This is a genomic window from Alsobacter sp. P4_H11, from assembly GCF_056400925.1.
Window position 1 is genome coordinate 1 of the sequence record NZ_JBFUKI010000018.1, and the last position, 54,321, is coordinate 54,321.

Below are 54,321 nucleotides of genomic sequence, written 5' to 3' on the forward strand. Positions count from 1 at the left end.
CCAGGCCAGGCAAATGATCGCGTCTGGTGTGATCGACTTCTTGATCGATACCGCCGGCTTCAGCTCCGGCGGTGGTTCAGTCACAGCCGTGTTGGTCGCCGTTAGCGCACTATGGACAGCTGTGATGATGTTCGGGATGTCTCCGAGCGGAACCGAATTATTGGACAGGTAGGCCGAAACGATATCAGCCACGAGTTCAATGGGGTTGGACTCACTGTCGCTCATCGGGGATCTCCATCGCAGTCTTGTATCTATAATGCGGGGGAGGGCGCTTTCATCGAGAAAGCTAGGTATCTGTCGGGCGCCGTAACCGCCGGAATCCGATCACCACAATGCGTTACGAAAGTACTATTAGGAGTAGTATTAACGTAACGGCCGGCGACGGCCAAGAGATCTCAACGGGAATGCGATTCCATCACTGTCGTGTTCGGATTCTAGCTTTGGCCCTCTTGTAGAACGGCGTCTACAGCGACGATAGCGCTTTCAAGCTCAGCGATCTTCTGAACCAGTCGGTGGTGTGGAGCAGCCGGATTGCCCGCTGCCGTGAGGACGAGTTCTCGTTGCTGCTCTCGCAATTGCAGCTGCAGACGTTTGATGTCGGTGATCTCTGTGGGGAGAAGCTTCTTCATAGCGAGCACATAACCTTCCGTTGCGGCACACGCAACTGGATATCCTGCGTTCCCATTGGTACTCACTGGTCCGAGGCTCATAGAGCTTTGAGGCGGTGATCTCAACGTCCAATCATCGCGTGTATTGTGCCTGGCGGGCGAGGGCGGCTGCGTCTTGCTGCTGAATTTAGGGGTTGTCGCTGAATTACCCGAAAGGAGCACGCCTCACTTGAGCGATGCATCTCCGGAATGCTTCAAAGCCGGGCCTCTCTGCTGTTCGCCCGGTCAGCAACGGCGGCCGCGGCCAATCCAGTAAGCTAAACTCCCTTTGAGATTCTCGAGCTATTCGCGGCAGGGAGCCTTCCGAAAAATTAGGGAGATCGTCGCACCGTTAGATCGTACATCATGCCAATCGTACGTAGGTTGTAGCCCATGCAACGCCGTTTTGTCGGGGCAGCAACCCCGAAGGAGCCGACCAGAATGCTGCATAATTTCTGCCTTGCCATCACCGCCCTCTGCCTCGGTGCGGCCTCCGCTCAGGCGCAAGGTAAACTGGATCTGATGCCATACGCCAAGTCCGGCGTCGTCAATTGCGCCCTTCCGGGCACCACGGTCGAGTTCTTCCTCGACGGTAAGGGTCGGGCGCGGGTAACCAGCGCCAAGAGCAACTATGTTGGTTTCCGCAACGCCGTGCAGCGCAAGATATGGACGGCAGGAACAACAGAGAAGGATGGAACACGGTTGATGGTCATCGACAATGAGGCCAATTCTCGGATCATGATAAAGTTACCTAACGGGAATGGCTTCGCGTTTCTGGCAGACGGCGGCGTTTCCGACATCATCTGTCAGGTGCTGGTCAGCCCCTGATTTGCGAGCGCAGGAACTACCATGAACAGATTACTGCTCGCGGTCGCGCTTTCTGTAACTGCGTTTTCGGCGGCGGCCGCAACCGTGAGTGGACGGGCGCGCGTTATGGATGGCGACACAATCGATATCGCTGGCGTGCATGTCAGGTTCGAAGGCGTGGACGCGCCCGAGACCGATCAAATCTGCCTCGACGGCTCCGGCAAGCGCTGGACCTGTGGGGTTACGGCCCGCGACCGGCTGCGCGACAAGATCGGCGAGCGCGAGGTGTCTTGCACGTCGCTTGGAACCGACCAGTACGGGCGCACGCTGGGCGTTTGTCGCCTCGGTAACGAGAACCTGAACCGCTGGACGGTGGAGCAGGGGCTGGCGCTTGCTTATCGGTACTATAGCAACGCCTACGTGTCGGATGAGGACCACGCCCGCGAGTTAAAAAGCGGCCTCTGGCGAGGCACCTTCGTAGCTCCGTGGGACTGGCGTCACCGCTCGCCCGCAACGGTGGTCATGGGGGCCGTCTCGGTGCCGTTGTCGGCCCATCCCGAACTGACCAGTAAGGAAATTGCGAACGACGCACCCAACACGGCCTGCACGATCAAGGGCAACGTGAACCGCAACGGCGACCGGATTTTCCACGAACCCGGCCAACGTGACTACCAGAAGGTTAACATGGGCAAGGGCAACGGCGAGCGTTGGTTTTGCTCCGAGCAAGAAGCTCTTGCGGCGGGGTGGCGCAAGGCGATGCGCTAAATCGCTGATCAGCCGGTCACCCTAGGAGGTTACCCGTCGCATCAGTGTTACCGAATCGCAGGGAGCCCAACGCGTTCAGGTTTCATCCCCATAGGATTCTGTCGGGTACGGCATACAGGATTCTGCTTACCGCCGATCATGTCGCCCCATTAATTTTAACGGCATTTTTTGTTAGGACTTTCTTAGGATTTGAATTTTGATGGGCATGCGACTGCTTAGCGGATTTTTCCCGACGACCATTCAAAGCGATTGCGGCCGACAGTCGAGGCCAGCTTAGAGAAAGCCAGATCCAACATGTCTGATGCGACCGGGAGCCAATCGATAGGCCCATTGCTGTTGAATCATAGGTTTAGAGCACAGGCCCGCGACGAAGCGCGTGGATACTCGATATCCAAGAAGCGTCTGGGTCTTGCTTTCGCTATCGAGATCATTGTCGTGATCGCATCGTTGATCGGCGCATGGCTGTTCGCGCAGCAGTATGGCCACGACGACTTCAATACGAAGATGATGATGCTGCTCGCTCCGATCGGCTACGCCGTGGTCGAGTTCAGCCGCGTGCCGCTCGCCGTTTCGGTGCGCACCCAGCGGTCAAGGCTGATGAAGCTCGTGGCCCTGATCGGCGTGCTCTGTGCGGCTGGCGTCACCATCAAGTCGATGTCGCAGTTGGGCGAGATCATGTTTCGGCCCCGGCTCATCGATGTCGTGCGCTCGCACGAGAAGCTCATCGACGCCCAGAATAGCCAAGCGCTGGTGAGGAAATTGATCGAGAGCGCCGACGACGACGTTGAGCGCGCTAAGAGCGCCTACGACAGCGCTTCCGAGCGCGTCACCAAGGCGAACGGCGAACTCGCCACCCTGCCGCCAACCAAATGTTTTCCGGTCTCTGGCCGTCGTAAGGACGGCTCAGTCTACAGGACGCAGAAATGCGTCGTTGATGGTCGAGGCGCGCCGATGGTGGAGAACCTCAAGGCGTCCGATCGCAGCCTGAAGGATGCGACTGAGAAGCTGGAAGCCACAAACAAGATCCGTCGCGAACTGAACCCCTCTGAGGCGGACAACAAGGTCAGCGCCGCGCAGGTCGCCTACAAGGATGCGGTGCTCAACTCGCAGTTGCACTCCTTCACCGCGATGGTGTTCGGCAAGGACCCGACCGCTGTGACCGACGGTGAGATCCACCAATTCCTGCGGGTTTTTGTGTTCTTCCCGGCGATCTTTGTCGCCTTCGCATCGACGCTGCTCGCGATGACGTCGGTGGAGAAGATCAAGCAGAAGCCGGACCCGATCGCGCTGCCGTCCGAGGCGATGCAATACGTCCTCGGCCCCTACACCGAACTGATCATGAAGGAAGCCGTGGACGCGGCGCATCGCTCGGCCTTGGACACGATCCACAAGGCCAAGGACGACGCGATCGGCCCCGACGTGCCTGCCAACGATCCGCAGCCAGAAACAGGCCCTGTGGCCCAGCCCAGTCCAGCGGCGGCCGTCGTAACCCACCCCGAGCCGGAAGTCGTCCCACTGAAAATCGTCGCTGCGGAGTAGGCCATGACACTCAATGTCGATCCGACCAGGCTGAACGAAGGTCTGGCGAGCACAGTCAACGATCGCATCGCGGCCGACACCCGTTCGATCAACCGGGCCTCGAGCCTCGTCGCCGCTAAGTCCGCGATGTGGCGTTTCGGCGGAGCGTCGGCCCTTGTGCTGGCGACCGGCGCGGCTGTGGGCATGGGCCTGTTCGGCTACTCCTACGTCACCGACAACCGGGCCGCGGCCGAGAAGATTGCCGACGCCATGGGCAAGGCGCTGGAGAAGGTCACCCTCAGAACCACGGGCGACGTGAAGCTCGATCCCGAGGCGTCGGTGAAGCTTTCCGACAAGACGGTCGACGGCAAGTTCACGCTCGATCCGAACGCGACGGTACGCCTGGACGCCAACGGGGCGGTGGTCCGGCTCGATCCCAACTCGACAGTGCGGGTCACCGGAATGCCTGAGCAGCAAACTGTGCCGCGCCCGACGGCCGAGCAGCTTCGGCCGGATTACGGCGGCAACACCAAGGGTGGTGTGACCGCGACGAACTACACCGTCTTCAAGGAGCGGAAATACAGTCGCGGCGAGGTCCACACCGGTTGGAAATTCACGTCCAACGATCAAACGACGCCCGTCTCGCAATACTGCTACTACGTCGAGCACCTCGGCAATGGCGCGGATGTGAAAATCGATCTGGGCGACAACGGCATGCTGAGCGCCCAGTCGCGAACCAACAAAACGATCGACGTGATGGACGCCTCCGGCAACTGCGTCTGGTGGGACGGTATGCCGACCCGATCGGCAATGCTGAATCCTCCTGTCCCGGGCCCGGCTCCCGACGTTGTGCCGCCTCGTTCGTTCCCGCGTTCCGGGGTGATCACGCCGCGTGGCGGCAACGGCCCGGGTAGTCGAGAGGGGAACCCGATCATACCGAACTCGGGCGGTAAGACGTTCTAAACGGCGCGAGAACTAAACTGATTGCTTCTTTCAAATCTCATTTCGCTGCTGCATCGCAGCCGAGGTGGGACACGAAAGTAAAAGGACTGCTACGCGTCGACCTTGTTCGGGCCCGTCTTAGCAACCGGCTTTGACGGCAGCTTCACCCGGTTGTTGCCTAAACCCATGCTCTTGGCGAGCGCTGAACGAGCCGCAGCGTGCACGTCTGCTGTGAGTCAAATAAAGAAGATTTAAGGTTGCCGGGACGCTGAGATTGGTGGCCGGACATTAGATTATCGCCACATCCCGCGCATCTTTGCCCGGACATCAACCTTGGGGCCGCTCGATGTCGCGCGCGGCATGCCTGGGGCTGCAACGGGCCAGGCGACACGCTCGAAGTGGCCGAGCAACGCATTCGGGATAAAGCGGGTACGGTTGGCGTAGACGTGACGGTCGCCCGTTGACGATTGGCCATGGGTAAAGAAACGCTGCGGGACAAGAAGATGGAGATCGTCCTTGGCTCGTGTCATGGCGACGTACAGCAGCCGCCGCTCCTCCTCAATTTCGTCCTTCGCGCCAGTTCCGAGATCACTTGGGATGCAGCCGTCGACTGCGTTGATCACGAAGATGGATTTCCATTCCTGCCCCTTCGCGGAGTGGATTGTCGACAGGATGAGGTAATCCTCGTCGAGATGTGGAACACCGGCCTGGTCGCTGGTCGCGTCAGGTGGGTCGAGGGTCAGCTCAGTGAGGAAGCGCTCACGGGATGGGTAGCCGCTGGCAATCTGTTCGAGCTGGACGAGGTCAGCCTGCCTCGTTCCGGCATCCTCATGAATGCGCTCCAGTTGTGGCTCGTACCAACGCCGGGCGCGTTCGATCTCGGCAGGCCAACCGGCCGAACCCGAGCGCAGGTCGCTAACGGTAGCGACGAAGTCATTCCAGTCTTCGCCGGCGCGGGGCGGCGCTGGAGCGTCTCGAAGCGCCTCGATCGGTTTGGCGGCCTCCGCCATATGGTCGAGGACACGTTGCGCAGAGGTCGGGCCCACGCCTGGCAGGAGTTGCAGCACGCGGAACCCCGCAACCTTGTCGCGCGGGTTTTCGACGAACCGCAACAGGGCGAGCAGGTCCTTGATATGCGCGCTGTCGAGGAACTTTAGCCCTCCGAACTTGACGAAGGGAATGTTGCGTCGGGTCAGCTCGATTTCGAGAGGGCCGCTGTGATGTGAAGCGCGGAACAATACGGCCTGCTGCTTCAGGTCCGATCCGCCCTCCCGGTTCTGCAACACTGTCTCGGCGATAAAGCGCGCCTGATCCGCTTCGTCCCGGACATGCACCAATTGCGGCGGCGAGCCTGTCGCACGATCCGTCCAAAGATTTTTGGTGAAGCGTTCGGCTGCCAGATCGATCACGGCGTTGGCCGCGGAGAGGATGGCGCTGGTTGACCTGTAATTCTGGTCGAGCGTGATGATCTCCGCTGGCGGTGCAAAAGCGGCTGGGAAGTCGAGGATGTTGCGAACGCTTGCGGCTCGAAACGAATAGATCGATTGAGCGTCGTCGCCCACCACAGTCAGACCTCGTCCGTCTGGCTTGAGGGCCAACAGGATCGATGACTGGAGGCTGTTGGTGTCCTGATATTCGTCGACCATGACGTGGTCGAAGCGTGCCCCGATGTCAGCTGCAAGGTCGGGGTCGCTCATCGCCTGCGCCCAGTAGAGCAGCAGGTCATCGTAGTCGAGCACGTTCTGGCTCTGCTTCGCCTCGACGTAAGCCGCGAATAGCTCCTTCACCTCGGCAGCCCAGGCGACGCACCACGGATAGGACCGACCCAGCACCTCCTCAATCGGCTGCTCGGCGTTTACGCAGCGGGAATAGATCGCCAGGCACGTGCCCTTGGTCGGGAAGCGCGTCTCCGTCCTGGAGAAGCCGAGCTGATGTCGAACCAGATTCATCTGATCGGCCGAGTCCTCCCGGTCGTGGATCGTAAAGGAAGGGTCGAGCCCGAGCTGATCAGCACAGTCGCGGAGCAGTCGCGCCCCAATCCCGTGGAAGGTGCCGGCCCAGGTCAAAGCGTCTGTGAGGATGCCGGCGCTGTCGCCCAGCACCTTGCGTGCGATTCGCTCAACGCGTTTGGCCATCTCAGACGCCGCCCGACGCGAGAAGGTCATCAGGAGTATGCGGCGTGGATCGGCGCCGCTGACCATCAGGTGCGCAACGCGATGCGCAAGCGTGTTTGTCTTTCCCGAGCCGGCGCCTGCGATGACCAACAATGGAGAGGCCGCGACGGAGCCGGCGCCGTGCACAACAGCGCGGCGCTGAGCTGGATTAAGAGCGTCGAGGTAGCTGGTGTTCATGACGGTGGTCTGTAGTCCGGCTGTTCGTTGCGCACGCAGTTCGCCCAGCGAGGCAGAGTGCCTGCGAGGGTGAACGCAACAGGAACATATTGGGCCGTCTAGTCAATGCTTTCCCTATGGAGGGACCAGTAGCCGCCGCTGGTTTCGCTCTGGAAGCGGACGTGATGAGGTCTTCAACGGTCAGGAGAACGCATTCAGCGCAGTCCGCATAGCGCCAGTTGCTGACGTTGGAGTTCCGCCTCAAACCGGATGCTCGCGACTACGCCGCCCTTTTGGAAAGCGCGACCCCAGCCGATCTCGCCTGCTTCGAGTGGGATGACTGACTATCGTGTCGAGACGGGCGGACCTCAATCACCAGTGGAAGCCTTCACGCGGTCCGAACGCTGAACGCGGCCGAGAAGGAGCGGTAGCTTGCTGTTCTTGAAGTCCCAGCTCGCAAGAGGGCCCAACCAATCCGGCGCCGGTTCGCCATCGAGATGGATAACTTGGTCGCCATCGATCGTCTGGTCGGCGTAGAAGCTGCTAAAAATCCGGCTGGCCGTGCCGATACCCTCCCAACCCTGGTTTGTCGGCTCGGCAGGTTTTGCGACAAATTCGACGCCGGCGATCTGATCGTCGTCAAAAAGCGCAAATGGCCCGTCCACGGCCCATTCGCCATGGAACAGAAACACCTGGGCGAGCTTTCGGTCCTTTGGGTCGGTCAACTCAACGTGCAGCTCAAAGGCTTTCTGTCTCTTGGGCTGTTCGGACTTATGCCGAAGCACAATCTACTCCATCGGGCACGTAAGTGGCGAAGCCCTTTAGGCGGATGGCCTTACCGATGGAAATTCCAGCAACCAGATTGCCGCCGTTGCTCTTGAAGACCACGACTCCGCTCTCGGCCGCCACCGCGATGTTGGCGAAGCTCTTCTCGTCCCCAAGCGCCAGCTCACCTTCTACGAAGATCAGCGTGCCACCGTTGTTGAGAGGCTTTGTTTCAAAACTCGCCGCAGTCGCGCTTCCACCTGCCACCAGAGTAAGGCTGAACAAAGCGCAGTAGCTTAGAAAAATATTCACGACACAATCCCAACGGTTTCCCGCAAGAATGATTGGAATCTTAAGCACAGTCAAAGCTTGTCGGCCGAAGAGCCAGAGCAACTTGGTTTCAAGGTGAATGTGCGATGTCGCGGCCCTTGCAATTGTCCTTGGCGCTTCGCAGAGTTCACTCACGAGGTGCTCTTCACCTCCTGAACGACATCGATCTCGTGAACTTCATCGCCAATCTTGATTCCGATCGTGAAGCTCTTGGGTGAGTCGTGGCTCTCCACGGTCGGCGCCTGGAAGTGCAACTGGCCACCGTACCACTCGCCCGGCAACAAGGTGTTGTCCTTCACGACAGCTTGCTCGAGGGCAGCCATGTTTCTCTGACCGGCTTCCACGGTGTTTGCGATCATCGCTGCATTCTGAGCGCTTGCGTTGGATTGGGCGATGGCGGCTGCCGTCGGATCGTAGTAGGTGCCGGAAACGTGGTAGACGCCGCCCCGTGGCGTGTAGACGTTGGCGGATGCGTAGCCTCGGCCGGCTTGCGAGGCTGAATAGGCGTTTCCTGCGGCTGCGACACCGACCAGGAGAGCAGACACAACCTGGCGCGTTTTCTCTTCCTGAACTAGCTGCTCATAGGTGATGACCTTCAGCGGCTGGACGATCTGGCCATCCTTCGTCTGATAGACGCTCACGCTCTCGACTTTGAAGTCGATCGGCGCTCGGGAGATGTTGGTGATCCCAACCACAAACGCGGTCCGTGCGCCCCCTTGTTCGACACGAGCCGCGGGCGACACAAGGACAATGGACTTGGGCTTTTTCGACACGATCGCCGGTCGGCCATCCCGAACCATTGCCTGCTGATTGGCGGCCGCTTGAAAACGCGTTGTCTGAACAGTGTTGCAGCCTGCCAACGTGCAGAGTGCGACGCCTGCTATGAGCATGGTCTTATTCATTATCAGCCCCATTGAGTCTCTCGAAGGAACATACGACCGGAGCTGAAGCTGTGCAGCTGATGAGGCGGCTGCCACTTAGTTTTCCACCGACGGATTCGATAGGGGATGGTGGCTCGTGTCGCTCAAAATCCGGACACTACCCGTTACGAGATTACTATTAGAAGAACCAGTAACGTAACGCTGACGCTATCGCTCTTCATGGGAATGCGATTCCAACACTGTAGTGTTCGGATTTTGGAGATGCCGGCTACCCTTCGTCGGCGTCGTAACATGATCACGTAGTCTTGTGGGCTGCCTAGTCTCCGATGCTAGTTAACGCTGCCGCAAGAGGCTGTGCGCGAGCTTAGTTCCCCAGCATACGTCAATTGACTCTCCGACCTGTTTGCTACTGTTCAGAACAGAGCGATCGAGTTAGATGTAAGGCCTTCCGGAGGGGGCAGCACATGCAGCAAGAACAAGAGACCGACCTGACCTCGATGACGGCTGACATTGTTGCAGCGTACGTGGCGAACAACGCGGTGCCCGCGTCAGAGCTTCCCTCACTGATCACGACAGTGCATGCCGCGATGGCTGCCGCGTCCAGCGGATCGGTCGCTGAGCCCGAGCCCGAAGCTCTGAAGCCCGCCGTCCCGATCAGGAAGTCCGTCACGCCTGACGCGATCATCTGCCTTGAGGATGGCAAGTCTTTCAAGTCGCTGAAGCGCCACCTGATGACCAAGTACGGCCTGAGCCCGGCCGACTACCGCGCCAAGTGGGGTCTGCCGAGCGACTATCCGATGGTCGCGTCGAACTACGCCGCGTCACGATCGGCGCTCGCCAAGTCAATGGGGCTGGGTGTGAGCCGCGGCCGTCAGCCCGAGCCGGCTTCTGCGCCGACCAAGCGCGGACGGCCGAAGAAGGCTGCCCCGGCTCCGGCTTGACCGCGTCGGGATGTGGCGGAGCTGTTTACCGGCAACGCCTCACCACGGCCATGGAACGGGGTGGCCACCTTCTGCCGGCGAGCGACCACGAGAACGCATGCGGTCGTCGACTGCTGTGCCTCAATGTACCCTATCCTGTCGCAGCTGCCACAGCAGGTTATGTGACCGCCATGACTCAACATTCCGGCACGCCGCCGCCGAAGAGCGATAAGCAGAACCAACACTTCCTTCCGAGGTGGTGGTTGAAGGCCTTTGCCGATACGTCAGGAAATATCTGGGCGCGGCAGGGTGGCAAGGTTCGGGTCGCGGCGGCCGGCGACATCATGAGCGAGGACTGGATCTACACGGTGTTCGATGCTTGGTGGCGACCGTCTGACGTAATTGAGGACAACCTCTCGATAGTTGAGGGGACGGGCATCCGGTGGGCCGCCGAACTTCCGCGACATTGAACAGAATGGGCCAGCAGGACAGGACGACTGGTCGGTACTGTTGTGGTTCATAGCTCTGACGGCCTGCCGTCATCCTCGCACCATGGAACGTGGCTGCGAGCTTTCGAGAGAGCTAAGCGTTTTTCTGCAGGACATCCGTGAATATCAGGACGCCGACAGCTTCGACATCGCCTATCGCGCCAGCAGCAGATTTTGTCTCTGCCCCGAATGTGGACTTTCTCCCGCCGTAGTCGCTCTCTGGGTCTATCGGGCGGCACTTGTCTAGCGTCACGCTTCGAGGTCAACAAGGCCTTTCAGTCGCCAAGATCAGGCGATGGCTTGAGCCTTTGGCCGATGCATGAAGGACAGCTTCACCTTTCCGCAGGTGCAATGGAGAAACTCCCTGCTGCCACGTCCAGGGCTCACTTCGATCAACACGCCGCATTGGGTGCAGTTGAACAACGCAAAGAGCTTTTGAAAGGCGTCGATGACGGCAAGTATCTCGGCCTTCTGAAGGTTGGCCCATTCGTTATAATGGACAGCCGGGTTAATCTGCCACTGTTCAACCTTCGCAGCCGAGACGGCATCGGCAAATTGCTTTTCCATCACTGTGATCGACGCCACACGCTCGGTATCTGACCAAGTGTCGGCTGCCAGCCGCGCGTCCTTCAGCAGCGATTTCATCTGTCCGAGCGCAGGGTCCAGAAGATCGCCGAGGTCGTGGTGACCATCGACACTGAACTCGACCTTGGCCCGAAGCGCCTGGCAGGCCTCGGCCGAAAGGTGCTCTAAGCATCGCCGGAGCGCTGACGCTGCCCCCGGCACGTCATCGTTCGCGGCCTTTTCCCGGATCTCCTCCCATATGTCGCCCTTGCCCCACGTCGCAGGACCTTCATCGACCGTCCATTGGCGAAACAGGACCTTATCCTTCGCTGCGACGAGGCCAGTCGTACTTATGAATTTGAGCCAGGCTTGATCGTGGGTCGTCAGGACAAACTGCGTGGAAGGGAACTCAGCCTTGAGAAGCTTGGAGACCTCGCGTCGATGGCCTGCGTCAACTGACATCAGCACATCGTCGAGCACGGAGAAGGTAAATCCAGCCCCCAAAAGGTACTTCATAAGGGCGAGGTACAAGCACAGCCCCATGCTGTCCTGATGGCCTTCGCTGTGATAGGCGCCTGGCGGAAAGAACCCTCGGTTGTAGAAATCTACGCCGAACCCGAGCTTGCCGAGCGAGGGCTTTAGCTTTGCTTCAAACGTACTCTCATCGTCGGCATTGATCCGGCGATAGAGGTCCGCGAAGTGCGTCTGTACATCCTCGTAGACTTTCTCCAGCGCGTCGTTCGACGTCTGCGCGTAAATATCGAAAACCCGCTTCGCTCTCGCTGCTTTCGCCTCCGCTGTCTTAGCGGCAGCGTTTGCCTTGCGAAGGGCCTCAAGTCGCACTTGCCCGGTGATAAGGTATTCGCGCGCCGCGTCCTGGTCCGACGGATCAGGAAGCGCGCCAATCTTCTGTTGGAGCGTGGTAAGCGTATCAATGATTTCCTGCGTCGGCTTCAACTGATCCAAACCGGCCAGGGTTTCGGTCAGGGGTAGGAAGGCTGCGAATGTTGCGCTCACATGGGCAAGCGCTTTTCCGTGGTTAGTGAGACCGACCAACTCAGCGTCGCTTAGAAGCTTTTTGCCAACGACATAGACGAGCCGTGCAAGTGCAGCTTCGACATCAAGGGCATCTTTGATTACGGACACCGCTTGCTCGGCAGTAGTGCGCAAGATCCTTACGGCTTCCAGCTTCTCGCGCTTCGCCTGGATGATCGCACTGAGTTCTTCGAGCGACTTCGGCGTGTCACAGACCGGGCATATCTCTCCGTCGTAGAGTTCAAGTGCTGTCTTCAGGAAGTCGTCGCGGACGGCGTCCTTCAGCAGCGCTTCATCTGCCAGCAGCGCTTCTGTTGCTTCCTTGGCAGCTGCGATTTGCAGCCGGAAGTCGGCTTCCTGCCGACGAACGAGCGAAGCTTGGAGAGCGTCCGTATCGGCTTTCGCAACAGCCTTGTTTATAGCCTCGATCGCGCCTCCAGCCTGCGTCGCTAGGCCATCGCGAAGCGACCCGTCCGGTCCCAGCGTGACAAGCGGTTCCAGCCCAATCAACTCCCGCCGCTGGTTTGCAGCGTTGAGAACCTCAGCGGACGTCGCGTCATCAATGACCAGAGCGCGTATAAACTCGGCCTTCGCCCCATCCCGCGTTGCTGACGCCGATTTCGAAACTGCCTGCGCAGCGTTTGAGATTTTGAGGAGGCGGGCGCGAATGGTTTCAAGATCGTCCAGCTTGAGCAAGGCCTGGACGTCCTTGGCGCGTTGCCCCGGTTCCGTTAGGACGAACCGGATGATTTCGCGTCTCGACAAAGCGATTTCCGGGTGCGCTTCAAGCTGACGGAAGACCGCCTGAACTTCGGGGCTGTCTGGTGTCGCCTCCAGCACTGCAGGAGCTTTGACCGATCGGCGGACCTTCACTGACTTTTTGAGCGATGGTATCCACACGGAAGCTTCGACGTAGGCCTTCTCTGGCGACTTCCTGCTGTCGACGTGGGGGCCATGCTCCTTCAGCGACAGGTCGCCACGCCCCTTTCCCGAAAGTCGGGAGATCGAGCCCGTCATGACGAACTCCAAAGCATCAACGACACCGCTTTTTCCCGTGCCGTTCGATCCGCATACCGCGAAGTTTCTACGGTTGAGGTTGAGCGTGAGGCTTCGAATTCCGCGGAACTCTGAAATCGTGAGCGTCTCGACCTGGATCATAGATGGTCTGCCTCAAAGAGCGCGCGGTTAAGGGCCGTTTCGCTGAGGTCCTTATTGGCTATCAGCGTCTCAGCAAGTCGCTTGGATACGTCATCAAGACCTTCCGTCGCAGCGACAGCTTCAGTGAATGCAGACAACACCCGATCTATTACGGACAACTCGGCTTCTGCTTCGGCTTTTGACTCGATTGCGTCTATCATGAGCCCCTCCCTTAACCGAATGCTAGATCAACTTGGCAATACAGCCAACACCTTTATCAGGGCTGCCTAAATGGCGCGTCGACATCCGGACGCTCCTAACGTCGCCTAAGGGCCAAGAAGCGACGGTTCGCCCACCCGGCCTCATGCCCTCGCGACGGCCCGCATTGCGACCACGCCTTCCGTCCTCGCTCGCACCGCAGGTGATGCCAGGCAGGTCACTACGCCTTCAAAGCCCGGGGCACCGGGATAGGGGGCCACCATAACGGGCGGGCTGTGATTGGCTGGACAGAAAATGACCTGCTCGAAGGGGCCCACCGATGCGAGATCCAGGAACGCGGACGAGCGCGTCATGGCGAACACGGGGCGCGCCAGCGCGCCGCGACGACGAAGCCAGGCACTGAGGGCCCGCTGGGCCGCTTCATCGAGGCCCTGTTCGATCAGGTCCACGACGACCGGGCCGGTTCCACCATCCTCCAGTGCTGCGAGAAGGACGATAAGGGCCGCAGACCTTTCCGCTCCCTCCTCGGCCATCCATGCCATCGCGTCCTCGACCCGCCCTGAGTTGACGGCATCGGCCGCAAGGTGCTCCGTGACGCTGTCGACCCCGGAGGCGCGGTCGAGGTCGAGGAAGGGAGCGTGAGGCAACACCTCGGAGAGCCGCAGGGCTAGCCTCGTCTTGCCGCTGCCGAGCGGTCCGACGATGTAGGTGATGGGCCGGATCTCCCTGAGTTCGAAGCGCTCGCCGCCCCATGGCCATGGAAGGTCGAAGGTCACGGCATTGGCCACTGTCGATGCAGCGAGGCGTGTCAGGTCCGCGATGTTGGGCCGTTGCCCCCGGGCGAGGCGGCCACGAATGGCGCCGGTCGACCTAATGGCATCCGCCAACTGGCCAGCTCGGGCTTCCAGGTGCGCCTGGTGGGTGGCTAGTGCGGCCTCGATCCCATCCGCCGCGCTGGCGACAACGCGTTGCATCTGCGCCATGCTGAAGCCCAGCGCGCGCAGCGCCACCAGGTCCGCAGCGCGCGCCATGACCTCCGGTCCATAGGCACGCCATCCCGCCTGCGTCCGCATCGGTGCGAGAAGCCCTCGTTCCTCATACAGGCGCAGGACCTTGACTGAGACGCCAAGCCGCGCTGCGGCTTCGGATGCGGTCAGGAAGAGGGCGGTGGCGGTCATGAATCACCTCGGTGCAGGAGCCCGAGGTGCTTATGGAGCCAGCCCTAAGGGCCGGGTCAACCCGTGGCGTCGAGTTGACGAGGCTGCTGCCGGATGCCTGTGACAGGACCATCCTGCTGACTCTCCGGAACCGGACGCGCCGATTGTCCGCTAGAGTCAATTACAGACAAACGGGAAAGGACACCGATTGTGAGCCAGCACACACGTCCTGGGAGCGCTGTCGGAGATCATCGAAAGGAGCAGGTAAACTCGGAGCCGGCCATGCCCAGAACGTTCCGTCTCGCCATCATTCCAGTCTACGAAGTCGGCTTCAATCCGACGGCCGCGCTCGGGCAAGCGATCGACGAGATGTTCATCGCGAACGCCGCGGGAGAAGCGGTGGTGCAGTACTGGAGCGATGTCACCGGCGGGTACCTGGACATCAAGCCGACCCGCCTTCCGTGGAGGCAGGCGCCGCGGGCCTTTGCTCCCCAGGACATCATGCAGATCCCGAATGTCGGGCCAAAGATCACGCGGCCGAACCTGCTTTCGCTCTTCAAGCAAGTTGTCGGCGACCTGCCGGGGATGTCCAACGGCGGACATGGCAGCTACGACGGGTTGGTCTACGTACTTTTCCCAGGCGCGGACAGTTCGATCCTGGACGCGAACGGAAACCCGATCCCTTGCCAGTTCGAGGGGGGCAACTGGACAACCGGCGGCGACCTTCCGACCGCGATCCTCCCTGCCGGCACGGCGAGTCATACGCATACGTTCTTCACGCATGAAGTGGGGCATCTGTTTGGGTTCCCAGACTCACAAGGCATCTTTCGTTGGAATGGAACAACCTGGGACAGCGGCTATGGCGATCCGCTAGAGATCATGTCGGCCCAGGCCTGGTTCACCGGCGATCCGACGTTTCAGGGCCAAGCGGTGGCGAACTGGCCAGCCATGTCGGGGGGAGGGCAAGCCACCGACAGCATGGGCCCGGCACCGTCTCTGGCCCTGCTGCATTTTTGGGACGCCAACTGCATCCCAGCAATTGAGATCCACGACCTCCAAGTCGCTGACGACAACACTCCGAGCTTCCGGCTGAACGCGGCGTACGGTGCCAATAAGTCCCGGCGCCTCGCTGTGATACGCGCTGCAGCCTCTGGAAAGCCAGAGCCGGCCGACGGCATCGGCCGAGTGTATTTGGAATTCCGCGATCGTCGGGGCTGGGATCGCGGTCTCGACAAAGTGGGCGCGCTTCGGACTCGGACTTCGGTGGTCGTTCACGTGGTGCAGTCCGCGCCGGGCATCCCACCCCAGCCCTACTACAAGGGACAGATTATCGTCCCCGTGGAAGTCGATACGGACCTGCAAATTCCAGGTTCCCCATTCACCGTGCGGGTACTCCAGTCAGGTGAAGGCTATGTCACGTTGAAAGTGACCCGGTCCGCCGCTCGCGGATTCAAGGTGGATGCCGAAGTCGAACAAGCCGGCGTCCAATTCAACCCTCACGTGCAGGCTATCCGCCTCACGCCGTGTGGTGATCGCCTGCGTTGGGGCACCTGGAAGACCAAGACGGTGGGAGTCTACACGGCTACAGCTTGGGGATACGGCGGGAGTGGTGGGGACATGTTTGGGCCAGGAGCACCGCCCGCACCGGGCGGGGGGGCTGGAGTGGCGGCAGCAGCGCTGACACTGAACTGGTTCGTTGGCGGGGTGCCGGTTCCCGAACAGCAGGCCGGGACGCTTGTTGGCTGTCAAGCGCCCGAGGGTCAGTTCGACCTTAGCTACGATCTCGACCTGGCCACGAGGAGGCTTCAGCTCACAAGCCGCTTCGGAGACCGATTCTCAATGCCGGTTCGGGCTCAGCTGATTGACAACGTGCTCGGCGGTTCTGAGAACCACGATGAGGTTTTCGAGGCTACAGGGTCGTACGTGGGTTACCCGCCTGAGGACGTGGGCAAGTTGGCGCGATGCGGTGCAAGACTTGCCAGCGAGTTGAAGATCGATCCCGACGTGTTCCGGTTGCCCGATGGCCGCGGTCCGCGACCGAATTGGCAGGACCGGTTCAAGGTTCTGGTGAGCCAATTCGAGGAGGTCCGACCACAGTCTGTTCGCACTCTGGACAAGTTGCGCCAAATTGGGAGCCTTATGGTGCAGCCGACGGAGTTCGGCTGATTGGGTGAGCCGCTTCTTTCAGTGCCTCGCCCTGTAGTCGGCCACCATCGAGGGCGTAACATCCGCCTCGTAGCAGATTGGCGCGTAGCCACCCGGTCTTGAATAGGCGCTTCTTCGCCCACAGGACCGCCCGCCGCGATCGGTTTGATACGGGCATGCGCACGAGCTCGGATAGTCCGAGATCGATGCGGCAATGATGAGCTTGGCGATTGCGGCTGCGGAGAGCAGGGCGCCCGGGGACACTTTCGGCTCGCTCGACTCATCCGGTTTCGGCCGGGTCTCCAGGACACGCTTAGTCGAGACCCAACCCTCGCGGGACGTGAGTGGATCTCGAACGTGCGCCCAGCCGTCACGTCGCTCAAGCTCGGCAAGCTCACGAGGTTGGTCAACGCGATCCAGAATGAGTGCCTTGCCGTCGGGGGCAGCGCGAAGCGGAACTTTGTGACCGCGAATAAAAACGGGCTTCGTGTCGCGATCTGGCTTGATTGCAGAGGTCGGAGGCGGGGCTGCGGGTCCGGCCGGAGAAGCGTTCGGCGGTGTGGCAGGCGAGGGCGCATCTCCGGCAGGAGCGGCGAGGCGAACGGGAGTGAATTGAGTTTCCAGGTGTGCAGCTGGCAGCGGCTGATCAGGGTGCTTGCCACTTGGGAGCAGCTCATAGACGCCGGCCAGGACGCCGATTAGCACGACGTAGCCGGATCCAGATTTACGCGGCATCCCAAGACGACCTTCTCTTCCGCATATTCTCGCCGAAGAGCGCGCTCCATGCCAAGGCGCCTTGAACGTGGCCTTCGCATTTGCCTGTATTTAGCTGCCCCAACACGAGCGTCGGGAGAGCTCTGGGATTTATGCGTCCAGCGCGCGTCAAGGTCGCAGCGTTGTGGCGGCGGGGGATAGGCGGGCTTGGCTAACCGCCTTGGCTAACTTCAATGGCTAACCGTGCTGCAAGGCACTGTTATGGCTCATCGTTGGTGGCCCCGGTCGGACTCGAACCGACACTGTAGCGATTTTAAGTCGCCTGTCTCTGCCGTTGGACTACGGGGCCGGCCGTGCGGCGCCCCTGTTTGCCGAGGCGCGGCGGGGAATGCAAGGCGTTCAGGTTTCGTCGGGTTTCCAGCCGTATAGCCAGTCGTAGCGCTGCATCAGGCGGGGGCCGGAGAGGCGGCTCATCACGAGGTTGCGCGCCAGCGCGAAGGGGCCGGAGAGGTGGTACGTGCCGGCGTTCTGGCGCGACGTAGCCTGGACCTTGCGGGCGCGGGCGCGGCGGTCGTTCTGGTAGGCGCGCAGCGCGCCGGGGACGTCGGCCGGGGTGCGGGCGAGTTCGCGGGCCAGCACGGCGGCGTCCTCGATCGCGAGCGCGCCGCCTTGCGCCAGAAAGGGCAGCACCGGGTGGGCGGCGTCGCCGAGCAGCGCGATGCGGTCTTGCGCCCAAGTTTGGCGCGGCTGGCGATCGAACAGCGACCAGACCTGCCAGTCGTCGAGGCGCGACAGGAGGCCGCCGAGTTCGGGCGCCCAGGTTCCGAAGCGCCGGCGTGAGGTTTCGGCGTCGCCCGGGCGGGACCAGCCCTTCTCGGCGTCGCGATCGCGCATCACCGCCACGACGTTGACGATGCGTCCGCCGCGCAGCGGGTAGTGGACAAGATGGGCGTCGGGGCCGAGCCAGAGGCCGGTTTCCTGCTTCTGGAAGCTCGGCGGCGCCGCCTCTATCGGCAGTGTGGCGCGCCACGCCACATAGCCGGTGAACGTCGCCTCGGTCGCGTCGCCCACCGCGGCGGCGACGCGGGACCAGAGGCCGTCGGCGCCGATCAGCAGCGCGCCGCAGTGCGTTTCCGGGCCGGCGGAAGCTTCCGCCAATACGGTGACGCCGTCGCCCTCCGTGTCGGCGCTCGTCACCGCGCGGCCGAACACGAGCCGGACGTTGGGCAGGCCGCGCACGGCGTCCAGCAGCAGCGTTTGAAGGTCGGCGCGGTGGACGACGTAGTAGGGCGCGCCATAGCGCTGCCGCATGGCCTCGCCGAAGGGCATTTCGGCGAGCTGGCGGCCGGAGCGGCCGTTCCGCACCACCAACCTTTGCGGCTCGCCGGCGGCGCGCGACAGCGCCGGGCCGAGGCCGAGCTCGATGAGGACGCGCGAGGCGTTGGGGGAGAGCTGGATGCCGGCGCCGACCTCCTCGACGCGGGTGCGGCGCTCCAGCACGGTCACCGCATGGCCGGCGCGGGCGAGCGCCAGCGCGGCCGTGAGCCCGCCGATGCCGGCGCCGGCGATCAGGATCGGCGCGGCGCCGTCCGGTTGGGCTGTCATGCGATGGGGTCCGTCGGGGGGACCTGAAGGGAAGGGGCGGGCGCCTGGGGCGCCGTCAACTCACGCGGCCTTGGGCGTCTCGTAGGAGCAGCCGGGCGGAACCGTCTCGTCGCCGTGCAGGCTGGGGTCGAACTTGAACAGGGTGGAGCAATAGCCGCAGAGGATCTCGTCGTCCGAGCCCATGTCGAGGAACACGTGCGGGTGGTCGAAGGGCGGGCGGGCGCCGATGCACATGAACTCGCGGGCGGCGATGCGGATGGCCGGCGCGCCGACATCATTCTGGAAGTGGGGAACGCCGACATCGGCCATGATGCTGCTCCGGAATGCGCCAGCGGCGCTGCGTCCAATGATTTGCGGCGCACCATAATCAAGCGGGCGGTCCTCCGCTAGTGGATCGAAGGGCGGGTCTGCGCCCGGCGCGGGTTGCGGGCCGGCGGGCGGCCGGACTACGGTCGCGCTCTTTCCTGCCGCCGGAGCCCCCATGCAGTACTTCGATTCCGCGGGCGTTCGCATCGCCTTCATCGACCAGCCGCCCGAGGAGGGCGCGGGCGACCCCATCGTGCTGGTGCACGGCTTTGCGTCCAGCCATGCGGTGAACTGGGTCAACACGCTGTGGGTGAAGACGCTGAACCGCGCCGGCTTCCGGGTGGTGGCGCTGGACAATCGCGGCCACGGCCAGAGCGACAAGCCGCATGATCCGGCGGACTACTCGTCCGACATCATGGCCGAGGACGTGCGTCGGCTGATGGACCATCTCGGCATCGAGCGCGCCGAGGTGATGGGCTACTCCATGGGGGCGCGCATCACCGCGCATCTCGCATTGGCGCATCCGCACCGTGTGCGCTCGGCGCTGCTGGGCGGCCTGGGCATCCACCTCGTCGAAGGCGTCGGCCTGCCGCTGGGCATCGCGGACGCCATGGAGGCGCCCTCCGTCGAGACGCTCACGAATCCGATGCAGCGCATGTTCCGCGCCTTCGCGGAGCAGACGGGCAGCGACCTGAAGGCCTTGGCGGCCTGCATCCGCGGTTCGCGCCAGACATTGACGCGCGAGCAGGTCGGCGCGATCCGGCTGCCCGTGCTGGTGTCGGTGGGGACCAAGGACGATGTCGCGGGCGACCCGCATGCACTTGCCGACCTGATCCCGGGCGCCGAAGCCTTCGCGATTCCTGGGCGCGACCACAACCTCGCGGTGGGCGACCGCACCCACAAGGAAGCCGTGCTGGCGTTTCTGGAGCGCCGGCCCTGACGGGTGCGCTGGCCGCGACCGTTCGCAATGGCGTGATCGCCCATTCCGCGCATTGGCGTGGATGCGGCGTGACACTAGATATGAGACACTAACCCCTGAAGCCGCGTCGCACCCTGCGCCGCGGCGTCTTCGTTGTCGGAGGGCGCATGTCCGCTCACGGTTTCAGCCAAGGCGTTGTCCGCAGTCCCCGCATCGAGCGGGTCGACCCGGTATGGAGCCGCATCCGCGAGGAAGCGGACGAGATCGTCCGGCGCGAGCCGACGCTGGCGAGCTTCATCGTGTCCACGATCGTGAACCACGACACGCTCGAATCCGCGGTGGTGCACCGCGTCGCGGCGCGGCTCAGCCATCCGGCGGTGTCGAGCGAGCTGATCGTCCAGACCTTCATGGACGTGATCCACCACGATCCCTCCATCGCGGAGGCGTTCCGGGCCGACATCATGGCGGTGGCCGATCGCGATCCCGCCTGCCAGCGGTTCATCGAGCCGGTGCTCTACTTCAAGGGCTTTCACGCCATCCAGACGCATCGCCTCGCGCATGCGCTGTGGCAGGTCGGCCGCAAGGACCTGGCGCTCTACCTGCAGAGCCGCTCGTCCGAGGTGTTCCAGACTGACATCCACCCCAACGCCCGCATGGGCAGGGGCATCTTCCTGGATCACGCCACCGGGCTCGTGGTGGGCTACACGGCCGTGATCGAGGACAACGTCTCGATGCTGCAGGACGTGACGCTGGGCGGCACCGGCAAGGAGCGCGGCGACCGCCATCCCAAGATCCGGCAGGGCGTGCTCATCGGCGCCGGGGCGAAAATCCTGGGCAACATCGAGATCGGCCAGTGCGCCCGCGTGGCGGCCGGCTCGGTGGTGTTGAAGCCCGTGCCGCGCAACACCACGGTGGCGGGCGTGCCTGCCCAGGTGGTGGGCAGCGCCGGCTGCGCCGAGCCCGCCCGCAGCATGGACCAGCTGCTCGCCGAAAAGCTCGGAAGCGACATTCCGGAAGCCTGACGCCGACGCTGTGTCCGGCGCCGGCCTTGCGGGGCCGGGCGGAGCGTGGCAAGTCCCTCCCCACGAAACGGCTGCGCCCACCGCCGCCGTAGAGGCCCAGACGATGGACAAGACCGAACTCGCCAAGCTGCAGGACTATTTCCGGCGGCTGTTCAACAACAACACCATCAAGGTGGTGGCGCGGCCCAAGAAGACCGACTCGGCCGAGGTCATGATCGGCGACGAGTTCGTGGGCATCCTGTCGCTCGACGACGAGGACGGCGACCGCTCCTACGCGTTCAACATGTCGATCCTGGACGTCGACCTCGAGGGCTGAACACCCTTTCGCTCAGCCGATGATCTTGTCGAGGAGGCGGCGCAAGCGCTCGTCGATCGCCTCCCAGTGCTCCAGCAGGCGCGATTCCATCCGCAGCTGGATATCCAGCCCATCCCGGCGAAATTCCGCGATGCAGACGTCGGGCAGTCCATCGGCCGCCCGGCCTTCCACGTCGCAGCGGGCGGCGAAGCGTCGCCCGTCCGGAGGGGCCAGCAGCAGCTGTTCGCCCGCATAGGGCGATTTGGCGCGAAAGCGTCGGCTGATCAGCCCGCCCGGACCTTCCTCCACGGCGCTTTCCAGATAACGGCCATAGAGCTCCGCCGCGCGCGTCCCCGCGTCGGGGCCGTCGTCTGCCTGCAGGATCGTGACCAGCAGCACGTCGCGGAGCGCCAGCGGGGCCTTGGCGGCGGCGGAGGGCGCGACCGGCTTGGCGGCGTCCAGGTTCGGCCAGGCGAGCGCGAGATCGAGGCGCTGCCGCGCGCCGTCCTTGCGCTGGGCCGGATTGCGGATCAGCTGCGACGGGACCGACACCGACACCCGGCCGACCGAGGCGGTCACGAGACGTGCGGGTTCGGGCCGCAGCGCCGAAAGCGCGAATGCGCTGGAGCCGACCACGAGGCCGCCGGCGAGCACGAGCGCGGCCGCCCGGAGGGTGTGGGTCTGGGGCGCAGGCGCCGGAACGACCGTGGCGGTGCGGCGCGCATACGCGATGGTGTCAGACAGGGAGGAGGCGGGGGGCATGCACGCAAAACTCCGGTCAGCCTTAACCAATTCTGAAGGAACATCTTTAACCAACCCTTAAGCCTCGCATAATGATCGCGCCGGCTCACCTCGGGCCGTCGGAGGTTTCTGCGTGTCCGTTTCGCTCTCGTTCGACTCCATCGAAGCCTTCAAGGCGCTCGCCATCGGCATCGCGGCCGCCGGCATGGTTGCCACCGGCTTCGAGGCCATGACGGAGCGGCGGGCGAGCTTCACGCTGCTGGAGACCGGGGGAGCGCGCGCGGTGGCGTCCGTTCCGCTCGTGGTGCTGACCGCGCCCTTCATCATCCTGCGCAACACCGTTCGTGGGCGGAAGCAGGATCGGCGGCGCATCGGGTTCGTGGCGCTGGCCACCATGATTGCGTGCCTGTGGGGGCTCGCATGCGGGCGCGTGATCCTCGAAATGGCGATCGCGATTCTCGGCTCCTGAACGCCTGGCCCTTGACGGACCGGACGGCGCGCCGTCCATTCGGCGGACGCAAAGCAGCCGGAGCCGTCTCATGCCGATCTACTCTCTCGATGGCCGCCAACCCGCTCTTCCGGCGCCCGGGACCTTTTGGATCGCGCCGGACGCGCACCTGATCGGCGGCGTGGAATTGTCCGAGGACGTCAGCATCTGGTTCGGGTCGGTGCTGCGCGGCGACAACGAGTGGATCCGCATCGGCGCGCGCAGCAACATCCAGGAAACCTCCCTGCTGCACACGGACATGGGCTTCCCGATGGTGATCGGGGAGGACGTCACGGTGGGACACCATGCCATCCTGCATGGCTGCACGGTCGGCGACGGGTCGCTCATCGGCATGGGGGCGACGATCCTCAACGGCGCGAAGATCGGCCGCGGGTGCCTGGTCGGCGCGAACGCGCTTGTGACCGAGGGCAAGGAGTTTCCCGACGGGTCGCTGATCGTCGGCTCTCCCGCCCGGGCCATCCGCCAGCTCGACGACACGGGCGTGGAGCGGTTGCGTGCGACGGCGCAGCACTATGTCGACAACTGGAAGCGCTACGCCAAGGGCCTGCGCCGGATCGACGTGGCCGAGTAGCGGCCGTGACTCAGGCCTGATGCAAAACGGCGGCCTCTATGGCCGCCGCTCCGTTTCTGGATCGCATATTGCTCTAGTGGCCGGCGACGATGAGGCCGGAGGGGGCCGGCTCGCCGAGCTTCACCCACTGATTGGGATGCTCCTGCGACTGGCGCTTGATGAAACCGTAGCCCGTGGCTTCCCAGCCCATGATCCGGGAGGTCTTGCTGTCGAGCACGAAGTCGCCGCGGTCCGTGACCACGGTCAGGATCGCGTGTCCGGCGCCGGTCTCGTCTCGAACGACCGTCATCAGCAGCGCCTGCCGGGGCATGCCTTCGCGCATCAGGATGCGGCGCTTCAGGAGCGCGATATCCTCGCAATCGCCCTTGCCGGCGTCCGGATAGGTCCACTTCTCGGAAACGCCGTAGAGGGTGATGTCCTCGACCTGCTCGATGTCGCTGTTGACCTGCTGGTTCACGCGGACGAGTTCGCCCCAGGTGGCGGCGTTGAGGGTGATCTTCTTGGGCGGGAGGACGGGGCCTTCGCAATCGTCAGCGTGGGTTGGGCAGAAATCGATCCAGCCGATCGGCGGCTTGACGTCCTCGAGCACCGGAGTCGGCGATACGGCGGCCGGGATCGCCCGGATCGGGTTCGATGCCTGCGCGCCGACGCTCGCAATCAGGCCGAGCCCCAACAGCCCGCATAGAACGCCCCCAAGAAGCCGCATTTGCCCCAGCCCCGCCATCATCAAGGTTAATGAACGGTAAAGAAGGGCATCCGGACGTGCAACCGTTTGGTTACGACATCGTTAACGCGCTTGGTTCATTTCCCCCGCGACACGCAACCGCAGGTAAAAACCCTGATAAAACAAAGATGAGCCGGCTCTCGGGACAAGAGCCGGCTCAAAGAACCCCGGCGATGGGTGTGTGGGGACACGCCGGGAATGTGGGCTGGGCCCGGCGCGTGGGGCCGCGCCGTCACGTGGCTTCGTGACGTTCCGATGATGGTTCAGAGCCTCTTCAGGAGGCCTGAAAGCAATCATTCAAATTGTAAGCAAGTGCGCCATTGGCGTCGTTCGGGAACGCGCCTGTCGCCGAGACGCCGCAAGCAGCACGCTAGAGCTGAACGTTCTCGTCGAAAGCCTGGTCGCTCAGGGTGCGCAGGAATTCGATCGCGATGCCGCCGTCAAAATGGCGGACGACCTTGCCGCTGGTCGCCCCGATCGAGACGGGTGAACCCAGAGGCGGCTTCACGGGCGAGGACACGGCCGCGCCAGAGAGCGAGACGTCGATGATGCGGACGCCGATCTCGGCCCCGTCCGGCGTGCGCATGAGCGCGCCTGTGGAGCGCGGGGTGATGCGCTCATGCCGACGATCTTCGGGCAGCCCGAGTTCCTGGCGGTTGGCGAACCAGGTGAGCTGCGAGGCGAGCTTGTCCTGCTTGCGCTTGGTGGCCGAGAGCGCGACCGCGAAGCCGCGCTCGTACTCGCGGACGATGGTGCCTTCGACGCGGCCCAGATGCTCCAGATAGATCACCACGCGCTCGCCCAGCTTGCCGCGCACGGGCGCGAACAGCGCGAGGCCGCCGGGCGACATGTCGACCGTCTGGCAGGGAAATTCCTGGCGGTTCTCCAGCATGAACCGGCCGAGCAACGTGACCCGCACGCGCTGGTGACGGCGGCGTTCAAGTGTCCGGGGGTTCGCCTGAATCGCCTGCATGATCGCCATCTGGGTCAATCGACGGACCGGGAGAGGCCCTGAAAGTCCCAGCATTCTCGCGCGACGGGGTTAACGGCGCTTTAGCGCATCGGATGAATCCGCGTCCTTCCCGCCCGAGAACACGAAGAGATGGCCGCGCCGCTCGGGACGCGCGAAGGGCAGGGCCTGCCGAGGGGTCGGAAGGCCGGGGCTGTCCAGGCGCTCGCCGGCGTAGATCACGCGTTGCGAGCGCAGCTCGAGCCTCTGCACCGGATCAAGCCCCAGCCGCGGCGGGACCGTAAGAGGGGAGAGGGAGCCCAGCATGCGCGCGTGCGTGCGCCCGCGGTGGCGCAATGGCAGGAGAAGCAATTCCAGGTCGCAGGCTGCGCCGTCGCGCGTCCAGGCGACAACGGATGCGACGGCCGGGGCGCTCTCGTTGACGATCATGTCGATCAGGGCGCCGCCCTCGTCGCGGGCGGTTCCTTCCCACAAGGCCGTGAAGCTCTCGCCCTTCAGTTCCTTTCCGACGAGTGCGGACACCCGCGTCCCGGCGATGCGGAACGGGCACGTGCGCTCGTCATCCACCTCGATCACGAAGGTGTCGGCCAGGATGCCGCGGATTGCGGTGGGGTCGATCTCGGATCGCTCCGGCGCGCAGCGCTCGCCTCTCAGCATGTCCCAATAGGCGAAGAGCGCCCGCGTGGCGGCGTGTTTCATGTCGTTGTCCCCGGGGCTTCCCAGCCCGGCCTCCGTCCCGCTTCGAAACAAAACCGATCCTCTTCCGGGCGGCGTGATCGGCCTCGAAGCCCCCTTGGACGGAGAAGTGCAGTCGCTGTGCCACGCCCGATCTTAACCTTAACCACTGGTTGACGTTGCGCCGGCGGCCTGTGTGGGACATGGTCCTCCTGCATCCTTTGCGAACGGCCTGTAGCTCCTTGGCCACCGCATCAACTTTTGGAACGCGAGGCAAAGACCGGGTTTCCGCAGGGAAAACCGGGGATAGGCGGGATGAAAGATCCTCCGCCGCGCCAACGGGAGAGCTTCGGCTCTCCCTTTTTTTGCCCATAGCGCAGGACGTTGGGCGCTTCCCGTTCCAGCTCTCGCGTTAACGTTTGCGGCCATCCTGGCGCGGGTGGATCAAGGCTCTTGCCCCAAAGCAGTTTCCCGGCTTGAACCAGGACCGTGCGCGGACGATGTTCAGGTTCCATCGCCGCCTCTGGCCCTTTCAGGAGTAGCCCGCGCGTGAGATCCGCCGCAGACGACCACGCGCCTCGCGAACCGATCTTCAACATTCCCTCGGCGGTTATCGGCGTGATCGCCGTGCTGGCGGCCATCCACGCTTTGCGGGAATGGGGGCTCGGCCCCGATAGCCTCGTGTACGAGATGGCGTTCATTCCGGCCCGCTTCGCGCTGCTGTTCGGGGCGGACCCGGTTCCGGGCCTTTCGGCCAGCCTGGCGCGCGACCCCGGCAACGTGGATCTGATCCAGCGGCTCGGGCTGGCCCGCGAGATCGTGGCCGAGGGGGCGAGCAAACCCTGGACGACGGTCAGCTACGCGCTGCTGCACGGCAGCTGGATGCACCTCACGCTGAACTCGGTCTGGCTGCTCGCCTTCGGTACCGCCGTGGCGCGCCGCTTCGGAGCCTTCCGCTTCCTGGCGTTTCTGGTCGTGACCGCGATTGGCGGAGCGCTGGGCCATTTCGCGACGCATGCTGGCGATGTCGGCCCCATGGTGGGCGCATCGGCTTCCGTGTCGGGCTGTATGGCGGCCGCGATCCGATTCGTCTTCCAGCCAGGAGCGCCGCTCGGCGCCTACCGGCTCACCGAGGAGCAGAGCTACAGGTTGCCCGCGCTGCCGCTCGGCGCGGTGCTGCGGGATAGCCGGGTGGTCACCTTTCTGGCCGTGTGGTTCATCATGAACCTCGCGACCGGGCTTGGCGCAGAGGAGTTGGGCTTCACGGATTCGGCCATCGCTTGGGAAGCGCATGTCGGCGGATTCCTGGTCGGCATTCTGGCGTTTCGCTTGTTCGATCCGGCCCCCACGGCCCTGGACTAAGCCCCAACGGGCGCCATTGCGCGCCTGCGACGATGGGCGCACACTCGCGCGACGGGTGGAGTCGCCGAGACCTCAGAACGTCACGCGACGCCCCCGCGAGCGGCGGCCGCACGCGCGGTCGCCAGGGATGGACACGAAAGGAGGGACGCATGACCGTCTCCCGCATTCTGTCGACCAAGGGCCGGGACGTCGTCACGATCCAGCCGCACCGGACATTGGGGGAAGCCGCCAAGCTGCTCGGCGAACGGCGTATCGGCGCCGTGGTGGTGTCTGGCTCGGACGGGGCCGTGCACGGGATCCTGTCGGAGCGCGACATCGTCCGCGCGCTGGGCAAGGCCGGTTCGGCCGCGCTGGACGACGCGGTGTCGCGTCACATGACCGCCGAGGTGATCACCTGCGCGCCGGACACGATGATCGTGGACGTGATGGAAGACATGACATCCGGCCGTTTCCGGCACATGCCGGTGGTGGAGGGTGGACGCCTGTCGGGGATCATCTCCATCGGCGACGTCGTGAAGCATCGCCTCAACGAGATGCAGCACGAGACGCAGGCCCTGCGCGAGTACATCACGGCGGGTTGAGGGCTCCCCGGCGTCAGTAGCCGCCCGGCAGCGCCTCCATGGTCATGGCGAGGTCCTCGAGGGCCTGCGTCATGGCCTCGTCGCCGAGCGCGATGCTCTCTTCGGCGCGATGGAAGTCGAACAGGCCGATGCGGCCGAGCTTTGGCTTGACGTGGATGTCCGGCGGATCGCCGGCCAGCCGCGACCGCGCGATGCGGTCCTGCGTGATGTTGAAGGCGTCGACCATCACGGTGGCGAGGCCTGGCGCGCCGCTGCTGCGCCGGACGAACTGGCTGATGCGGTTCGCCGCGCCGATCACGGGTGAAAACAATCCCTCTGCGACGATGGCTTCGGCCATCTCCTCCTGGGGCGGCTCGTCGGCGCCGCCGCCATGGTCGGGGATCACCGCGCCACGGCCGAACAGATCGGCATTGAGGTTGATCGCGATCACGAGGTCGGCCGAAAGGGCCCGGGTGGTGGTGACCGGGATCGGGTTGACGAGCGCCCCGTCGAAGAGCCACCGCCCGCCGAGCCGCACGGGGTCGAAGATGCCGGGCAGCGCGTAGGACGCCTGCAAGGCTTCCACCATGCGGCCGCGCGTCAGCCAGATTTCATGGCCCGAGCGCAGCTCGGTCGCGACGGCGGCGAACCGGGTGGCCACGTCCTCGATCCTGGTCTCGCCCAGGTCGCGCTGCAGGAGCGCCTTGAGGCGGTCGCCGCTGATGAGGCCGGAGCCGATGTGGAAGTCCATGAGCCAAAGGACGCGGCGCTTGGTGAGCGAGCGGGCGAACTGCTCCAGCTCGTCCAGCTTGCCGGCCGCGTAGCAGCCGCCGACCACTGCGCCGATGGAGGTGCCGACCACGACCTCGGGCGCGTAGCCGGCCCGTTCCAGCGCCCGCAGCGCGCCGATATGGGCCCAGCCGCGCGCCGCGCCGCCGCCGAGCGCCACGCCGATGCGCGGCCGCTTGCGCCGAGTCGCCGGCGCTGGCGTGACAGCCTGACCCTGCGGAGGTTCACCGCCGGACGAGGCGGCCCCTTCGGCCCGGGCGGGCATGCGCAATCCGAGTAATTCCTGGAGCATGGCCGATCCTCGTCCGCTCCTCCCACACCTGAGCGTGGCACGCGGACGTTACCGTTGTTTGAAGACCCGAACGGTTAACGGCCGAGCCCCCGTCACAGTTCAGCGTGATCGTGGCTGTTCGATGAAAACGAGCGCGGCGGGGCCCTTCGCCGGCATTTCGACGCGTCGGTAGAAGCAGGAGCGCCGCCCCGTGTGGCAGCAGCCGCCATCCCCCGCGACCGTGACCTTGAGGATCAGGCAGTCCTGGTCGCAATCGACCAGAATGTCGTGGACGGTCTGGATCTGGCCCGAGGTGTCGCCCTTGCGCCAGAGCTCGCCGCGCGAGCGGGACCAGTACCAGGCTTCGCCGGTGGCCAGCGTCTTTTCCAACGCTTCCTGGTTCATGTGCGCGACCATCAGGATCTGGCCGTCCTGCGCGTCGACCGCGATGGCGGTGAGGAGCCCGGCTGAGTCGAATTTCGGCGTCAGCAGCGCGCCTTCCTCCACAGCGTGCTTGTCGCCCCGGGGGCTGAGTGGAACGCAGTTCTCGCACATGGGCGGCTCCTGAACGCGAAACGGCCGGCCCTGGGCCGACCGTCGTCCATTAGCATGCCCGGCAGCGCCTGCCAGCGCTCAGCGAAAACCGCGCACCATGGTGATGAAGCGGGCCTGCTCGGCCGGGTCGTCCCGGAACACGCCGGTAAACTGGGTCGTCACCGTGCTGGCGCCCTGCTTCTGGACCCCGCGCATCGACATGCACATGTGCTCGGCCTCGATGATCACGGCGACGCCGCGCGGCTTGAGCGCCTCGTCGATGGCGCCGACGATCTGGGCCGTCATGGTCTCCTGCGTTTGCAGGCGGCGCGCGAAGGTGTCGACCACGCGGGCGAGCTTGGAGAGGCCGACCACGCCCTCAGCCGGGTAGTAGCCGATATGCGCCGTGCCGACGAACGGCACCATGTGGTGCTCGCAATGGGAGTGAAACGGGATGTCCTTGACGACCACCATGTCGTCATAGCCGCCGACATCCTCGAAAACCTTGGCCAGAACCGCCTGGGCGGCCTCGCCATAGCCGCGGAACAATTCCTCGTAGGCTTTCACGACCCGCTTGGGCGTGTCCAGCAGCCCCTCGCGAGCGGGATCGTCGCCCGCCCAGCGGATCAGCGTGCGGACCGCGGCCTCCGCTTCCTCACGCGAGGGGCGGGGAGGGGCCTCCCGGGCAGTCTCGATCGCGGGGCGGGGGGAAAAGTTTGTGACCACGGCGTCCATGATGGAGCCTCCACCGAACTGGAATGCACCCTATACGCCTTCAGCTTCGGCGTGGACCATAGATGCGGCGTCCGGTCGCGCGAAATTCTTCCGCGCCGCCGGAACCCTCGCAGCCGTCTGATCAAAGCCCTATATTGCGGTGAAAGGACGGTGGCGCATGCTGAACGACATCTACAACGCCAAGATACTCGAGCTCGCCGGCAATATCCCACGGCTGGGCCGCCTGCCTGCGCCGCAGGCGAGCGCGACCGCGCATTCCAAGCTTTGCGGGTCCACCGTGACGGTGGATCTCGTGATGGACGGCGATACGGTCGCGGACTTCGCCCATGACGTGAAGGCCTGCGCGCTTGGGCAGGCGTCCTCGTCGATCATGGCCCGGCACGTCGTGGGATCGACGGCGGCCGAGCTGCGCCAGATTCGCGACACCGTGCGCAAGATGCTGAAGGAAAACGGCCCGCCGCCGTCAGGCGAATGGGCCGACGCCGCCGTGCTGGAGCCGGTGCGCGACTTCAAGGCGCGTCATGCCTCTACGATGCTGACCTTCGACGCCGTGGTGGACGCCATCGGCAAGATCGAGGCGGCGCGTTCGGCGGGCGCTCAAGCGGCGGAGTAGGAACCGCCGTTCAGCGCTTCCAGCCGCCGCCCCCGAGCTGGAACGAGTAGCTGGCGCTGGCGCCGACCGAGAACTGGTCGCGCGACCCGAGATTGCGGACGATGGGGCTGTCCGCGGCCGAACCGGTCAGGCGGTCGTAGCCGCCGCGCACCGTGGTCGCCCACTGGTCGTTCCACTGATAGGTCGCCGAAGCGGCGACGCCCACGGACTTGATGCCCGGATCAGCCTTGTAGGGCGTCACCGCGCCGTTCCACTGGGCGTCCTGCTGGCTCACGCCGAAATAGGCGTTCATGTACTCGCCGCCCGCGATAGCAACGCGCGGACCGATCGCGAGGGTCAGGTTGCCGATGCGCTGCACGTAGTCGAGCGCCAGGCTGCCGACGAGGCCGTTATAGCCGTTGATGCCGTAGCGCAGCTCGCCGCGGACGCGCAGCGTGTCAGCCAACGGCCAGAACTCGCCGAAGAGACCGGGCTCCAGCGACCACTTGGCGTCGCGGATGCCGTAAAGGGCGCGGTTGTCCTCGCGGTAGCGGCCCGACTGGTAGCGGGCGACAACGCCGACGTTCCAGCGGCTGTCGCCGAACAGCGCGAAGCTGATGCCGTCGTCAGGAGCCTTGAAGCCCTCTGGCTCGTCCGTGCGGCGCAGGCTCAGCGACGGATAGGCGAGGAAGCCGTAGTCCTTGGAGCCTGGGAAATCGGGCGAAACCACCACGTTGCCGCGGACGGTCAGGAGCCAGCCGGCGGGCTGCGAGCCGACCGCGATGGGGGCCTCGACGGCGTCCGCCGCGTGGGCGGCAGAAACGCCCATGGCGGGCAGAACGATCGAGCATGCCACGCCCAAGGCGCGTGCGGCGACAGATCGAACGCGATAAACCATGTACGCAAAGCTCCGTGTGCGGGCCGCCGGCGAGCGGCTTCGAACCGCGGACGCAAGAGGCTTAGCCCAGCCGATGGCCGAGACGCAAGCAGACGTGAAGAAGATGCAAACGCCCGATCAGGGTGCCGCGACAGGGTTAACGAAACCCTACCGACCCGGCGCCTGGGCGGCGCATGGGCTGATCCGGCTGTATCAACTCACGTTGTCGGGCCTGATCGGGCGGCAATGTCGCCACTGGCCGAGCTGCTCGAGCTACACGGATGAGGCGATCGGCCGCTACGGGCTTTGGGCCGGCGGATGGATGGGCGCGGCCCGAATCTGCCGCTGTAACCCCTGGGGCACGGAGGGCGTCGACCTCGTGGCGGCGGCGTTGCCGCCCGGCGGGGCGTGGTATAGACCGTGGCGCTATGGGCTCTGGCGCGGCGTGAACGCCCCGGCGCGCATTCGATGCGAGGCTGTCGACACGGGCGACGGCGCGGCCCCGCCCTCGTCCTGACCGTCGCCCCTTTCGCTTACCTGCACGTGTTTGCAGGAGTGAGCCGGAGAGCTGCAGCATGATCAACGTGACCTTCCCCGACGGCGCCGTACGTGAGTTCGCCCCCGGGACCACCGGCCTCGACATCGCCAAGGGCATCTCGCCCTCTCTCGCCAAGCGCACGGTCGCAATGGCGCTGGATGGCGCACTGGCCGATCTGAATGATCCGATCGAGCGCGACGCCAGGCTCGAGTTCGTGTCCCGCGACGATCCGCGGGCGCTGGAGCTCATCCGGCACGACGCCGCGCATGTGCTGGCCGAAGCGGTGCAGACGCTGTGGCCGGGCACGCAGGTGACCATCGGGCCTGTGATCGAAAACGGCTTCTACTACGACTTCGCCCGCAACGAGCCGTTCACGCCGGAGGACTTCCCGGCGATCGAGGCCGAGATGCGCAAGATCATCGCGCGCGACAAGCCCTTCACCAAGGAGGTCTGGACGCGCGACGAGGCCAAGCGCGTGTTCGCCGAGAAGGGCGAGGGCTTCAAGGTCGAGCTCATCGACGCCATTCCGGTCGGAGACGACCTGAAGATCTACCGGCAGGGCGACTGGTTCGACCTGTGCCGCGGCCCGCACATGACCTCCACGGGCAAGATCGGCGAAGCCTTCAAGCTCATGAAGGTGGCGGGCGCCTATTGGCGCGGCGACTCGAACAACCAGATGCTGACCCGCATCTACGCGACCGCCTTCGCCAAGAAGGAAGATCTCGAGGCTTACCTGCACCAGCTGGAAGAGGCCGAGAAGCGCGACCATCGCCGGCTCGGCCGCGAGATGGACCTGTTCCACTTCCAGGAGGAAGGGCCGGGCACCGTCTTCTGGCACCCCAAGGGCTGGACGCTGTTCCAGACCATGATCGCCTATATGCGGCGGCGGCTGCGCGCGGACTATGACGAGGTCAACGCTCCGCAGATCCTCGACAAGAGCCTGTGGGAGACCTCCGGCCACTGGGGCTGGTACCAGGAGAACATGTTCGCGGTGAAGTCGGCGCATGCCTTCACGCACCCGAACGATCCGGAGGCCGACCAGCGCATCTTCGCGCTGAAGCCGATGAACTGCCCGGGGCACGTGCAGATCTTCAAGCACGGGCTGAAGAGCTATCGCGACCTGCCGATCCGGCTCGCCGAGTTCGGCGCCGTGCATCGCTACGAGGCTTCCGGCGCGCTGCACGGGCTCATGCGCGTGCGCGCCTTCACGCAGGACGACGCGCATATCTTCTGCACCGAGGAGCAGCTCGAGGCCGAGTGCCTGAAGATCAACGAGCTGATGATGTCGGTCTACGCCGACTTCGGCTTCGACGAGGTGGTAGTGAAGCTCGCCACCCGGCCGGAGAAGCGCGTCGGAACGGACGCCATGTGGGACCACGCGGAGGGCATTCTCCGCAAGGTGCTGGACAAGATGGCGACCGAATCCGGGGGCCGGATCAAGACCGGCGTGAACGAGGGCGAGGGCACGTTCTACGGGCCCAAGTTCGAGTACACCCTGCGCGACGCGATCGGGCGCGAGTGGCAGTGCGGCACCACGCAGGTGGACTTCAACCTCCCGGAGCGGTTCGGCGCGTTCTACATCGGCGCGGATGGCGAGAAGAAGCAGCCCGTGATGGTGCACCGCGCCATCTGTGGCTCCATGGAGCGCTTCCTCGGCATCCTGATCGAGAGCCATGCCGGGCATTTCCCGCTCTGGCTGGCGCCCGAGCAGATCGTCGTCTGCCCGATCACGAGCGACGTCGACGATTACGCGCGGCAGGTCACAGCCAAGCTGCGGGACGCCGGGCTGCGCGCCCGCTCCGACCTGCGCAACGAGAAGATCAGCTACAAGGTGCGCGAGCACTCGCTGGCCAAGGTCCCGGTGATCATTGCGGTCGGCAAGAAGGAGGCCGCCGAGGGCGCGGTGACGGTGCGTCGCCTCGGCTCGCAGGCGCAGGAGGTGATGAGCCTCGACGCAGCGCTGCAGTGCTTCCTCGACGAGGCCACTCCGCCCGACCAGAAGCGCGCGCAGGCGATGCGGATCGCAGCCGAGTAGTCGCGACGAAAATCCCTTCCCGCCCGGTCATCGCCGGGGCGGGAAGGGCGGCATCGGTTATTTCTTCAAGCTCCCAATATAGGCCACCAGGTCGGCCACCTCGGTGCGGTTGAGCTGCATGTCCGGCATCTTCGGGTGCGGGTTCATCAGGAACTTGTCCAGCGGCACCACTGCCGCGCCGCGCGCCGCGATGCTCGCAAAGGTCGGCGCGTCCGCCTTGGCGCTGGCTTGGCCAGGCGTGACGACGTGGCATTCCGCGCACCAGCGCTTGGCGATGCGGCCGCCGTTGGCGGCGTCGGCGGCGAAAGCCGGGCTCGCGCAGGTCATCGCGAGAGAGAGGATCAGGACGTAGTTGCGTGTCGAGGCCATGCGATCACCCGTGTTGAAGCACCGCAGCATGCTCCCGGTCGCGCCGGAGCGCGACGACTTCGATCAATGATAATCGTAAAACGTGCAGGTTCTTCAGCTCGTCCTGCTCTGCCTCAGCGAGCGGTGCAGGGCCTCGATCTCGACGCGCACGGTATGGGCCTCGGCCTCCAGCGTGCGGGTCGTGGCCAAAACGTCTGACGCGCAGGCGTTGGAAAGTTCGGCCGCCGCCCGGATCGCGTCGGCGCTGCGGGAGGCGTCGGCGGCCGTCTGCGCCGCGGTGGCGATGCGCATCGCGATTTCGCTGGCCGAATAGCTTTGCCGGGCCACCGTGCCGGCGATGGCCTCGGTGGTGTCACGGGTCACGCTCAGGCGTTCCTGAACGGCGCGGACGCTCTCGATCGACGTCCGCCCCGCGCGCTGGATGGCGGTGAGTTGGTCGCTGATTTCGCCCGTGGCGAGGGAGGTCTGGGCCGACAAGTTCTTGATTTCCTGCGCAACCACCGAGAATCCGCGTCCCGCCTCTCCGGCGCGCGCCGCCTCGATCGTGGCGTTCAGGGCAAGCATGTTGGTCTGGTGGGCGATGCTCCGGATGAGTTGCACCACGCGGTCGATCTGCTGGGTGGCGACGAGCAGCTCGTCGAAGGCGCCGTTGCTCCGGTCTGCCTCGGCGATGGCCTCGTCGAACGTCGCGAGGGCGCCGCTCACGGCGCGCTCGGCCTCGATCCCCATGTCCGAGATCGTGATGGCGCTGCCCGCGACATCGTCGACATTGCGCGCCGATGCGTTCGAGACTTCGGCCGCTCCGGCGCTACCGTCGCGCGCCGCAATGGCGGCCTGGTTCATGCGCGCGGATTGCTCGCCGATGGCATGGATGATCGCATCCAGGGTCTCGATGGACGATCCGAGATGCCCGCTCAGCTTCTCCACGCCAGCCAGCACCTCGGCGTCGCGCTGGGCGAGCTTCTCGCGTTCGTCGCGCAGCGCGAGTTCGGCGTGCTGCTCGGTCGCAAGCTGGCTGGCGCGCTGGAAGGCTTCCCGCGCCAGCCGCGCCCGGATCGACAAAACCACCGCGCCGGTGATCAAGCCCATGCCGAGCAGGCCCATGAGCGCGATCGCGACGCCGCGACGCCGGAGCGGGCCGAACGCCTCATCGTTCGAGAGCCCCACGGCGACGACAAGGTCCTGCCCGGTCACCCGGCGGAATGCCCCGATGCGCTCGATCCCGTCGATCGGGCTGGTGAGCTTGTAGGAGCCTTCCGCGCCAGTGCGGATGGCCTCGAACATGGGCGTGCCGGCGACCGAGACGCCTGTCGAGTTGGGCTGCTGCCCCCGACGGGTGCGCACGATGCCATCCAACCCGAAGAGGCCGACGACGCCGTCGCGGCCAAGATCGACCGATTCGTAGAGACGCGAAAAATGGTCCGGATCGATCGACGCCACGATGACGCCTCCGAACCCGCCGTCGGGGGCCTTGATGGCGCGCGTGAGCTGGATCGACCAGCGGCCGGATGCGCGGCCGAGCAACGGCTTGCTGACGTAGAGCCTGTCGTCGCTGCGCTCGCGGTGGACCTTGAAATGTTCGCGGTCGGAGATGTCCACCCGCTCGGTCGCGGGTTTCATGTTGGACATCACCAGCACGCCGTCAGGCGCGACGATGCTGAGCTGGAAGGTGAGGGAATCGAACTGCGATGCACGCTTGGAATAGGCCGCGCTGACGACGTCGATTGATCCCTCCTCGTAGAGCGCCCGGATGAGCAGGAGGATCTTGTCGACTTCCCGGATGGTGCGGCCTGCGCTCTCTGCGAAAAGCGTCGCCATGTCGGCGGCCTTGCGCTGCGCGCCCGAACTGGCATTGCCATGCTCGATCACCAGAATGGAGCCGAGCCCGGCCCACATCACGATCGCGAGCGATGCGCCGACCACGATTGGAAAGCGCGCTGCGCGATCGCGGAAGATGGGGCTGATGAATCGGCTGAGCACGCGGCGGTCCCTCCGCGAGCACTGTCCCCTAAAAGTGTAATATCTCGATTAACAACTTTAACGCGTCGGCGATGCGTTTGTCGCCTGTAGCGCACTAGCGCGCGAGCACCTCGATGTCCCGGTCGAGCCCCGACTTCACGGTGAACTCCTGCGTGTAGACCTTGCCGGCGTTGCGCGCGATGGCGACATACTCGCCTTCCGCCAGCGCCATGGACGGGAAGGCGCCGATGGCCTCGCGAATGGTGTCGCCGCCCGGCGTCAGCACGCTAAAGGCCGTGTTGGCGAGCGCCTCGCTGCCGGGCGCCGTCACGAGCTTCAGCGTCACGGTGGCGGCCTTGTGGCGCAACGTCGCCTCGGTGACCTTGCCGGCCTCGATCTTCAGATCAGCGTTCATGATCGCGTTGCTGTCGCCGTAGGTCGACACGATCCGGTAGGCGCCCTCGGGGAGCCGGATCAACGTGCCCGCGTGCGCGCCCTCCACCACAGCGCGCCCCTCGGGATCGTTGCCGAGCGGGACATAGACGCTGAAGCGCAGCTTCTCGGGCGGGATAAGCGTGTCGCCGATGATGCCGCCGAGCACGAGGCCGCCGGCGTTGATCGTGAGGCTCACGGTGCTGGGCGCGCCGCTCATCACGACGCGGCGGGTGGCGCTCGCCAGTCCGTAGGCGGCATGGACGATGTAGACGCCCGGATCCAGCGGAATGCTCGGCGACGCGGAGGTCGATTCCTGCACCAGCGTCGCGGGCGATCCATCTTGAGGCTCGGCGTAGATCCGCCACGTGATTCCCGTGCGGATCGGTCCGGCCTGCCCGCCCAGCACGGCCCCGAGATAGAGCATGCCGCCGTCGCGGTGAATGGCCGTGGACGGCGCCGAACGCGCGGGTGCGGGTTGTCCGCCGCTCGCCTCGGGCGAGGTCGGCGGCGGCAGCGCGGTGGCGGGCGACATCGGCGTCAGCGGCGGGAACACCGTCTGGGCCGCCGCGGATTCAAAACCCAGCGCACCCGCGAGCAGAAGCGCGATCGTGATGGTGTTGCGAGCCATTGAACCATTGTTCGCCGCAGCGTCGCGGCGCCTTCGACCGGTGGTGTTGTGCACCCGGACAGGCCGCCGGACAAGCGCCACAACGATGACCGTCAGCGAGTGGCGGTCTCGCCGGCTCCCTCGCGGTGAACGAAGTCCGTCGCGGCGGTCAGCAGATTGTCCGTCGAAAGCGGCCGGAATGTGAACTCCACCTGATGCCGCCCGGCCGGCACTTCCACGCCGCGGAACAGAAGGTTGGCCTTCAGGACGTTCTTCTCTTCGCCGTCCACGGTCACTTCCCAGCCCGGGTAGTAGAGATCGTGCAGCACCAGCAGTCCGGCGCGCTCCGTCGTCACCGAGAGTTTCACGCTGTTGCGCTTGTAGGACAGGATCTTGACCTGCGAGGCGTTGCCGCCGTCCTCCGGCGTCGCGTCGTTCTGCGCCGTGTAGTTGCCGTCCAGGTACTCGAGGTCGCCTTTGTCGATCAGGGCTTCGGTGCTGCGGTCGAACTCCGGCAGCTCCTCGTCCGAAAGGACTTCCTCGGTCTCCACCGGGCGCAAGCGCGACGCCACATAGGCGCGCGGCGCGGCCGGGGCCAGGCGATAGATCCACATGTTGTCGGAGGAGTAGAGCAGGGTGGCGGCGCTCAGCCGCGGGAAATGCCGCGGCAACTTGTCGGCCGGGCGGTCCAGCACGAGGTATTCGAGGCCGAGCAGGCGGGCCAGATTGCAGCGATAGCCCCGGAAGGTGCCCGGGAACTGGCGCAGGCGCAGCTCGACGGCGTTCTCGCCCGGCCCGACGGCCTTCTCGTATTCGGCGATGCGCAGAGCGTTGTACCCGACCGTGTCCTCGATGCCGAGCACCATCGAGGCGTTTTGCCAGGCGCCGGTCAGGCCGAGGATTTCCACGCGGGGCCGCTCGCCCTTGGCGTGGCGCTCGTCCAGTTCGCGCTTCAGCACGTTCAAGCCCGCGAAGTCGCCCGGCTTGAGGCTGTCGTAAACGGCGTAGCGGTTCGACGGCTCGGCGTTCAGCGCCGACGCGGCGTTGCGCCACACGAGTTCGCCGCCTGTGAAGACCACCAGAATGGCCGCAGCCGTCAGACGCGCCTGACGGCCCGTCTGCTGAATGGCCAGGGTGAGCCCGACCGCCGCCACCGCGAGGAACAGCGCCACTTGGACGCCGGCCTCGAGCAGATGGCCGCCGCGGCTGGAGAAGATGAGCCCGGAGGCGAGCAGGCCGGCCGGAATCGCGAACGCGGCCGCCTTCTGGACGCGCGCCGCCCAGGGGCGGAGCCGTTCAGCCAATGCCGCGCCGCCATCCGCGATGTAGCGGTGAATGCAGTAGCCGGCGCAAAACGCGAGCGAGATGTTGATCAGGAACGTCGCGTCGGCGGGCCGGCGATACAGCGCGATGCCCGGTACATGGTCGAAAAGGCGCACGAACACGGGCGTATAGCGGCCGAGAGCGTAGATCACCGCAAACAGACCGAGCAGGCCGAAGAACCGCAACTCGCGACCGAACAGGCGGCCCTTGCCGACGCCCTGCCACAAGATCAGGACGATCGGGATCGTGCCGGCGAAGATGTAGTTCACCGCTCGGTCCGTGTAGGTGCCTTCCGGCACCGTGTCCCACATCGGCCCCCAGTAGTCGTAGGTGTGGTTCAGCGTGCCGAAGATGTTCGGCGTCAGCATCGTGACGAGGCTCGACGGCGGCATCGAGTTCATCGCCGCGACGCCGTAGCTGATGGCCGGGCGGTTCGAATCCGCCAGCAGCTGCATCGTCAGCAGCGCCGGGACGGCCAGCATGGCGACAATCACGATGGCTGCCAGCGCCAGCAGGGGCGCGCGGGTCAGGGCGAAGCGGAACGGCTGGGCCGCGCGGGCGCCCTGGCCGATCACCGCCGCCGTGATGGCGAGGCAGCACAGGAAGGCGACCTGGTCCCGGCCCAGCGCCATGAGCCCGGCGCAGAGGCCGAAGGCCAGCGCGGCTTTCCAGGATTTTTTCTCCAGCGCGATCTCGACGAAAAGCAGCGCCGGCAGAAAGAACGAGTAGGAGAAGATCATGCCCGTGTGCTGCAGGCGGGCTGCGGCCGAGCCGCCGAGCACGATCATCATCGCGGCCGCGACGGCGCCGATGGGGTGCCAGCCGCGCCGGTAGAACAGGCCGAGCGTCGCAAAGGCCGGCAGCAGCAGGTGGGCGAACACGACGCCGTCGAACAGCTGCATGCTGGCTTCGGGCGCGAGCCAGGCGAAAGCCGCCATCGTGGGGGTGAACAGCAGCGACTGGGGATCGGCGACCGAGGGGTGACCGCTGAAATGGTAGGGGTTCCACAACGGCCACTCGCCCTGGGCCAGGGCTGCGCCGAGATAGCGGAACATCGGGTAGAAGTGGTTCTTGGAGTCCCAGGGCACGACGGAGTCGGTGAACCGCCAGGTGAGCGCGGCGACGACCCAGAAGGCCAGCACGGCGCCGACGGCCGCGAGGGTCGCGCGGCGGGTCCAGAGGTTCTGCGGCTGCAAGGGTTGGGCGGGAACCATGGGGCGGGAACTCATGCGCACGGGTGGCGATGGTGCGCGTGCCTTGACGGCGTCGCGAGCTAGCCCTAGCTCTCGATCGCCTTCGAACGGGCCGGTTTATCCCGGCCTCGGCGCGCCCCATCCCGATCTTGGCCACACATTTCCATGTGGCGCATGAACACTGCATGAATGTGGAATAGGACCGCGGATCGCCCATCGCCGGGCACCGCTCGTCCCCAGGTTGACGGACGCCCATGACAGACACCATCGAGATGCTCCGGACCCGCCGTTCGGTTCCGCCCCAGTTGATGACCGGCCCGGGCCCCACCGCGGCCGAACTGGATGCGCTGCTCGCCATCGCGACCCGCGTGCCGGATCACGGCAAGCTGGCGCCCTGGCGATTAATCGTCGTCGAGGGTGAGGCGCGCGACCGGCTCGGAGAGGCGGTCGCGGCGGTTTTCCAGGCCGCCAACCCGGGCGCGGACGAGGACCGGCTCGCGGTGGAGCGTGGCCGGTTCAACCGCGCGCCGCTGGTGGTGGCGGTGGTGAGCCGGGCGGCGCCGCACGTCAAGATTCCCGAGTGGGAGCAGGTGCTCTCGGCCGGCGCGGTGTGCATGACGCTCACGATCGCGGCGAACGCCATGGGGTTCAAGACCGCTTGGTTGACCGAGTGGATGGCCTATGACGCCAAGGCGCGCGAGGCGATCGGCCTGGCGCCGCAGGAAACCGTTGCGGGATTTATCCATATCGGCCGGGGCGAGTCCCAGCCCGATCGGGTGCGGCCCGAGCTTGCCACTCTGGTGACGCGCTGGGGCGCGTGACCGATCCCGAAAAGCAGAGTCGCCTCAAGGCTCAAGGATGAACCGCGCATGTTCTACGACACTGTGAACTACGCTCACGGCCTGCCGCACGATCCCCTGAAGGCGATCATCGCGCCACGGCCGATCGGCTGGATCAGCGCGGTGAGCGCCTCCGGGCAGGTGAACCTGTCGCCTTATTCGTTCTTCAACGCCTTCTCCACGCGGCCTCCCATCGTCGGCTTCTCGTCCGAGGGGTTCAAGGACGCGGTGGCGTTCATCAGCGAGACCAAGGAATTCGTCTGCAATCTCGCGACCTGGGACCTGCGCGACGCCATGAACTCCACGTCGGCGACGCTGCCGCGAGGTCAGAGCGAGTTCGAGCATGCTGGCCTGGAGCAGGAGCCCTCGAGCCTCGTCAAGCCGCCGCGGGTCAAGGGTGTTGCGGCCGCGCTGGAGTGCCGGCTCACCGACATCCAGCAGCTGAAGACCTCCACGGGCGAGCAACTCGAGCGTTACCTCGTGCTCGGCCACGTGGTCGGCGTTTATATCGACGAGCGCTTCATCAAGGACGGGCTCTTCGACATCACGGCCGCGAAGCCCATCGCGCGCTGCGGCTACCACGACTACGCCGTCGTGAACGAGGTGTTCTCGATCATACGCCCGAGCTGACCGGGCGCTCTCGGGCGAGGCGCGCTTATTTCGCGCGGTCCAGCGTGCGAAGCGCGCGGCGCAGGTGAGGGCGGTCCAGCATCTCGCCATCGAGACCGATCACCCCGGCGCCCGGATTGGCGTCGAAGAGGTCGACGATCCGCCGGGCGCGCGCCACCGCGGCGGCGCTCGGCGTGAAGATGTCATTGATGGCCGAGACCTGGCCGGGGTGTATGGCCATCTTGGCCGTGAAGCCGTCGCGCCGCGCGGCTTCGCATTCGGCCCGCAGACCCGCCTCGTCGCGGAAATTCGTGAACACCGTATCGATGGGCGCCACCTCGGCCGCCCCCGCGGCGAACAGGGTGAGCGTGCGCGCCAACCGGTACGGGTCCGCGTAGACGCCGTCCTGATCGCGGTTGGTCTCGGCTCCGAGATCGGCCGACAGGTCCTCGGCGCCCCAGGTCAGGCCGGCGAGGCGGTGGCTCGCGCCCGCATAGCTGCCCATGTTGAAGATCGAGCGCGCCGTTTCGGTCGCAATTGCGATGATCCCAACGCCGCCGTCCCGCTGGCCGTTCTCGGCTTCACGGACCGCGAGCTTGGCCGCGAGATGCTGGACATCCGCGCCCGAGATGGTTTTCGGCAGGAAGACTCCGTCAGGCCCGCCCGCCATCACGCCGTCCAGATCGGCGTCCGCAAGGCCGGTGTCCAGCGCATTGATCCGCACGAAGAGCTTGGGGCGATCCGCCGCCACGGCCGCCTCCCGCAGGAACGCGAGCGTTGTTTCCCGGGCTGCCGCCTTGCTGTCGGGGGCGACCGAATCCTCGAGATCCAGGATCAGGGCGTCTGCGCCGCTCGCCAGAGCCTTCTCGAGCTTGCGGGCGCTGTCGCCCGGCACGAATAACAGGGAGCGCATGGGTCAGGCCTGCGGGCGCTTGCGCATGAAGGCCTGGCGGCGGCACTCCGCCACCAAGGCTCCGTCCTGCTTGTAGGCGCGGTGGATGAACTCGACGATGCCGGCGTCGGGACGCGAGCGCGACTCCCGCTTTTCCGCCACCTCGGTGGTGCAGCGCACCGTGTCGCCTTCGAACAGTGGCGCCGGAAAGCGAACGTCGGTCATGCCGAGATTGGCGATGGTGGTTCCAACCGTGGTGTCGTTCACCGAGATGCCGATCATCAGCCCGAGCGTGAACAGTGAATTCATGAGCGGCTGGCCCCACTCCGTTTCGGTCGCGCAGAAATGGGCGTCGATGTGCAGGGGCTGCGGGTTCAGCGTCATGTTGGAGAACAACATGTTGTCCATCTGCGTCACCGTGCGGGTGAGCCGATGGGCGATGCTCTCGCCGACAATGAAGTCCTCGAAATAGAGGCCGCCCCGAGCGTGCCGCGCCGCCTCGCGCGCCGATGTGTCCGCCATGTCGCCATTCCCTTCTGCGGAGGCTTCCGGATCGCATTGACCATCCGTTTACCATGAATCGGCACAGTGTCAGTCCGACCGTCGGCGACGCGTCGGCGTTCGTTCTGGAGTTGCGATGTTCCTGTTCACCACCCCCGCGGTTACGCCGGAGCCAAGGCCGCTCGCGCCGGCGGCTCAGACGCCGGTGGTGGACGCCATCAAGACGGGTTCGGCGCAGACCGGAACGGATTTCGGATACCTGCTGCAGACCGCGCAACGCGAGTCGTCGCTGGATCCCGACGCCAAGGCGAAGAACTCGTCCGCGACCGGCCTTTTCCAGTTCATCGAGCAAACCTGGCTCGGGTTGATCAAGACCAAGGGCGCGTCTCATGGCCTGGGGGCCGAGGCGCAGGCGATCAGCGAAGGCCGTTCGGGGCGCCTGGACGTGGCCGATCCGGCCGCCAAGCAGCAGATCCTCAACTTGCGCAATGATCCCCGCACGGCCGCCCTGATGGCTGGCGAGTTCACGCGCCAGAACGCCGCGACGCTGGCCTCGGCGCTGGGAAGGCAGCCAACGTCGGGCGAACTCTACGCGGCGCATTTCATGGGCGCGGGCGGGGCCGCCGAACTGGCGCGGCGCGCCCAGACGACGCCCCAGGCCGTGGCCTCCGAGGTGTTCCCCGACCAGGCCGCCGCCAACAAGGCCGTGTTCACCGACAAAGCCACGGGCCGGCCCAAGACCGTGTCGGAGCTCTACGCCTCGCTCGTGAAAGGGCCAGCGGCCACTGCTCCGATCTCGTCCGATCCGTCGACCTGGGCCGCGGCGCAACCCGTCACGCTGGCCACCGCCTATGCGCGGCAGGACGGCCCCCGCATGCACGGGCTGTTTCGGACGGAGGGCGACCGCTCGCCGATGAACCAGACGGTCGCCAAGCTCTGGACCGGACTGCCGTCGAGCCGTCCTGCATCCGATGCGCCGAGCTACTTTCCCCGCACGGCCTCGCTCGGCAAAGCGACCGCTACGGACGCCGTCGCGGCTGCGCCCGTGGGTGGGACGCCCGCTTCAGGCTCCTCGCCCGGCCTGGCCGTGCCGCTGCCGCCGGAACGACCGCCCGAGTTCTCCAGCCGTCCCGCAGTGGCCCGCCAGCAGCGTGCGCCACTTGATCTGCTCTCGTTCCGTGTAAAGGGCGCGTCATGATCGTCCGGCATTACATGGCCTGGATGCGCACGGCTGCGGCGCCGGCCCGGGCCGAGGCTACCGCCGCGCTTGCACGCGCCTATCTGCGCTCCGAAATGGACCAGAGCGAGCGGGGCGAAGCCGAGGCGGCGCTGACGCTCGCTTTGGACGACCGTGAGCCGGCAGTGCGCATAGCCTTGGCTGAGACGCTGGCGGACTGCGTCGAGGCTCCCCCGCATATCATCCTGGCTCTGGCGGGGGATCGCGGCGACGTCGCGGCGATCGTTCTCCAGCGGTCGCCGCTTCTGGCCGACGGCGAGTTGATCGAGCTGGCCGTGGCGGGTGACGTGGCCGCGCAGGTCGCGGTCGCGCAGCGCGCCCATGTCGCCGCCCCGGTGGCCGCAGCCCTGGCGGAAGTCGCCGACGAGCCCGCCGCGCTGGCGCTGCTGGGCAACGCCGAGGCCGAGCTGCCCACCTTTTCGCTGGCCCGCATTGTGGAGCGATTCGGCTCAAACGCGGACGTGCGTGACGCCGTGCTGGCGCGGCCGGCGACCCCCGTCGACGTGCGGTTCGCCGTAATGCTGGCCGAGCGCCGCGCCGTTGCGGCGGCGGACCGCGACGGCGTATCGCGTCGCGAGCCATTCGCGCACGAGGACGAGGAGCGCGTCGCCATCGCGCTTGCCTCCCAATGTGGCGAGGAAGACCTGACCGGCCTCGTCGCGCATCTGCGCTCCACCGGACGCTTGACGGCCGGGCTGATGCTGCGGGCCCTGCTGTCGGGCGATCTGCGGCTGCCGACCGCCGCTCTCGCCAATTTGGCCGGCATGGCGGAGCGCCGCGCCGCCGCCTTGATGATGGAGCCGCGCGCCGGCGGGTGGAGGGCGCTGTATCGCAAGGCGGGCTTGCCGGACAGCCTGATGCCGGCTTTCGCGAGCGCCGTTCAGAACTGCCGCGATGTCACGGCCGATTTCGCCGGGCTGGGCGGCGGTCCCGTTGTGGCGCGCCGCATCATCGCGCGCGTGCTGACGGATCGCGAGGTGCAGGACGCCGCCGGGGGCGAACGCGTTCTTTCGGTGCTGCGGCGCTTCGAGGTCGAGACGGCCCGCGAAGAAGCCCGTCTCGCCGCCTCGATGATGCTCGACACCCTGGCGATCGAGTACAAGCCGCCGCTCGCCTTGGCTGCGCCGGTCGTGGTGTCTGCACAGTTCGAGCAGCCCGTGCTGGCCGCGGTCGAGCTGGCGCACGAAGCCCGTGCGGCGAGCCGCGTGGACGAGATCCGGCCGATCGTGATGGCGGCGCTCGAGGACGCCTTGTTGCTGCGCGGCTCGATCGGGGACGAGGAGGAGATCGCCGGCACGACGCTGGACGAGGACCGCCCGCTCGCCGTTGCGCCCACCCCGGACGAAGACCTCGGCGCGCCTGTCGCCGAGCCAGGCGAAGAGGATGGTCTGCGGCAGCAGATTGCGACCGATTTCGAGATCGACCAGCCGTTGTCCGCCGAACAGGGCGAGTCATCGGACTGGGCCGACGACATGATCCCCGCCGCCGCCAACGATCAGGAGCCAGTCGGGCCTGTCTTTTCGGCGGCGCCCATCGCAGTGCGCGCAGAAACCGATGCTCCCGTGCTGACCGTCGAGGCCCGGGCGCTGCTGCGGATCGAGGAGATGGTCGCGCAGGCCTATGCGGACGCGCGCCGGCAGGAGAGGGCGGCCTGAGCCGCCTGCACCTCAGTAGCCGAACTGCTCCAGCAGGATGCGCTCTTCCAGGCTGTGGCCGGGGTCGTGGAGCATCACCATGTCGACCGTCCGGTCCATCGCGATGTCGACGCGGCGGATGTTGCGATGCTCGAAGTGATCCGCCACCGCGCTGATCGGGCGCTTGATGGGCTCCAGCACCTCGATGGAGATGCGGGCGTGATCCGGCAAAAGCGCGCCTCGCCAACGCCGCGGGCGAAACGCCGAGATCGGGGTGAGCGCCAGCAACGGCGCGTTGAGGGGCAGGATCGGGCCATTCGCCGAGAGATTGTAGGCCGTGGAGCCGGCCGGCGTCGCCACCAGGATGCCGTCGGCCACCAACTCGGGCAGGCGGGTCTTGCCGTCGATCGTCACCTTCAGCTTGGCGGCCTGATAGGTCTGGCGGAAAAGATAGACCTCGTTGATGGCCCGCGCCGTGTGCGACACGCCGTTGGCGTCGGTCGCCACCATCAAGAGCGGGTGGACGATGCTGCGCTCGGCTCGCTCCAGCCGGTCGAGCAGGCTCTCGTCGTGGAACTCGTTCATCAGGAAGCCGACGCTTCCGCGATTCATGCCGTAGATCGGCTTCCCGGAGCCCATGAACTGGTGCAACGTCTGCAGCATCAGGCCGTCGCCGCCGAGCGCCACGATGACGTCCGCCTCTGCGGGACTCACCTCGCCATAGCGCGCCGCGAGGATCTCGCGGGCCGCGCGAGCGTCGTCGGTGTCGCTGGTGACGAGGGCGATCCTGTTGAAGCGGCGCACGAGGATTGTTCCGGCAAACCGGCGTCGGAAGCCGGCCTGCGCTGCTTAGCATGATTTTCGCTTGGCCGCGCGAGCGGCTCCCGCCGGCGCCGCATTGCCAAGGACCATCACGCCCATGCGCCATCACGACCGCTACGACTACCATCCGCTCCCGCATCGGGCCGATTATTCCTGGCCGGAGGGGCGGCGTCTTGCGGTGTACCTCGCCCTGAACCTGGAGCATTTCTCCTTCGGCGAGGGGCTCGGCGCCGAGATCGCGCCGGCCGGGCCGCATCCGGACGTCCTGAACTATGCCTGGCGCGACTATGGCAACCGGGCGGGCGCCTGGCGGCTGCTGCGGATGTTCGACGACCTGCAACTGCCCTGTTCGGTGCTGCTCAACACCTCGATTTACGACTACGCCCCCGACCTCGTCGACGCCTTCCGCCGGCGCGGGGACGAGATGGTCGGGCACGGGCGCACCAACAGCGAGCGCCAGGGAGTGATGTCCGAGGTCGACGAAAAGGCGCTGATCGCCGGCTGCACGCTGGCCATGCGGGAGAGAGAAGGGCGCGCTCCTGACGGTTGGCTGGGCCCCTGGATCTCGCAAAGCGCCACCACGCCGGACCTGCTGGCCGAGGCCGGCTATGGCTACCTGCTCGACTGGTGCCACGACGACCAGCCGGTGTGGTTTCGCACCCGCGGGGGAGGGCGCATCCTTTCGGTGCCTTATCCGCAGGAGTTGAACGACATTCCGCAGATCGTGGGGCGTAAGCGCGAGGGCGCCGAATTCGCCGACATGATCGTGGACAGTTTCGACGAGTTGCTGGAGGAAAGCCGCGAGCGCCCGGTGGTGATGGGCGTCGCCCTGCATGCCTATCTGGTCGGCTGGCCGCATCGGGCCCGGCACCTGCGTCGTGCGTTGCGCCACATCCGGGAGCGGGCTGATGGACGGGTCTGGATCACCACGGCGGGGGCGATCGCCCGGCACGCCGCCAGCCTGCCGCCTGGCGTCGTGCCCGGCGCCTGAGAACTACCGGAAGAGCTCCGGGCGGCGGGCCTGGAGCGAGAGGATGAGCACGAGCGTCTTCACGTCCGTGATCTCCCCCTTTGCGACCCGGGCGGCGAGCTCCGCCAGAGGAGTCTCCAGCACTGTGATGTCCTCGTGCTCGTCCGACACGCCGCCACCGGCGCCGACGCGGTCTTCCGCCCGATAAGGCGCGAGGTAAAAGTCCATGTATTCGGTGGAGAGGCCCGGCATGGGCCAGCCGCTCACCACGTGCTCCAGCTCGGTGAGCCGCAGGCCGCATTCCTCCATGGCTTCGCGGCGCGCGCAGTCCTGCGGATCGTCCTCGTCAAGCAATCCGGCGGGCGCCTCCTCCAGCGACAGGACGCCACCGGCCACAAAGGGCGCCGGGCGAAATTGCCGCACCAGAACGGCCACGCGGCGGTCCGGGTCATAGGGCAGGACGCAAACCGCGCGGCCATGGTCCTCGATTTCGCGATTCACTACGGCGCCGTTTGGCAGTCGCATCCGGGCGATTGAAAAAGTGCTCCAGCCGTCATGAACGACCTTGCTGTCGAGCACGGCGGGCTCGACCCGCTGGCGTACGTCATTCATGTGGAGCTCCCGAGGATGCGCCGCCCGCCCGCGGCTCATAAAGCGCAGCGCCGGCCTGCGGGCAAGCGCGGCCATTCGGGGCCGTGACGGCCGGATCAAACGTTCAGATCGCAGTCGCCGCTTGCGGACGCGGCCGAAACCTGCTGCGCTGACGCTCAAAACATGGGGGGAAACAATGGGCAGCCGCTTCGCCATCATGGCGCTTTTCTGCAGCCTGGCTGCGCCCGCTCTCGGAGCGGAGCGCGGCGGAATCCGATTCTGGAACCTTACCGGCGTGACACTGGACCAGGTGCGGCTGGCGCTTCCGGGAACCGGCAAGTGGGGAAAAAACCAGTGCATGAACGATCGCGACGGCACGGTGGATTTCGACGAGCGGCTGCGCATCACGGACGTGCAACCGGGACGATATGACGTTCAGGTACGTGAGGAAGGCGGCCGCACCTGTGTGGCGCGGAACGTCGAGATCAAATCGGGCGAAGTTTTTGCGGTTCATGAGCGCGATTTGACGGACTGCACAAAATAAGCGCCGCTTTTCATTCGATTTTTGCGAAACGCGAAAAAGTCTTCGCCTGCGGGCGTGAGACGCGTGAAAATATCCGCTTGCGTCTCCGTCCCGCACGTTTGCTGATCGTTCAGCGGTGAACGAGTATGTAGCTGGCATCCCACAGTATTCGTCCAGCCGGCGCCTAAACCTTGGCGTTGACACCCTGATTCCACGGGCGCAGCATGTCCGTCTCGGCTTTCGATGAGCCGCAAAGACGGCTTGGCCGCGGGAATATCGGGGAGGATTTCAGGATGGTGTCGAGAACACGCCAGTCATTGGCGATGCTTGCGTTTGCGCTTTCGGCAGGCCTGGGGGCCACCGGATATGCAAGCGCCCAGGAGATCAAGACAGCCTCCAAGTGGGGCGACATGAACTCCGTTACGCAGGACCTGCTCAGCCGCGCCGCGGGCGACGGCAACAACTTCCTGCACACGAACGGCAACTACGCACAGACGCGGTTCTACCCGAACCGGCAGATCAACGTCGCGAATGTCAGCAAGCTGCGCCCGGCCTGGATCTTCCAGACCGAGGTGAAAGAATCGCTGGAGACCAGCCCGATCGTCGTCAACGGCGTGATGTACGTCACCACGGCGTTCAACCACGTCTACGCGCTGGACGCGCGCACGGGCGAGGAGCTCTGGCACTTCAAGCACAAGATGGGGCCGATCACGGTCTATTGCTGCGGCCCGAACAACCGCGGCGTCGCGGTGAGCGGCGACATGGTCTACATGGCCACGCTCGACGCCAAGCTGCTGGCGCTGGACGCCAAGACGGGCAAGCAGGTCTGGGAGACCCAGATCGCCGACCCGGAGCTCGGCTATAGCGAAACGATGGCCCCCACGGTCGTGGACAACAAGGTCCTGATCGGCACGAACGGCGGCGAATACGGCATCCGCGGCTTCGTGAAGGCGTTCGACACCAAGACCGGCAAGCTGGTCTGGACGTTCAACACCGTGCCGGAGAACTCGGTCGGCGTTTGGGCGACCAAGGACGCCACCGGCCGCGACATGAAGCGCAACATCGACGCCGAGAAGGCCCAGCTCGCCAAGACCGGCGACCCCTACAAGACGCTCGGCGGCGGCGTGTGGCAGAACCCGGCCGTGGATCTCGAGACCCGGCGCATCTACTTCGTGGTAGGCAATCCGTCGCCGGACCTTGATGGATCGCTGCGCCCTGGCGACAATCTCTACACGGACTCGTTGGTCTCGGTGAACCTCGACACCGGCCAGTATGTCTGCCACCTCCAGTACATCGCGCATGACGTCTGGGATCTGGACGCTGTGAGCCCGCCGATCATCACCACGGTTGCGGACAAGGACGGCAAGCCCATCAAGGGCGTGCTGCATGGCGGCAAGACCGGTCACGTCTACGTTCATGACGCCAAGGACTGCAGCCTGATCCGCTTCTCCGAGGCCATGGTGCCGCAGGAGAACATGTGGGTGCTGCCGACCAAGGAAGGCGCGCGCATGCTGCCTGGCGCCAATGGCGGCGTGGAGTGGTCGCCGATGGCGATCAACCCCAACCTGAACCTCACCTACGCGATCAACCTGCACCAGCCGATGACGTATCACGTCGAAAGCTCGAACTACCCGGCGGGCAAGCTCTGGCTCGGCGGTGCGTTCAAGGTGATCCCGACCGAGGAGCAGTGGGGCAACGTCACGGCCGTGGACTACAACACCGGCAAGATTCGCTGGCAGGTGAAGACCGCGCAGCCGATGATCGGCGGCATCCTGGCGACGGCCGGCGGGCTGGTGTTCACCGGCGAGGCGAATGGCCAGTTCAAGGCCTATGACGCCGAGACGGGCTCCAACCTTTGGAAGTTCCAGGCCGGCGCCGGCGTGAATGCGCCTCCGTCCTCCTACACGGTGGATGGCAAGCAGTTCATCGTGGTCGGCGCGGGCGGCAACACCCAGATCGACTACAAGCGCGGCAACAGCATCATCGCCTTCACGCTGGCGGAATGAGCTTGCCTGCCTGACAATCCAGAGACCGGGCGGGACCGCGACGCGGCCCCGCTCTTTTTGTCCCCCGAGATTACGAGAAACGGCCATCATGACTTCTGGAAAGGCCCGCACGACGGCGGCGCTGTCCGCCTTTTTCGCCTGCGCGCTCGTGAGCGCCGCCTTCGCGCAAACCGCCTCGATCGAGGAGAAGGCCCAGACTTGCCTTCAGTGTCACGGCGAGCAGGGCAAGGCCATCGATCCGAGCTACCCGTCGATCTGGGGGCAGTACCAGGGCTATCTCTATTTGCAGTTGCGCGACTTCAAGCTCGGCAACCGCAAGAACGAGATCATGAACGGGATCGCGCAAGACCTGTCGCGCGAGGACATGATGGCGCTGGCCGAATATTTCTCACAGAAGACCTGGGTGAACCTGAACCAGCCGCGCGCCAGCGAGGCGGACGTCAAGCGCTCGGAAACCGCCATCGTGTCGGGCCAATGCGGCGCATGCCATGGCGCGGACGGCGTCGGGGCCGGGACCACGCCGCGCATCAACGGCCAGTCGCATGACTACCTCCTGAAGACCATGGAGGACTTCCGGGCCAAGGTGCGGACCAACAATCCGTGGATGAGCGACATCCTGGGCACGCTCCAGCCCGAGGACCTGCAGGCTCTGGCGAACTACTACGCCGGCAAGTAGGGCCACGCCGCCTCAGCCGCCCGCCAGCGCGAGGCGGACGGGCTCGCCCGCCGCGAGGTCGGCGGCCGTCTTGCCTTCCTTGTCGCGACGCGACGGATCGGCGCCGGCCTTTAGGAGCGTGCGCACAATGGCGGCGTGGCCGAGTTCAGCGGCTGTCATCAGCGCCGTCCGGCCGCGGTCATCGGCGTCGTCCACCGGCACGCCGCGCGACAGAACCAGCTCCACGGTGCGGACGCCGTCGACCTCGGGCGAGTCGTTGGCATGACCTGCCGCCCAGATCAGCAAAGTGAGATCATTGGCGTAGCGCTGACGCGGGTCGACGCCCGCGTCGAGCAGCCGCTTGACGATCGCCGTGAAGCCCCGGGCGGCGGCGTAGACGATCGCGGATTTTCCGGTGCCGTCCACCGCGCTGGCGTCCCCGCCGCGGGCCAGGAACATTTCGACCAGACGTTCGTTCCCGTTGAAAGCCGCGGCGCTCAGGGGCGAGACGCCGGAACGGCCAGGCGCTTCCAGATTGGCTCCTGCGGCGGCGAGGATCTGCACGATCCGCGTCTTGTTGGCCTGGGCGGCGACGAACAGGGCGGTCCCGCCTTGAAGGTTGCGTTGCTCGGGATCGGCCCCGCGCTTGAGCAGCATTTGAACGGTGGACGGATGGCCGTTGCGAGCCGCGATGGCCAGGGTCGTGTCGCCCTCGCGGTTGCGCGCCAGTGGCGAGCCGCCCGCGTCCATCAGCCGCTCCAGCAGCGCATCGCAGCCGCTCGCTGCGGCCGTAAAGCTTTGTGAGACGATCTCGAGCGGCAAGGCCGTTGAGCGGACGAGGTCGTAGCGGCGTTCGAGATCGGGGCACGGTATGGCATCAGCCTTGCTTGGCGTCGTATGCGCCAGCAGCGAGGCGCACACGACGGCGGCGAGGCCTGGCAAACAATGGCGCATCTCGACATCCCCCGACGATCTTCTTCTTGGCTGCCCGCATGGTGGCGGTTTCGCGCCGCGAAGCCAATGCTTTCGTGGGCGCGGGCGCCTCGCGCCTTCATGCCGCGGGCCGCTGGCCTCGCAATGCTGGGCGTGTGGCTGGGCGCGGCGGCGCCCGGACCTGGCGTGCACCAGCCGCCGGGGCGGCTCTACGACACCGTCGACGCGAGGCTGCATCTTTTCTGCGCCGGGCAGGGATCGCCCACCGTCGTGCTCGAAGCCGGGTTGGGCGGCAACCACCTGGACTGGACGCTCGTGCAGCCGCAGCTCGCCGCCGTGACGCGGACCTGCAGCTACGACCGGGCCGGGGCTGGGTTCAGCGACAAGGCGAGCCGGCCACGCACGTTGGCGTTTCTGGACCAGGATCTGGAAAGCCTGCTGGCCAGCGCCGGCGTGGACGGTTCGCTGGTGCTCGTCGGCCATTCCTTCGGCGGCGTGTTGGCCGCCCATTTCGCCGCGCGTCACCGCGACCGGGTCGTTGGGCTCGTGCTTGTGGACAGCATGCATCCGCGGGAATTCGAAAGTTTCGCGGAGGCCGGGATCGACCTGCCACGCGATCCGAACCAGGTGCTGAACCGGACGCCGGCCGCGGCGGCCGGGTACGGCCTGCCGGACGGCATGCAGCGCCTCGCCATCGATCTGGCGACCGCCGACAAGGCGCGGCTTTCGGTGATCCGGGAAATGCGCGGCATCGGGGCGAGCCTCGCGGACGCGGAGCGCGCCGGCTATGTCCGCATGCCCTCGCGCGTGCTCGTGCATGGCGACGGCGAGTGGAACGGGGCCTATCCGGACGGGCGCATGGAGCGCGTCTGGCGCCGCCTTCAGGCCGATCTCGCCCGCCAGCTCGGCGCGCCGGCTCCCGAGAGCGTGCCGGACGCCGGCCACCAGATCGCGCTCGATGCTCCCGATGCGGTGGTGCGCGCGGTGGAGGCCGTGATGCGCGAAGCAAGTCGCTGATCGCCTGTGCGGCGGGGTTGCTCCGCGCGGCTCGCCGGACCACGATGCCTTCAACGAAGCCGCTCTGCGGCATGGGGGGCAGGTCATGGGTGGCGGGCGAAGCGCCTGGGTTCGACGATTGGTCGCGCTCATCGGAGCCAGCGCGATTGCGCAGGTCGCGGAGGCCGGCACCGGCCTGATCTATGTGTCGCACGAGCGTTCCGACAACATCGTGATGCTCAACAAGGCCGACGAGGTCGTCGGGCAGTTCAAGACCTGCGCCCGCCCGAGAGGCATGTTGCGGCTGCCGGACGGCAAGAGCCTCGTGGTCGCGTGCGGCAACGACGACACCATCGCGATCTACGACCTCGCAACTCACACGCTGCTGAAGCGCTACCGGGACATCCCCGATCCCGAGACCTTCGACCTCCACCCCAACGGCCGCGACCTCTACATCTCCAACGAGGATGATTCCGAAGCCACGGTGCTGAACCTCGAGACCGGCGAGGTGACGGCCCACCACGCCACCGGGCCGGAGCCCGAGGGCGTGCTGGCGACGCCCGACGGAAAGAGCGTGTTCGTCGCCTCCGAGGCCGGCAACCTCGTGCATGTGATCGACGCGGCCAGCGGCAAGGTCGTGAAGGACATCATCACGGGCTCGCGGCCCCGCCGCTTCGCGCTGGCGCCGGACGGCAAGGAGCTCTGGGTCTCGTGCGAGATCTCCGGCATCGTCGATATCATCGACGTCGAGACGCTGGCCTCGAAGGGGCAGATCAATTTCCTGCCGAAGGGCATGCGGCGCGAGCAGGTGACGCCCGTCGACCTCGTGATCACGCGCGACGGCAGGACCGCTTACGTGGCGCTGGGCCGGGCCAACCACATCGCGGTGGTGGACGTCGCCACCCGCGCGGTGAAGGACTACATCCTGGTCGGCCGGCGGCCGTGGGGCCTGCGCTTCTCGACCGACGAGACAACGCTCTATGTGGCGAACGGCCTCTCCGACGACCTGTCAATCATCGACATCCCGAGCGGCAAGGTGCGCAAGACCGTGCCGGTCGGCATGGTGCCGTATGCGGTGATCGTGGATGACTAGCCGCCTGCTGCGCGCCGGCCTGGGCTGGTTGGCGCTTGCGCTCGCGTTCGCCATCGCGGCACCCGCGGCAGGGCAGGGCGCTGCGCCGGAGCGTGTGATCCTGTTCGTGGATCGCGAGGGCGACCCCTGGTACGCGCGGCT

At 65.6% G+C, this 54,321-nt stretch carries 56 protein-coding genes and 1 tRNA gene (1 of these 57 only partly in view); 28 read left to right on the plus strand and 29 right to left on the minus strand.

The features are described 5' to 3' along the window. On the minus strand, positions 1-225 hold a 225-nt coding region (locus tag AC1DSZ_RS23130; protein ID WP_476840667.1), incomplete at its 3' end, for a MucR family transcriptional regulator. Between the two features lie 209 nt (positions 226-434). Then, positions 435-629 (minus strand): hypothetical protein, encoded by a 195-nt coding sequence (locus tag AC1DSZ_RS23135; RefSeq protein WP_476840668.1) that lies wholly within the window; start codon positions 627-629, stop codon positions 435-437. Between the two features lie 459 nt (positions 630-1,088). On the opposite strand from AC1DSZ_RS23135, the gene AC1DSZ_RS23140 reads away from it, so the two are divergent. The 4 genes from AC1DSZ_RS23140 to AC1DSZ_RS23155 all read left to right on the plus strand — a co-directional run bounded on the left by AC1DSZ_RS23140 (position 1,089) and on the right by AC1DSZ_RS23155 (position 4,700). Beyond that, positions 1,089-1,475 (plus strand): hypothetical protein, encoded by a 387-nt coding sequence (locus AC1DSZ_RS23140; RefSeq protein WP_476840669.1) that lies wholly within the window; start codon positions 1,089-1,091, stop codon positions 1,473-1,475. A 21-nt stretch (positions 1,476-1,496) separates the two neighbouring features. Then, positions 1,497-2,219, plus strand: coding sequence for a thermonuclease family protein (locus tag AC1DSZ_RS23145; RefSeq protein WP_476840670.1), 723 nt, complete (start codon positions 1,497-1,499; stop codon positions 2,217-2,219). A 294-nt stretch (positions 2,220-2,513) separates the two neighbouring features. Next, complete coding sequence (locus AC1DSZ_RS23150; RefSeq protein WP_476840671.1) at positions 2,514-3,758, plus strand: ATPase; 1,245 nt, start codon at positions 2,514-2,516, stop codon at positions 3,756-3,758. Between the two features lie 3 nt (positions 3,759-3,761). Beyond that, complete coding sequence (locus AC1DSZ_RS23155; protein ID WP_476840672.1) at positions 3,762-4,700, plus strand: hypothetical protein; 939 nt, start codon at positions 3,762-3,764, stop codon at positions 4,698-4,700. 272 nt (positions 4,701-4,972) lie between these two features. Here AC1DSZ_RS23155 and AC1DSZ_RS23160 read toward each other — a convergent pair whose 3' ends face one another. The 4 genes from AC1DSZ_RS23160 to AC1DSZ_RS23175 form a co-directional block, all read right to left on the minus strand. Beyond that, a complete protein-coding gene (locus AC1DSZ_RS23160; RefSeq protein ID WP_476840673.1) occupies positions 4,973-7,030 on the minus strand; it encodes an ATP-dependent helicase in 2,058 nt (685 codons plus the stop codon). Between the two features lie 347 nt (positions 7,031-7,377). Next, entirely contained in the window at positions 7,378-7,794 is a 417-nt protein-coding gene (locus tag AC1DSZ_RS23165; protein ID WP_476840674.1) for a hypothetical protein, read from the minus strand. Continuing rightward, positions 7,781-8,239, minus strand: coding sequence for a hypothetical protein (locus AC1DSZ_RS23170; protein WP_476840675.1), 459 nt, complete (start codon positions 8,237-8,239; stop codon positions 7,781-7,783). Before AC1DSZ_RS23170 ends, AC1DSZ_RS23165 begins: the two co-directional genes overlap by 14 nt. Then, positions 8,236-9,006, minus strand: a complete 771-nt coding sequence (locus AC1DSZ_RS23175; RefSeq protein WP_476840676.1) for a hypothetical protein — start codon at positions 9,004-9,006, stop codon at positions 8,236-8,238. The genes AC1DSZ_RS23170 and AC1DSZ_RS23175 overlap by 4 nt, the downstream gene beginning before the upstream one ends. A 443-nt stretch (positions 9,007-9,449) precedes the next feature. On the opposite strand from AC1DSZ_RS23175, the gene AC1DSZ_RS23180 reads away from it, so the two are divergent. Together AC1DSZ_RS23180 and AC1DSZ_RS23185 are read left to right on the plus strand one after the other, a co-directional pair. Further along, complete coding sequence (locus AC1DSZ_RS23180; RefSeq protein ID WP_476840677.1) at positions 9,450-9,926, plus strand: Ros/MucR family transcriptional regulator; 477 nt, start codon at positions 9,450-9,452, stop codon at positions 9,924-9,926. 161 nt (positions 9,927-10,087) lie between these two features. Continuing rightward, positions 10,088-10,375 carry a hypothetical protein gene (locus tag AC1DSZ_RS23185; RefSeq protein WP_476840678.1) on the plus strand — a complete coding sequence of 96 codons (288 nt, stop codon included), beginning with the start codon at positions 10,088-10,090 and terminating at the stop codon, positions 10,373-10,375. 306 nt (positions 10,376-10,681) lie between these two features. On the opposite strand, the gene AC1DSZ_RS23190 is transcribed toward AC1DSZ_RS23185, so the two are convergent. From AC1DSZ_RS23190 to AC1DSZ_RS23200, 3 genes are all read right to left on the minus strand, one after another. After that, the gene (locus AC1DSZ_RS23190; protein ID WP_476840679.1) at positions 10,682-13,150 is read right to left on the minus strand and encodes an AAA family ATPase; all 2,469 of its coding nucleotides are present in this window, start codon (positions 13,148-13,150) and stop codon (positions 10,682-10,684) included. Continuing rightward, a complete protein-coding gene (locus tag AC1DSZ_RS23195) occupies positions 13,147-13,350 on the minus strand; it encodes a hypothetical protein (protein WP_476840680.1) in 204 nt (67 codons plus the stop codon). Before AC1DSZ_RS23195 ends, AC1DSZ_RS23190 begins: the two co-directional genes overlap by 4 nt. 141 nt (positions 13,351-13,491) lie before the next feature. Continuing rightward, on the minus strand, positions 13,492-14,526 hold the full coding sequence (locus tag AC1DSZ_RS23200) for a MerR family transcriptional regulator (RefSeq protein ID WP_476840681.1): 1,035 nt from the start codon (positions 14,524-14,526) through the stop codon (positions 13,492-13,494). Positions 14,527-14,787: 261 nt separating this feature from the next. Here AC1DSZ_RS23200 and AC1DSZ_RS23205 point away from each other — a divergent pair, with 261 nt between their 5' ends. Further along, positions 14,788-16,671, plus strand: coding sequence for a hypothetical protein (locus AC1DSZ_RS23205; RefSeq protein ID WP_476840682.1), 1,884 nt, complete (start codon positions 14,788-14,790; stop codon positions 16,669-16,671). Between the two features lie 966 nt (positions 16,672-17,637). Here the strand turns inward: AC1DSZ_RS23205 and AC1DSZ_RS23210 are convergent. The 3 genes from AC1DSZ_RS23210 to AC1DSZ_RS23220 form a co-directional block, all read right to left on the minus strand. Then, positions 17,638-17,713, minus strand: a tRNA-Leu gene (locus AC1DSZ_RS23210). 50 nt (positions 17,714-17,763) lie between these two features. Then, a complete protein-coding gene (locus AC1DSZ_RS23215; RefSeq protein WP_476840683.1) occupies positions 17,764-18,969 on the minus strand; it encodes an FAD-dependent monooxygenase in 1,206 nt (401 codons plus the stop codon). A gap of 60 nt (positions 18,970-19,029) precedes the next feature. Next, on the minus strand, positions 19,030-19,278 hold the full coding sequence (locus tag AC1DSZ_RS23220) for a zinc-finger domain-containing protein (RefSeq protein WP_476840684.1): 249 nt from the start codon (positions 19,276-19,278) through the stop codon (positions 19,030-19,032). Between the two features lie 172 nt (positions 19,279-19,450). Here AC1DSZ_RS23220 and AC1DSZ_RS23225 point away from each other — a divergent pair, with 172 nt between their 5' ends. The 3 genes from AC1DSZ_RS23225 to AC1DSZ_RS23235 all read left to right on the plus strand — a co-directional run bounded on the left by AC1DSZ_RS23225 (position 19,451) and on the right by AC1DSZ_RS23235 (position 21,532). Beyond that, the gene (locus tag AC1DSZ_RS23225; protein ID WP_476840685.1) at positions 19,451-20,215 is read left to right on the plus strand and encodes an alpha/beta fold hydrolase; all 765 of its coding nucleotides are present in this window, start codon (positions 19,451-19,453) and stop codon (positions 20,213-20,215) included. A 146-nt stretch (positions 20,216-20,361) separates the two neighbouring features. Next, positions 20,362-21,216, plus strand: a complete 855-nt coding sequence (gene cysE / locus AC1DSZ_RS23230) for a serine O-acetyltransferase (protein WP_476840686.1) — start codon at positions 20,362-20,364, stop codon at positions 21,214-21,216. A 103-nt stretch (positions 21,217-21,319) separates the two neighbouring features. Beyond that, the gene (locus AC1DSZ_RS23235; protein ID WP_188518833.1) at positions 21,320-21,532 is read left to right on the plus strand and encodes a DUF3126 family protein; all 213 of its coding nucleotides are present in this window, start codon (positions 21,320-21,322) and stop codon (positions 21,530-21,532) included. Positions 21,533-21,544: 12 nt separating this feature from the next. Here the strand turns inward: AC1DSZ_RS23235 and AC1DSZ_RS23240 are convergent, their stop codons facing one another. Further along, entirely contained in the window at positions 21,545-22,273 is a 729-nt protein-coding gene (locus AC1DSZ_RS23240; RefSeq protein ID WP_476840687.1) for a hypothetical protein, read from the minus strand. 112 nt (positions 22,274-22,385) lie between these two features. On the opposite strand from AC1DSZ_RS23240, the gene AC1DSZ_RS23245 reads away from it, so the two are divergent. Both AC1DSZ_RS23245 and AC1DSZ_RS23250 read left to right on the plus strand, forming a co-directional pair. Then, positions 22,386-22,721 (plus strand): DUF6949 family protein, encoded by a 336-nt coding sequence (locus AC1DSZ_RS23245; RefSeq protein ID WP_476840688.1) that lies wholly within the window; start codon positions 22,386-22,388, stop codon positions 22,719-22,721. A gap of 70 nt (positions 22,722-22,791) precedes the next feature. After that, complete coding sequence (locus tag AC1DSZ_RS23250; RefSeq protein WP_476840689.1) at positions 22,792-23,331, plus strand: gamma carbonic anhydrase family protein; 540 nt, start codon at positions 22,792-22,794, stop codon at positions 23,329-23,331. Between the two features lie 73 nt (positions 23,332-23,404). On the opposite strand, the gene AC1DSZ_RS23255 is transcribed toward AC1DSZ_RS23250, so the two are convergent. The 3 genes from AC1DSZ_RS23255 to AC1DSZ_RS23265 all read right to left on the minus strand — a co-directional run bounded on the left by AC1DSZ_RS23255 (position 23,405) and on the right by AC1DSZ_RS23265 (position 25,724). Continuing rightward, a complete protein-coding gene (locus tag AC1DSZ_RS23255; RefSeq protein ID WP_476840690.1) occupies positions 23,405-24,037 on the minus strand; it encodes a transglutaminase-like cysteine peptidase in 633 nt (210 codons plus the stop codon). 388 nt (positions 24,038-24,425) lie between these two features. Further along, complete coding sequence (locus tag AC1DSZ_RS23260) at positions 24,426-25,037, minus strand: PilZ domain-containing protein (protein ID WP_244643974.1); 612 nt, start codon at positions 25,035-25,037, stop codon at positions 24,426-24,428. A 60-nt stretch (positions 25,038-25,097) separates the two neighbouring features. Then, complete coding sequence (locus AC1DSZ_RS23265; protein WP_476840691.1) at positions 25,098-25,724, minus strand: PAS domain-containing protein; 627 nt, start codon at positions 25,722-25,724, stop codon at positions 25,098-25,100. Between the two features lie 525 nt (positions 25,725-26,249). Between AC1DSZ_RS23265 and AC1DSZ_RS23270 the strand changes: the two genes are divergently transcribed. Beyond that, the gene (locus AC1DSZ_RS23270; RefSeq protein ID WP_476840692.1) at positions 26,250-27,062 is read left to right on the plus strand and encodes a rhomboid family intramembrane serine protease; all 813 of its coding nucleotides are present in this window, start codon (positions 26,250-26,252) and stop codon (positions 27,060-27,062) included. Between the two features lie 149 nt (positions 27,063-27,211). Next, entirely contained in the window at positions 27,212-27,643 is a 432-nt protein-coding gene (locus AC1DSZ_RS23275) for a CBS domain-containing protein (protein WP_476840693.1), read from the plus strand. 13 nt (positions 27,644-27,656) lie between these two features. Here AC1DSZ_RS23275 and AC1DSZ_RS23280 read toward each other — a convergent pair whose 3' ends face one another. From AC1DSZ_RS23280 to folE, 3 genes are all read right to left on the minus strand, one after another. Beyond that, a complete protein-coding gene (locus AC1DSZ_RS23280) occupies positions 27,657-28,703 on the minus strand; it encodes a patatin-like phospholipase family protein (protein ID WP_476840694.1) in 1,047 nt (348 codons plus the stop codon). Between the two features lie 99 nt (positions 28,704-28,802). After that, positions 28,803-29,237, minus strand: coding sequence for a phosphoribosyl-AMP cyclohydrolase (gene hisI / locus AC1DSZ_RS23285; protein WP_476840695.1), 435 nt, complete (start codon positions 29,235-29,237; stop codon positions 28,803-28,805). Positions 29,238-29,315: 78 nt separating this feature from the next. After that, entirely contained in the window at positions 29,316-29,951 is a 636-nt protein-coding gene (folE, locus tag AC1DSZ_RS23290; RefSeq protein ID WP_476840696.1) for a GTP cyclohydrolase I FolE, read from the minus strand. Between the two features lie 157 nt (positions 29,952-30,108). On the opposite strand from folE, the gene AC1DSZ_RS23295 reads away from it, so the two are divergent. Next, entirely contained in the window at positions 30,109-30,564 is a 456-nt protein-coding gene (locus tag AC1DSZ_RS23295) for an iron-sulfur cluster assembly scaffold protein (protein ID WP_476840697.1), read from the plus strand. Positions 30,565-30,574: 10 nt separating this feature from the next. Here AC1DSZ_RS23295 and AC1DSZ_RS23300 read toward each other — a convergent pair whose 3' ends face one another. Then, positions 30,575-31,441 carry a MipA/OmpV family protein gene (locus AC1DSZ_RS23300; RefSeq protein ID WP_476840698.1) on the minus strand — a complete coding sequence of 289 codons (867 nt, stop codon included), beginning with the start codon at positions 31,439-31,441 and terminating at the stop codon, positions 30,575-30,577. Positions 31,442-31,544: 103 nt separating this feature from the next. Between AC1DSZ_RS23300 and yidD the strand changes: the two genes are divergently transcribed. Beyond that, positions 31,545-31,937, plus strand: a complete 393-nt coding sequence (yidD, locus tag AC1DSZ_RS23305) for a membrane protein insertion efficiency factor YidD (RefSeq protein WP_476840699.1) — start codon at positions 31,545-31,547, stop codon at positions 31,935-31,937. Positions 31,938-31,995: 58 nt separating this feature from the next. After that, positions 31,996-33,993: a threonine--tRNA ligase gene (gene thrS / locus AC1DSZ_RS23310; protein ID WP_476840700.1), complete on the plus strand. Its 1,998-nt coding sequence runs from the start codon at positions 31,996-31,998 to the stop codon at positions 33,991-33,993. A 57-nt stretch (positions 33,994-34,050) separates the two neighbouring features. Here the strand turns inward: thrS and AC1DSZ_RS23315 are convergent, their stop codons facing one another. From AC1DSZ_RS23315 to AC1DSZ_RS23330, 4 genes are all read right to left on the minus strand, one after another. Beyond that, positions 34,051-34,362, minus strand: coding sequence for a c-type cytochrome (locus tag AC1DSZ_RS23315; RefSeq protein ID WP_476840701.1), 312 nt, complete (start codon positions 34,360-34,362; stop codon positions 34,051-34,053). 93 nt (positions 34,363-34,455) lie between these two features. Then, positions 34,456-36,342, minus strand: a complete 1,887-nt coding sequence (locus AC1DSZ_RS23320) for a methyl-accepting chemotaxis protein (protein ID WP_476840702.1) — start codon at positions 36,340-36,342, stop codon at positions 34,456-34,458. A 94-nt stretch (positions 36,343-36,436) separates the two neighbouring features. Beyond that, complete coding sequence (locus tag AC1DSZ_RS23325) at positions 36,437-37,384, minus strand: hypothetical protein (protein WP_476840703.1); 948 nt, start codon at positions 37,382-37,384, stop codon at positions 36,437-36,439. Positions 37,385-37,476: 92 nt separating this feature from the next. Beyond that, the gene (locus tag AC1DSZ_RS23330; RefSeq protein WP_476840704.1) at positions 37,477-39,900 is read right to left on the minus strand and encodes a YfhO family protein; all 2,424 of its coding nucleotides are present in this window, start codon (positions 39,898-39,900) and stop codon (positions 37,477-37,479) included. Between the two features lie 233 nt (positions 39,901-40,133). Between AC1DSZ_RS23330 and AC1DSZ_RS23335 the strand changes: the two genes are divergently transcribed. Together AC1DSZ_RS23335 and AC1DSZ_RS23340 are read left to right on the plus strand one after the other, a co-directional pair. Next, on the plus strand, positions 40,134-40,700 hold the full coding sequence (locus AC1DSZ_RS23335; RefSeq protein ID WP_476840705.1) for a nitroreductase family protein: 567 nt from the start codon (positions 40,134-40,136) through the stop codon (positions 40,698-40,700). A gap of 48 nt (positions 40,701-40,748) precedes the next feature. Beyond that, positions 40,749-41,348 carry a flavin reductase family protein gene (locus AC1DSZ_RS23340; protein ID WP_476840706.1) on the plus strand — a complete coding sequence of 200 codons (600 nt, stop codon included), beginning with the start codon at positions 40,749-40,751 and terminating at the stop codon, positions 41,346-41,348. Positions 41,349-41,373: 25 nt separating this feature from the next. Here the strand turns inward: AC1DSZ_RS23340 and AC1DSZ_RS23345 are convergent, their stop codons facing one another. Together AC1DSZ_RS23345 and AC1DSZ_RS23350 are read right to left on the minus strand one after the other, a co-directional pair. Next, a complete protein-coding gene (locus AC1DSZ_RS23345; protein WP_476840707.1) occupies positions 41,374-42,240 on the minus strand; it encodes an HpcH/HpaI aldolase/citrate lyase family protein in 867 nt (288 codons plus the stop codon). Between the two features lie 3 nt (positions 42,241-42,243). After that, on the minus strand, positions 42,244-42,741 hold the full coding sequence (locus AC1DSZ_RS23350; protein WP_476840708.1) for a MaoC family dehydratase: 498 nt from the start codon (positions 42,739-42,741) through the stop codon (positions 42,244-42,246). Positions 42,742-42,856: 115 nt separating this feature from the next. Between AC1DSZ_RS23350 and AC1DSZ_RS23355 the strand changes: the two genes are divergently transcribed. Together AC1DSZ_RS23355 and AC1DSZ_RS23360 are read left to right on the plus strand one after the other, a co-directional pair. Further along, the gene (locus AC1DSZ_RS23355) at positions 42,857-43,918 is read left to right on the plus strand and encodes a lytic transglycosylase domain-containing protein (protein WP_476840709.1); all 1,062 of its coding nucleotides are present in this window, start codon (positions 42,857-42,859) and stop codon (positions 43,916-43,918) included. After that, positions 43,915-45,612 (plus strand): DUF2336 domain-containing protein, encoded by a 1,698-nt coding sequence (locus AC1DSZ_RS23360; RefSeq protein WP_476840710.1) that lies wholly within the window; start codon positions 43,915-43,917, stop codon positions 45,610-45,612. The genes AC1DSZ_RS23355 and AC1DSZ_RS23360 overlap by 4 nt, the downstream gene beginning before the upstream one ends. 12 nt (positions 45,613-45,624) lie before the next feature. On the opposite strand, the gene AC1DSZ_RS23365 is transcribed toward AC1DSZ_RS23360, so the two are convergent. Next, the gene (locus AC1DSZ_RS23365) at positions 45,625-46,401 is read right to left on the minus strand and encodes an NAD kinase (RefSeq protein WP_188519700.1); all 777 of its coding nucleotides are present in this window, start codon (positions 46,399-46,401) and stop codon (positions 45,625-45,627) included. Between the two features lie 109 nt (positions 46,402-46,510). On the opposite strand from AC1DSZ_RS23365, the gene AC1DSZ_RS23370 reads away from it, so the two are divergent. Further along, positions 46,511-47,404 carry a polysaccharide deacetylase family protein gene (locus AC1DSZ_RS23370; protein WP_476840711.1) on the plus strand — a complete coding sequence of 298 codons (894 nt, stop codon included), beginning with the start codon at positions 46,511-46,513 and terminating at the stop codon, positions 47,402-47,404. Between the two features lie 3 nt (positions 47,405-47,407). Here the strand turns inward: AC1DSZ_RS23370 and AC1DSZ_RS23375 are convergent, their stop codons facing one another. After that, positions 47,408-47,995: an NUDIX domain-containing protein gene (locus tag AC1DSZ_RS23375; protein WP_476840712.1), complete on the minus strand. Its 588-nt coding sequence runs from the start codon at positions 47,993-47,995 to the stop codon at positions 47,408-47,410. A gap of 175 nt (positions 47,996-48,170) precedes the next feature. On the opposite strand from AC1DSZ_RS23375, the gene AC1DSZ_RS23380 reads away from it, so the two are divergent. The 3 genes from AC1DSZ_RS23380 to AC1DSZ_RS23390 all read left to right on the plus strand — a co-directional run bounded on the left by AC1DSZ_RS23380 (position 48,171) and on the right by AC1DSZ_RS23390 (position 51,179). Next, a complete protein-coding gene (locus AC1DSZ_RS23380; protein ID WP_476840713.1) occupies positions 48,171-48,518 on the plus strand; it encodes a hypothetical protein in 348 nt (115 codons plus the stop codon). Between the two features lie 272 nt (positions 48,519-48,790). Then, complete coding sequence (locus tag AC1DSZ_RS23385; protein ID WP_188518808.1) at positions 48,791-50,503, plus strand: pyrroloquinoline quinone-dependent dehydrogenase; 1,713 nt, start codon at positions 48,791-48,793, stop codon at positions 50,501-50,503. A gap of 88 nt (positions 50,504-50,591) precedes the next feature. Then, positions 50,592-51,179 (plus strand): c-type cytochrome, encoded by a 588-nt coding sequence (locus AC1DSZ_RS23390; protein ID WP_476840714.1) that lies wholly within the window; start codon positions 50,592-50,594, stop codon positions 51,177-51,179. 12 nt (positions 51,180-51,191) lie between these two features. Here AC1DSZ_RS23390 and AC1DSZ_RS23395 read toward each other — a convergent pair whose 3' ends face one another. Further along, positions 51,192-52,112, minus strand: a complete 921-nt coding sequence (locus AC1DSZ_RS23395) for an ankyrin repeat domain-containing protein (protein WP_476840715.1) — start codon at positions 52,110-52,112, stop codon at positions 51,192-51,194. A 99-nt stretch (positions 52,113-52,211) separates the two neighbouring features. Between AC1DSZ_RS23395 and AC1DSZ_RS23400 the strand changes: the two genes are divergently transcribed. From AC1DSZ_RS23400 to AC1DSZ_RS23410, 3 genes are all read left to right on the plus strand, one after another. Beyond that, positions 52,212-53,108, plus strand: a complete 897-nt coding sequence (locus tag AC1DSZ_RS23400) for an alpha/beta fold hydrolase (protein ID WP_476840716.1) — start codon at positions 52,212-52,214, stop codon at positions 53,106-53,108. Between the two features lie 118 nt (positions 53,109-53,226). Beyond that, positions 53,227-54,180: a PQQ-dependent catabolism-associated beta-propeller protein gene (locus AC1DSZ_RS23405; protein WP_476840717.1), complete on the plus strand. Its 954-nt coding sequence runs from the start codon at positions 53,227-53,229 to the stop codon at positions 54,178-54,180. After that, positions 54,173-54,321: the 5' end (the start) of a type 1 periplasmic-binding domain-containing protein gene (locus tag AC1DSZ_RS23410; RefSeq protein WP_476840718.1), read on the plus strand. Its footprint extends 1,048 nt past the window's final position; the window shows 149 of its 1,197 coding nt (coding positions 1-149); its start codon is at positions 54,173-54,175; its stop codon lies beyond the right edge, outside the window. Before AC1DSZ_RS23405 ends, AC1DSZ_RS23410 begins: the two co-directional genes overlap by 8 nt.

What these genes read in the sequence shown, in the direction of transcription:
- AC1DSZ_RS23375 (WP_476840712.1), bottom strand. Translation starts at nt 47,995, where the DNA reads ATGAATGACGTACGCCAGCGGGTCGAGCCCGCCGTGCTCGACAGCAAG.
- thrS (WP_476840700.1), top strand. Translation starts at nt 31,996, where the DNA reads ATGATCAACGTGACCTTCCCCGACGGCGCCGTACGTGAGTTCGCCCCC.
- AC1DSZ_RS23160 (WP_476840673.1), bottom strand. Translation starts at nt 7,030, where the DNA reads ATGAACACCAGCTACCTCGACGCTCTTAATCCAGCTCAGCGCCGCGCT.
- AC1DSZ_RS23250 (WP_476840689.1), top strand. Translation starts at nt 22,792, where the DNA reads ATGCCGATCTACTCTCTCGATGGCCGCCAACCCGCTCTTCCGGCGCCC.
- AC1DSZ_RS23330 (WP_476840704.1), bottom strand. Translation starts at nt 39,900, where the DNA reads ATGGTTCCCGCCCAACCCTTGCAGCCGCAGAACCTCTGGACCCGCCGC.
- AC1DSZ_RS23390 (WP_476840714.1), top strand. Translation starts at nt 50,592, where the DNA reads ATGACTTCTGGAAAGGCCCGCACGACGGCGGCGCTGTCCGCCTTTTTC.
- AC1DSZ_RS23395 (WP_476840715.1), bottom strand. Translation starts at nt 52,112, where the DNA reads ATGCGCCATTGTTTGCCAGGCCTCGCCGCCGTCGTGTGCGCCTCGCTG.
- AC1DSZ_RS23220 (WP_476840684.1), bottom strand. Translation starts at nt 19,278, where the DNA reads ATGGCCGATGTCGGCGTTCCCCACTTCCAGAATGATGTCGGCGCGCCG.
- AC1DSZ_RS23225 (WP_476840685.1), top strand. Translation starts at nt 19,451, where the DNA reads ATGCAGTACTTCGATTCCGCGGGCGTTCGCATCGCCTTCATCGACCAG.
- AC1DSZ_RS23240 (WP_476840687.1), bottom strand. Translation starts at nt 22,273, where the DNA reads ATGCCCCCCGCCTCCTCCCTGTCTGACACCATCGCGTATGCGCGCCGC.
- AC1DSZ_RS23325 (WP_476840703.1), bottom strand. Translation starts at nt 37,384, where the DNA reads ATGGCTCGCAACACCATCACGATCGCGCTTCTGCTCGCGGGTGCGCTG.
- AC1DSZ_RS23280 (WP_476840694.1), bottom strand. Translation starts at nt 28,703, where the DNA reads ATGCTCCAGGAATTACTCGGATTGCGCATGCCCGCCCGGGCCGAAGGG.
- AC1DSZ_RS23265 (WP_476840691.1), bottom strand. Translation starts at nt 25,724, where the DNA reads ATGAAACACGCCGCCACGCGGGCGCTCTTCGCCTATTGGGACATGCTG.
- AC1DSZ_RS23335 (WP_476840705.1), top strand. Translation starts at nt 40,134, where the DNA reads ATGACAGACACCATCGAGATGCTCCGGACCCGCCGTTCGGTTCCGCCC.
- folE (WP_476840696.1), bottom strand. Translation starts at nt 29,951, where the DNA reads ATGGACGCCGTGGTCACAAACTTTTCCCCCCGCCCCGCGATCGAGACT.
- AC1DSZ_RS23360 (WP_476840710.1), top strand. Translation starts at nt 43,915, where the DNA reads ATGATCGTCCGGCATTACATGGCCTGGATGCGCACGGCTGCGGCGCCG.
- AC1DSZ_RS23200 (WP_476840681.1), bottom strand. Translation starts at nt 14,526, where the DNA reads ATGACCGCCACCGCCCTCTTCCTGACCGCATCCGAAGCCGCAGCGCGG.
- AC1DSZ_RS23190 (WP_476840679.1), bottom strand. Translation starts at nt 13,150, where the DNA reads ATGATCCAGGTCGAGACGCTCACGATTTCAGAGTTCCGCGGAATTCGA.
- AC1DSZ_RS23340 (WP_476840706.1), top strand. Translation starts at nt 40,749, where the DNA reads ATGTTCTACGACACTGTGAACTACGCTCACGGCCTGCCGCACGATCCC.
- yidD (WP_476840699.1), top strand. Translation starts at nt 31,545, where the DNA reads ATGCAAACGCCCGATCAGGGTGCCGCGACAGGGTTAACGAAACCCTAC.
- AC1DSZ_RS23260 (WP_244643974.1), bottom strand. Translation starts at nt 25,037, where the DNA reads ATGGCGATCATGCAGGCGATTCAGGCGAACCCCCGGACACTTGAACGC.
- AC1DSZ_RS23385 (WP_188518808.1), top strand. Translation starts at nt 48,791, where the DNA reads ATGGTGTCGAGAACACGCCAGTCATTGGCGATGCTTGCGTTTGCGCTT.
- AC1DSZ_RS23275 (WP_476840693.1), top strand. Translation starts at nt 27,212, where the DNA reads ATGACCGTCTCCCGCATTCTGTCGACCAAGGGCCGGGACGTCGTCACG.
- AC1DSZ_RS23350 (WP_476840708.1), bottom strand. Translation starts at nt 42,741, where the DNA reads ATGGCGGACACATCGGCGCGCGAGGCGGCGCGGCACGCTCGGGGCGGC.
- AC1DSZ_RS23235 (WP_188518833.1), top strand. Translation starts at nt 21,320, where the DNA reads ATGGACAAGACCGAACTCGCCAAGCTGCAGGACTATTTCCGGCGGCTG.
- AC1DSZ_RS23180 (WP_476840677.1), top strand. Translation starts at nt 9,450, where the DNA reads ATGCAGCAAGAACAAGAGACCGACCTGACCTCGATGACGGCTGACATT.
- AC1DSZ_RS23145 (WP_476840670.1), top strand. Translation starts at nt 1,497, where the DNA reads ATGAACAGATTACTGCTCGCGGTCGCGCTTTCTGTAACTGCGTTTTCG.
- AC1DSZ_RS23150 (WP_476840671.1), top strand. Translation starts at nt 2,514, where the DNA reads ATGTCTGATGCGACCGGGAGCCAATCGATAGGCCCATTGCTGTTGAAT.
- AC1DSZ_RS23215 (WP_476840683.1), bottom strand. Translation starts at nt 18,969, where the DNA reads ATGACAGCCCAACCGGACGGCGCCGCGCCGATCCTGATCGCCGGCGCC.
- cysE (WP_476840686.1), top strand. Translation starts at nt 20,362, where the DNA reads ATGTCCGCTCACGGTTTCAGCCAAGGCGTTGTCCGCAGTCCCCGCATC.
- AC1DSZ_RS23155 (WP_476840672.1), top strand. Translation starts at nt 3,762, where the DNA reads ATGACACTCAATGTCGATCCGACCAGGCTGAACGAAGGTCTGGCGAGC.
- AC1DSZ_RS23295 (WP_476840697.1), top strand. Translation starts at nt 30,109, where the DNA reads ATGCTGAACGACATCTACAACGCCAAGATACTCGAGCTCGCCGGCAAT.
- AC1DSZ_RS23135 (WP_476840668.1), bottom strand. Translation starts at nt 629, where the DNA reads ATGAAGAAGCTTCTCCCCACAGAGATCACCGACATCAAACGTCTGCAG.
- AC1DSZ_RS23355 (WP_476840709.1), top strand. Translation starts at nt 42,857, where the DNA reads ATGTTCCTGTTCACCACCCCCGCGGTTACGCCGGAGCCAAGGCCGCTC.
- AC1DSZ_RS23205 (WP_476840682.1), top strand. Translation starts at nt 14,788, where the DNA reads ATGCCCAGAACGTTCCGTCTCGCCATCATTCCAGTCTACGAAGTCGGC.
- AC1DSZ_RS23195 (WP_476840680.1), bottom strand. Translation starts at nt 13,350, where the DNA reads ATGATAGACGCAATCGAGTCAAAAGCCGAAGCAGAAGCCGAGTTGTCC.
- AC1DSZ_RS23300 (WP_476840698.1), bottom strand. Translation starts at nt 31,441, where the DNA reads ATGGTTTATCGCGTTCGATCTGTCGCCGCACGCGCCTTGGGCGTGGCA.
- AC1DSZ_RS23400 (WP_476840716.1), top strand. Translation starts at nt 52,212, where the DNA reads ATGCCGCGGGCCGCTGGCCTCGCAATGCTGGGCGTGTGGCTGGGCGCG.
- hisI (WP_476840695.1), bottom strand. Translation starts at nt 29,237, where the DNA reads ATGTGCGAGAACTGCGTTCCACTCAGCCCCCGGGGCGACAAGCACGCT.
- AC1DSZ_RS23255 (WP_476840690.1), bottom strand. Translation starts at nt 24,037, where the DNA reads ATGCGGCTTCTTGGGGGCGTTCTATGCGGGCTGTTGGGGCTCGGCCTG.
- AC1DSZ_RS23345 (WP_476840707.1), bottom strand. Translation starts at nt 42,240, where the DNA reads ATGCGCTCCCTGTTATTCGTGCCGGGCGACAGCGCCCGCAAGCTCGAG.
- AC1DSZ_RS23175 (WP_476840676.1), bottom strand. Translation starts at nt 9,006, where the DNA reads ATGAATAAGACCATGCTCATAGCAGGCGTCGCACTCTGCACGTTGGCA.
- AC1DSZ_RS23315 (WP_476840701.1), bottom strand. Translation starts at nt 34,362, where the DNA reads ATGGCCTCGACACGCAACTACGTCCTGATCCTCTCTCTCGCGATGACC.
- AC1DSZ_RS23370 (WP_476840711.1), top strand. Translation starts at nt 46,511, where the DNA reads ATGCGCCATCACGACCGCTACGACTACCATCCGCTCCCGCATCGGGCC.
- AC1DSZ_RS23140 (WP_476840669.1), top strand. Translation starts at nt 1,089, where the DNA reads ATGCTGCATAATTTCTGCCTTGCCATCACCGCCCTCTGCCTCGGTGCG.
- AC1DSZ_RS23380 (WP_476840713.1), top strand. Translation starts at nt 48,171, where the DNA reads ATGGGCAGCCGCTTCGCCATCATGGCGCTTTTCTGCAGCCTGGCTGCG.